This window comes from Streptomyces sp. NPDC048417 (genome assembly GCF_040651615.1).
Lineage (GTDB): Bacteria > Actinomycetota > Actinomycetes > Streptomycetales > Streptomycetaceae > Streptomyces.
On record NZ_JBEZKI010000016.1, the window covers coordinates 179,876 to 236,857 of the forward strand.

Here is a 56,982-nt window from a genome sequence, read left to right on the forward strand (position 1 = left end):
GGGCTGTTCTTCGTCTTCGGGCTGCTGATGGCAGCCGCGGTGGGCTTCAACATCTGGCTGGCGCACCGGTTGCGGCCGCCGCTGAGCGCCATGTCCATGGAGCAGCAGAGCCTGGACCGCTACCGGATGGGCATCGCGCCGTACAAGAAGTGGCTGCTGCTCGCGATCACCGCGCTGGTCGGGCTGATCGCCGGCGCCTCCGCGGCCGGACAGTGGCGCACCTGGCTGATGTGGGTCAACGGCGTGCCCTTCCACCAGAAGGACCCGCAGTTCCACCTCGACGTCTCCTTCTACGCCTTCGACCTGCCCTGGTACCGGTTCCTGCTGGGCTTCGGCTTCGCCACCGCGATCCTCTCCCTGATCGCGGCCGCGCTCACCCACTACCTGTACGGCGGGCTGCGCGTCACCAGCCCCGGCGCGCGTGCCACCGGTGCCGCGACCGGCCACCTCTCGGTACTGCTCGGCTTCTTCGTCGCCCTCAAGGCGGTCGCCTACTGGCTCGACCGCTACGGACTGGCCGTCAAGTCCAGCGACTTCAAGGCCACCGGCAACTGGACGGGCCTCAGGTACGTCGACGCCAACGCGTATCTGCCGGCCAAGACGATCCTGTTCTGTATCGCCGTCATCTGCGCGCTGCTGTTCTTCGCGACCCTGTGGCGGCGCACCTGGCAGCTGCCCGTCATCGGGTTCGGCCTGATGGTCCTGTCGGCGATCCTCATCGGCGGCCTGTACCCGGCGATCGTCCAGAAGTTCCAGGTCCAGCCCAACGAGCAGGCCAAGGAAGCCCCGTACGTCCAGAAGAACCTCAAGGCGACCCGCGAGGCGTACGGGATCGACGACACGCAGGTCACCGAGTACAAGGGCAAGAGCACGACCACGGACAAGACCAAGCTCCGGGACGACGTCGACGCCACGGCGAGCATCCGGATCATGGACCCGAACATCGTCTCGCCGACGTTCCAGCAGCTCCAGCAGATGCGGAACTACTACGCGTTCCCGACCAATCTGGACGTGGACCGCTACACCAAGGACGGCAAGGTCCAGGACACCGTCATCGGTCTGCGCGAACTGAACCTCGCCGGCATCCCGAAGAACAACTGGATCAACGACCACTTCCGCTACACCCACGGCTACGGCGTGGTCGCCGCCAAGGGCACCGAGGCCGACAGCCAGGGCCAGCCGGTCTTCACCGAGTCCGACCTGCCGTCCAAGGGCGACCTGGGGACGTACCAGCAGCGGATCTACTACGGCGAGAAGACCAACACCTACTCGATCGTCGGCGGTCCCCAGAAGGAGATCGACTACTCCGACGACAACGGTGAGAAGACCACCAGCTACGCGGGCAAGAGCGGGGTCAGCCTCTCCAGCCCGATCAACCGGGCCGCGTACGCGGTGGCGTTCAACGAACCGCAGATCCTCTACTCCGGTGCGATCGGGGAGGGCTCGCGGATCCTGTACAACCGCACGCCGAAGGAGCGCGTCGAGGCGGTCGCCCCCTGGCTGACCATCGACGGCGACGCGTACCCGGCGGTGGTGCAGGGCCGGATCCAGTGGATCGTCGACGCCTACACGACGTCGAACGGCTATCCCTACGCCTCCCGTACCACCCTCGGTGACACCACCGCCGACTCGCTGACCGCGAACAACAACTCGCGTGCGGTGGTGGCCCAGCAGAACCAGGTCAACTACATCCGCAACTCGGTGAAGGCGACCGTCGACGCGTACACCGGCGAGATCAAGCTCTACCAGTGGGACACCGAGGACCCGGTGCTGAAGACCTGGATGAAGGCCTTCCCCGGCACGGTGCAGCCGAGGAGTGCCATCTCGCAGGACCTGATGGACCATCTCCGGTACCCGCAGGACCTGTTCAAGGTGCAGCGCGAACTGCTCACCCGCTACCACGTGACGGACGCCCAGACGTTCCTGACCGGCAGCGAGGTGTGGCAGGTGCCCGACGACCCGAGCAACAAGTCGGGTGACGCGGTGCCGCCGTACTACCTGAGCATGAAGATGCCGGACCAGAGCGCGCAGACGTTCTCGCTGTCGACGACGTTCACGCCCAACGGCCGGGACAACCTCAGCGCGTTCATGTCGGTCGACTCCGAGGCCGGCTCGAAGGACTACGGCAAGATCAGAATCCTGAAACTGCCGACCAGTACGACCGTCGACGGACCTAAACAGGTCCAGAGCCAGTTCAACTCCGAACAGGACATCGCCGCCGCCATCAAACTCCTCAAGGGCGGCGACTCCGAGGTCGAGTACGGCAATCTCCTGACCGTGCCACTGGACGGGGGCCTGCTGTACGCGGAGCCCGTCTACGTACGCGGCGCCGGCGTCAAGTACCCACTGCTGCGCAAGGTGTTGGTGACCTACGAGGGCAAGACCGCCTTCGAGAACACCCTCGACGAGGCGCTCGACAAGGTATTCGGCTCGAATGGTTCGGACACCGGGTCCTCGGACACGGGATCCTCCGACACCGGGACGACCACGCCGCCGCCGTCCGCCGATCCGACGGTCCAACAGGCGCTGAACGACGCCCAGAAGGCCTTCGAGGCGGGACAGGAGGCCCTGAAGAAGGGCGACTGGACGGCGTACGGCAAGGCCCAGGACGAGTTGCAGGGCGCCCTCAGCCGGGCCGAGGCGGCGCAGTCCAAGGCCGACAAGGCCGGTGGCGGCACGTCGTCCGGCAGCAGTGCGAAGCCCGGCACCAGTGCGAAGCCCAGTGCCAGCGCGAGCCCCGGCACCAGTGCGAGCCCAGGCGCGAGCAGCAGCCCCAGTCCGAGCGGATGATCGCGCCCGCCCCGCGCCGTGGTACGGTTTGAACACAACGGCGCGGGGTGGAGCAGCTCGGTAGCTCGCTGGGCTCATAACCCAGAGGTCGCAGGTTCAAATCCTGTCCCCGCTACTGAAATCGAAGGCCCGGATCCTTTTGGATCCGGGCCTTCGTGATGTCCGCACGGCGGCCAACGGCGCCCGGCCGAGCGGCTCGTGGTGTCCGGACGGGCGGCGAACGCATGTACCGGTGCGCGAGGTCGCCGTGCCGCTGTGGGGAGTTGGAAGAGATGTGTTTGACTTGTCGTTCTGTGGGCATGTCGACAAAACGCTGAAGTGACCTCACGGGTTGCGCTATACCGGATGTACCCAGGTTGCAGGTGGTGCGACGATGGACGTTATGGGGGACAAGGCAACTCTGTTCGAGACAGGGCGATTTGTGCAGCCTTCGGGCGAGGAGCCGACCCGCGACGAGGCCGCCGAGGCCGCTGAAGAGGCACGACACCGGCTCCACGCCGAGGCCGGTGACGTCGAGTCGATGAGTGTCCTCGGCGCCATGCTGCTGCGCCGTGGCGACCTCGACGGGGCCGAACCCCAGTTGCGTGCCGCCACCGCCGCCGGTGACCGTGCCGCAGCCAACAACCTCGGCGTCCTGCTGCACCAGCGCGGCTACCCGGACGAGGCCGCCGGATGGTGGCGGATCGCCGCCGTGGCCGGCTCCGCGGCCGCTGCCCACGCGCTCGGCCGGCACCACCGTGAGCGCGGCGACGAACCCGCCGCCGAGTACTGGCTGCGCCAGTCCGCCGAGCAGGGCCATGCGCTCGGCGCCTACGCGCTGGCCGATCTGCTGGAGCACCGCGGCGACGCGAACGCCGGCCAGTGGATGCGGGCCGCCGCCGAACGCGGGCACCGGGAGGCGGCGTACCGGCTGGCGCGCGCCCTCGACCGCAGAGCGGGCGACGGCGAGGGCGAGACCGCGGCCGACAACGGTGTCGGCACGGAGACCGCCGCCGGGGCCGCGGAGACGGAAGAGGCCGAGCAGTGGTACCGGCAGGCCGCCGCCCGCGGCCACCGGCGGGCCGCGCTGCACCTCGGGGCGATCCTGGAGAGACGCGGTGAACTCAAGGAGGCCGGACGCTGGTATCTGACCTCCGCCAAGGACGGCGAGGCCCGGGCCGCCTGCGCGCTCGGTTTTCTGCTGCGCGACGCCGGGGACACCGAGAGCGCCGCCGTGTGGTGGCTGCGGGCCGCCCAGGACGGCGACGGCAACGCTGCCAACGCGCTCGGCGCGCTGCACGCCGAGCGCGGCGAGACCCAGACCGCCGAGCGCTGGTACCGGGCGGCGATGGACGCGGGCGACGACAACGGGGCGTACAACCTCGGGCTGCTCTGCGCCGAACAGGGGCGGACCGCGCAGGCCGAGCAGTGGTACCGGCGGGCGGCCTACGCGGGACACCGGGAGGCGGCGAACGCGCTCGCCATCCTGCTGCTCCAGGGCGGCGACACGGCCGGCGCCGAACCGTGGTTCTCCAAGGCCGCCGAGGCCGGCAGCGTGGACGCCGCGTTCAACCTCGGGATCCTCTACGCCGGGCGCGGCGAGGACCGTGTCGCGCTGCGCTGCTACGAGCGGGCGGCCGCCGCCGGGCACACGGAGGCGGCGCTCCAGGTCGGCATCGCCCGGCTGCGGGAGGGTGACGAGGCCGCCGCCGAGCGGCATCTGCGGTGCGCCGCGGGCGGCGGGAGCGCCGAGGCCGCCTACCGGCTGGCCGCCGTGCTCGACGCGCGCCGGCCGGCGGTCTCCGAGCACGAGCTCGGCGAGTCCTCGCTGCACACCAAGACCGAGTGCGAGGAGTGGTACGAGCGCGCCGCCTCGCAGGGGCACCGACGCGCCCAGGTGCGGGTCGGGATGCTCGCCGCGGCGCGCGGGGACGTGGTGGACGCGGCGCGGTGGTACCGCATCGCGGCCGAGGCCGGGTCGCGGAACGGGGCGTTCAACCTGGGGCTGCTGCTGGCCCGGGAGGGGAGCGAGCCCGAGGCCGCCGTGTGGTGGCAGCGGGCCGCCGACGCGGGGCACGGGCGGGCGGCGTTGCGGCTGGCCCTGGTCTACGCGCGTCGTGGCGAGCTGGCCGAGGGGCAGCGGTGGGCCGACCGGGCGGTGGCGCTGGGACCGGCCGAGGTGACCGAGCGGGCGGGGCGGCTGCGGGATGCGCTGCGCGAGGAGCTGTCGGCCTGAGTCCGCGCTTTTTTGCAGCTCAGGCGGGCTGACGGCAATGGATTTGCTTCTCCTCGTGTCCCTCACGTAGTGTTCTGTTCATCGACGCGGGGTGGAGCAGCTCGGTAGCTCGCTGGGCTCATAACCCAGAGGTCGCAGGTTCAAATCCTGTCCCCGCTACTGAAGGCCGAGGGCCGGAATCCAGAAACGGATTCCGGCCCTCGGTTTTTGTTCTGAGGCTCTTGTTCTGAGGCTGTTGCTCAAAGCTTTCTGTTCAGAAGTTCTCTTCAGAAGTTCTGGACAGAGGTCTCCGTTCAGAGGTTTCTGCTCAGACACGGATGTGGCTACGGGGCATGACCCACCGCCTCCTCGTAGAGCGCCCGGTCCACCGTCCGGGACTCGGGGAGCGGGGCGCCCGACTCGACGCCCTGGGCCCGGTACGCCGACTGCAGACGCGTCGTCGTGCCCGCGCGGATCTCCCAGTCCATGCGCAGCGGCGGGGTCGAGCGCAGGATCGCGGGGTCGGTCTTCAGCAGCTTCGCGAGGTACGTGACGAAGTCCGCGTCCGACTTGTAGTCGCCGGCGAAGTACGTGTCGACCGTGCGGATGTAGGCCCTGAGCAGTGCCACTCCCGCGTCGACATCGTCGTTCAGGAGCGTACGGCCGTACAGCATCCCGCCCAGCGGCTCGCCCTGCGGCTGGCCGCCCAGGAACGCGTAGCCGGACTTCCCGGTGACCTGGCGCCACACCGGATCCAGGAGCCAGGCCGAGTCGACGCCGCCGTTCTGCAGGGCCGTGAGGACGTCGGCCGAGCCCAGTTGCTGGTAGCGGATCCGGTCCAGGCCCCCGCCATGGCTCGCCAGCGCCTTCTGTATGGGGTAGGCGATCACCGAGCCCTTGCCGATCATCGTGCCCAGGGTGCGCCCCGCCATCTCCACGCCGGACGCGCTCTCGCCGTTCTTCAGGCGCACCCACAGGCCGCTCCGCGACTCCGGGTCGGGCGAGAAGTTGCCCGCGACCCACTTGATGTCGAAGCCGCCGCGGACGCCGTTCATCACGGCCGCCTCGGGCGCCGCCCACATCGCGTCGATGTCCCCCTTGGCCAGCAGCGGCAGCGCGTCCGGGGTGGGCAGCACCTTCAGCGTGACGTCCAGGCCCTCCGCCTTGAACTCGCCCTTGTCCAGAGCCACTTCGAGAGGAGCCACGTACTCCGCGCTCAGGGTGCCGGTGGCGATGGTGATCTTGCGGGGTTTCGCCAGGGGGCGGGCCGCGGGCTTGCCGGGGGAGCACCGGGCCGGGGTCCTCGTCGGCGCGAGGTCGGCCGGGTCGGTCCAGGACCCTTGGCCGCAGCCCGCCACCGGGCGGACCGTGCGAGGCGCCGCGGCCGCCCCGGTGTCCTCGGAGTGCCTCGCCGAGCAGGCCGTCGCCAGCAGGGCCAGCGCCGCCGCCGCGACCACGTACCGATGCGCTCTCATGACTGCCCCCGTCCCCGGTCCCGCGGCGCCCACGGGGTGAGCAGGCGGCCGGCGAGCCGAATCAGCTCGGAGAAGACCACGCCCAGGACGGCGACGCAGACGATCCCCACGAACATCACGTCGTTCTGGAACAGCGCGCGCGAGTCGAAGATGAGGTGGCCGAGGCCGTCCGTGGCCGCGATCTGCTCGGAGGCGACGATCACCAGGACCGCCACTCCCGCGGCGATCCGGGCGCCGACCAGGACCGCCGGGAGCGAGGCCGGCAGCAGGACATGGCGGAACATCTGCCAGGGCGAGGCGCCGAAGACCCGGCCCGCGTCACGGTGGCCGGACGGGACGGCGATCACCGCCGACATCGTGGAGATCCACACGAAGAAGAAGACCGTGACCGCCACCAGGGCCACCTGCGGGCCCTCGCCCAGGCCGAACATGTTCAGGAAGACCGGGAGCAGGGCCAGCTTCGGCACCACGTACAGGGCGTCCAGGAGCGGCTCCAGGGCCGCCCTGACCAGTGGGAGGGAGCCCATCAGCAGGCCCAGCAGGTAGCCGGCCGCCGTGCCCGCCGCGTAGCCCGCGAGCACCCGGCGGGTGGTGGCCCAGACGTCCGGCCACAGGTCGCCCGCCGTCGCCCGGTCCCAGCCGTCGGAGAGGATCGTGGACGGCGCCGGGTAGACGCGGTCGTCGATCCAGGCCCGGGCCGCGGCCAGCTGCCACAGGAGGACCAGAAGGACGGGCACGGCGGTCGCCAGGGTCAGCTCCAGGGCGCGCCGGCGCCGGTGGGTGCGGACGGGACGGAGTTCGGCGGGGCCGGGGGCGCGGACCAGGACACGGGTCTCGCGGCCCGGGGTGAGGGTCGTCATGCCGGTACCGCCTCCTTGCGCAGCAGCTCCCACAGTTCGCTCTTCAGCGCCGTGAACTCGGGGGTGTCGCGGATCTGGCCGGTGCGCGGGCGCGGGAACGGCGGGCGGTGCTCGGCGATGATCCGGCCCGGGCGGGCGGACATCACCAGGACCCGGTCGCCGAGGACCAGCGCCTCCTCCAGGCTGTGCGTGATGAAGAGGGTGGTGGTGCGCAGGGCCTGGGTGAGGTCCAGGAGTTCGTCCTGGAGGATCACCCGGAGCTGTGCGTCCAGGGCGGCGAACGGCTCGTCCATGAGGAGGAGTTCGGGCTCGACGGCCAGGGCGCGGGCGATCGCCACCCGCTGGCGCATCCCGCCGGAGAGGGTCGCGGGGTAGGCGTCGGCGAAGTCCGCGAGGCCCAGCCGGGTCAGCCAGTCTCCGGCCCGGGCGTTCGCCGCGCGGCGCGGGACGCGTTGTACGTCGAGGCCGAAACGGACGTTGGCCAGGACCGTCTTCCAGTCGTAGATGCCGTAGTCCTGGAAGATCATCGCGGCCGGGCGGGGACGGTCGGTACGGATCTCCAGCCGGCCGGCGCTCGGGCGGAGCAGGCCGGCCGCGATCCGCAGCAGGGTCGACTTGCCGCAGCCCGAGGGCCCGACCAGACAGACGAACTCACCCGGCGCGACGGCCAGGTCGAGCGGACCGAGGGCGTCGACCGCGTGGGGGGACCGGCCGAAGGTACGGGTCAGGTCATGGGCGTGGAGCTTCGGACACGCCGGAGGCGGCTGATACGGCTCTCCCACCGGATCTCCTCGCAAGAGTGCGGACCCGAAGACCATATGACGGTCCGTCAGATTCGGGAACCCCGTGTACGGCGAAGAGGTACGACACGAAGGCCCCGGCACTCACCGTGAGTGCCGGGGCCTTTCGGGAACGTTCGTCAGGCTGCCGCCGCGCAGTCCGGGCACAGGCCGCGGTACGTCACCTCGACGTCGGAGACCGTGAAGCCGAACCGCTCCGAGGTGGGGAGGTCGGCCAGCGGGTTGCCGGTCGGGTGGACGTCGCGGATCGAGCCGCAGTGGGCGCAGACCAGGTGGTGGTGCGGCCGGTGTGCGTTCGGGTCGTAGCGCTTGGCGCGCTTGTCCGTCGAGACCTCGAGCACCTCGCCGAGCGAGACCAGCTCGCCGAGGGTGTTGTAGACGGTCGCCCGGGAGATCTCCGGCAGCTTGGTGACAGCCCTGGCGTGGACCTCGTCGGCCGTCAGGTGGACGTGTTCGCCGTCGAGGACCTCGGCCACGACGCGTCGCTGCGCGGTCATCCGCCATCCGCGTCCACGCAGCCGTTCCAGAAGGTCACTCATGCTCACCAGCCTAACAGCAGGCCGACTATTTTCCGAACAAGTGTGACTTTGGATTGGAGCTTGACTTGGACTAAGTCCAATGTGGATCGAGTTCGGGCCGGCAAGGCTGCAGGAATGGTGCGAAATGACTCAGGAGACAGGTGTGACGCAGGGGCCGCTGACCACCGAGGCCGGTGCGCCGGTGGCCGACAACCAGAACAGCGAGACCGCCGGCATGGCCGGCCCGGTCCTGGTGTGGGACCAGCTCCTGCCGGAGAGGCGCGCCCCCCTCAACCGTGAGTGCATCCCGATGGGGGTCCCCACGCCTTCAAGGCGGTGGGGGAGCGTGGTGCACGCACGCGGTGCGGGCGCCCACGGCACCTTCACGGTCACCGCGGACGTCACGCCGTACACGCGCGCCGCGTTTCTCTCCGAGGCCGGCAGGCAGACCGAGACCCTCCTGCGCGTCTCGACCGTGGCCGGCAGCCGCGGTGCGGCGGACGCGGTGCGCTACCCGCGCGGGTGGGCGCTGAAGTTCTGCACTGAGGAAGGCGGCTACGACCTCGTCGGCAACAACACCCCGGTGTTCTTCATCAAGGACGCCATCAAGTTCCCCGACTTCATCCACACCCAGAAGCGCGACCCGTACTCGGGCAGCCAGGAGGCGGACAGCGTCTGGGACTTGGGGGCTCAGCCCGAGTCGACCCACCAGGTGACCTGGCTGTTCGGCGACCGCGGCATTCCGGCGTCGCGGGGTCTGGCAGGCACTCCCCCGGAGGGGGTTCCGGCCGCGTTGTCGTCACTCGCCGACGTCCCCCGGCCGGGGGTACCCCAGCGCGTCGCCCGCCGCCTAGACGGGTTGCGGGGCGCGGGCTCCGACCCAGCAGCGGATGATGTCGCGGACCGAGACGATGCCGGCCGGCTCGCCGCCGTCGAGGACGATCAGATGGCGGAAGCCGCCGTGGGCCATCGCCCGGGCCGCCTCCTCCAGGGTCCAGGTCGGGGTGGCGAACACGACGTCGTTGGTGGTGTGGGCGTGGATGGGCTCCGTGTCCGGGTTCTGGCCCAGGCCGACGGAGTTCAGGATGTCGCGTTCGGTGAGGATGCCGATGCCACCGGCGTCCGGGTCGTGGACGATCGCCGCGCCCACGCGACGCGCGGACATCAGGGCGGCCGCCTGGCGGAGTGTGTGGGCTGGGCCGACGGTGAGGACCACCGTGCTCATGGCGTCACGGACGAGCATGAAAGGTGCCACCTCCTAGGGAACCGCGGAGATAGTTCAGCGATTCACAAATGCACAAAGTGAGGGTTCTCATAGAGTGGCAGGTAAAGCCGGGGTCAACAAGAGGGTGCGCGTAGCCAATTGAGGGCGCACGCGCTCATATGTGCCGAAGGAGAATGCCCTGTTCTGCCTCAGAAGGCCGTTTCAGTAACGCTGGGAGAGGTACGACAGCAGCTCGTCGTGGAGCAGGCCGTTGGACGCGGCCGCGTTGCCGCTGTGCGGGCCGGGGCGGCCGTCCAGGCCGGTGAAGGTGCCGCCGGCCTCGGTCACGACGATCGCGGTGGCCGCCATGTCCCACAGGGACAGCTCCGGCTCGGCGCAGATGTCCACCGACCCCTCGGCGACCATCATGTACGGCCAGAAGTCGCCGTACGCGCGCGTGCGCCACACTTCGCGGCTCAGGTCCAGGAAGCCGTTCAGCTGCCCCCGCTCGTCCCAGCCGCTCAGCGAGGAGTACGCGAAGGAGGCATCGGACAGCTTCGAGACCTTGGAGACGTGCAGGCGGGTCGCCGAGGAGAGGCTGCGGCCGGTGTAGGCGCCGTGCCCCTGCGCCGCCCACCAGCGGCGGCCGAGCGCCGGTGCGGAGACCACGCCGACGACCGGCCGGTAGCCGCCCTCGGCCGCCTCCATCAGGGAGATCAGGGTCGCCCAGACAGGGACCCCGCGCACGTAGTTCTTGGTGCCGTCGATCGGGTCGATCACCCAGCGGCGCGGGCCGGTGCCCTCGATGCCGTACTCCTCGCCGAGGACCGCGTCCCGTGGGCGGGCACGCTGCAACTGGCCGCGGATCAGCTCCTCGGCGGCTTTGTCGGCCTCGCTCACCGGGGTCATGTCCGGCTTGGTCTCGACCTTGAGGTCGAGGGCCTTGAAGCGGGCCATGGTGGCGGCGTCGGCCGCGTCCGCGAGCACGTGGGCGAGCCGCAGGTCATCGTGGTAGTCCGGCATGCGACGAACGCTATCTGCCGGGGTGGGGGCGCGGCTACACAGGCACGGGGCGGATACGGGGGATGTCCCGGGGACAGGTGGTACGGGGCGGGGGCGATCGTCCGGCGATCGTCCGGCGATCGGGCGGTGAACGGCGGCCTCGGTGCGCCCGCGTGTGTTGGCCGAAGGGCGCCCCCCGGTGCCTTCGCGAACCCTTGACAGTGGCATCGTGCGCGTCAAATCTGGGCGCAGAGCCGCCCGCCCCAGGAGGCGATGATGCCTGCAGCCCGGGAGTCCCTGCTGGACGCCGCGTACACGGCGCTCGCCCGCCGCCCGTGGGCCACCGTGCGCATGGTCGACGTGGCCGCGGCGGCCGGGGTGTCCCGGCAGACGCTGTACAACGAGTTCGGCAGCAAGGAAGGCCTGGCGAGGGCGCTGGTCCGCCGGGAGGCCGACGGGTATCTCGCGGGGGTGGAGCGGGCGCTGGTCAGCCATACCGAGGTGCGGGAACGCCTGACGGCGACGGCCGAGTGGATGGCCGCGGCGGCTCGGGAGAACGTGCTGGTACGGGCGATGCTCACGGGGTGCTGGAGCGAGCGGTTGCCGTCGCCGACGCTGACCGCGGTGCCGTCCTCTTCGGCGGTGCCGGCGCAGCGGAGGGCGGACGGGCCGTTGCCTTCTCCCGGGGAGTTCGTGCAGATCGTGCGGGATCGGGCGGTGGCGGTGCTGTCGGGACCGGGAGCCGTGAGGGGGAACGGTGAGCTGGCCCGGTCGTGCGAGCTCGTGGTGCGGCTCGCGTTGTCGTGCGTGGCCGCGCCGCCGGGGGAGGGCGGGGTGGCGGAGCTGGTGCGGGGGGCGCTTTCGCGGCAGCTGGTGTGAAAGAGGGGTGGCGCACACTGCCCCGTGCCCCTGGGTCGGCTGCGGTAGCCGCATGCCGAACAGCCCCGTGCCCCCTGTGGGGCGCGTTTCAGTGGGTGGGGCGCGTTTCAGTGGGTGGAGCCCGAGAGCTGGAGGCCGATCACGCCCGCGATCACCAGGCTGATGGAGATGATCTTCAGGGTGGACACCAGGTCACCCAGGAAGATCATGCCGTAGATCGCCGTGCCCGCCGCCCCGATGCCCGTCCACACCGCGTACGCCGGGCCCACGTCCAGCTTCTTGAGGGAGAGGGTCAGGAGGCCGAAGCTGCCCAGGGCGAAGGACGCGAACGCGATCGTGGGCCACAGACGGGTGAAGCCGTGGGAGAGCTTGAGGCAGACGGCGAAGCCGGTCTCCAGAATTCCGGCCACGATCACCAGCAGCCATGCCATGTGCCGTCCTCCCGTAAAGCCAGCTCGGTGCGATTATGCACTTACCGAACTCGGGTCAGGACAAACAACGCGGTGGTCAGTCACCTTCCGTGCGCTCGCGTGTCGACAGGAGACGGCGCAGCGAGTAGAGACGGGCCGGGTCCGCGTGGCCCTCGGCGACCCACTCGTCCAGCGCGCAGTCCGGCTCGTCGTGACTGCACGCGCGCGGACAGTTCACCGTGCCGGGCTCCAGGTCGGGGAAGGCGAGGATCACCCGGGACGGGTCGATGTGGGCCAGTCCGAAGGAGCGGACGCCCGGGGTGTCGATGACCCAGCCTTCCTCGCCGGTGAGGGGAAGGGCCAGGGCGGAGGTCGTGGTGTGGCGGCCCCGGCCGGTCACCGCGTTCACACGGCCCGTCGTCCGCCGGAGGCCTTCGGGGACAAGGGCGTTCACCAGCGTCGTCTTGCCGACGCCCGAGTGGCCGACGAACGCCGTGATCTTGCCGTCCAGATGCTCCTGGACCACGCGGGCCGCATCCCCCGTCTCCAGTTCCTCGCGGCTCGTGACCACGTAGGGGATCGCCAGGTGCCCGTACAGCTCCAGGAGCTTGTCCGGCGGGGCCAGGTCCGACTTGGTCATGACCAGGAGCGGGGTGAGGCCGGCGTCGAAGGCCGCGACCAGGCAGCGGTCGATGAGACGCGGGCGGGGTTCCGGGTCGGCCAGGGCCGTGACGATCGCCAGCTGGTCGGCGTTGGCGACGACCACCCGCTCGAACGGATCGTCGTCGTCGGCGGTGCGGCGGAGCACGGACGTCCGGTCCTCGATGCGCACGATCCGGGCCAGGGAGTCCTTCTTGCCGGACAGGTCTCCCACCAGGGCCACCCGGTCACCGACCACCGCCGCCTTGCGGCCCAGCTCGCGCGCCTTCATCGCCAGGACCGTACGGTCCTCGACCAGGCAGGTCAGCCGGCCCCGGTCGACGGTGAGGACCATGCCCTCGGCCGCGTCCTCGTGCGCGGGGCGGATATGCGTACGGGGCCGGGTGCCCTTGCGGTTGGGGCGCTGACGGATGTCGTCCTCGTCGGTGTGCTTGCCGTAGCGGCGCATGGTCGTCGCCCCTAGGCCCCGTCGCTCCCGAGCATCCCGGTCCACAGGTCGGGGAAGTCCGGCAGGGTCTTCGCCGTGGTCGCCACGTTCTCGATCTGAACGCCCTCCACGGCCAGGCCGATGATCGCACCGGCCGTGGCCATGCGGTGGTCCTCGTAGGTGTGGAAGACCCCGCCGTGCAGCCTGCGCGGGCGGATGTGCAGGCCGTCGGCGGTCTCGGTGACGTCACCGCCCAGCTCGTTGATCTCCTTGGTGAGCGCGGCCAGCCGGTCCGTCTCGTGGAGACGGAGATGGGATACGCCCCTCAGGGTGGAGGGGGAGTCGGCGAGGGCGGCGACCGCCGCGATGCCAGGGGTCAGTTCGCCCACGTCACCCAGGTCGACGTCGATGCCATGGATTCGGCCGGAGCCGGTGAACTCCAGGCCGTACTCGGTCAGTTCGCAGGAACCGCCGATCTCGGTGAAGATCTCGCGCAGCCGGTCGCCCGGCTGGGTGGTCCGCGAGGGCCAGTCCGGGATCAGCACCTTGCCGCCCGTCACCAGGGCGGCGGCGAGGAACGGCTGGGCGTTCGAGAGGTCCGGCTCGACGGTCAGGTCCCGGCCGAGCAGGGCGCCCGGGGTGACCCGCCAGACGTTCGGCTCGCCACCCGACTCCGGGGTGTCCACCTGGGCGCCGACCGCGCGCAGCATGTCGACGGTCATCCGGATGTGCGGGAGGGAGGGGAGGCTCGCGCCGATGTGGCGGACCTCCACGCCCTGGTTGAACCGCGGACCGGAGAGCAGCAGGGCCGACACGAACTGGGACGAGGACGAGGCGTCGATCGACACCGGGCCGCCCTCCAGGGCGCCGCTGCCGTGCACGGTCAGCGGGAGCGCGCCCCGCCCGTCGTCGTCGATCCGGGCGCCGAGGGCGCGCAGGGCGTCGATCACGCCGTGCAGGGGGCGCTCGTAGGAGCGGGGGTCGCCGTCGAAGCGGATGTCGCCGGCGGCGAGGGTGGCGACGGGCGGGAGGAAGCGCATCACGGTGCCGGCATTGCCGACGTCGACCGTGACGGGGCCGCGGAGCCCGGCGGGGATCACCCGCCAGGCCTCGCCGGAGCCGTCGGGACCCACGCCCTCCTCGATGCCGACGCCCATCGCGCGCAGGGCGCCGGCCATCAGCAGGGTGTCGCGGGACCGGAGGGGCCGGCGCAGCCAGCCGGGCTCGGAGGCGAGGGCGGCGAGGACGAGGGCGCGGTTGGTGACCGACTTGGACCCCGGCACGTGGACCGTCGCGTCGACGGCTCCGCTTGCATGGGGGGCGGGCCAGAGGGCGGTTGGTGCGGTGGGGTTTGCGGCCATGGGGTCACTTTAGTGGGAGGCCGTGCGTAGCGGCTTCGCGCGAGGCTGTGCGGGGGGCTGGTCGCGCCCACGCGGCGGAGCCGCCGATGATACGGCCCCGCGCCCCTGACGCCTGCCCCTACGGGGCCCGTCAGGCCTCCAGCAGCCACCTGCCCCCACCGATCAGCGAGCACAGCGACACCGCGTGGAACAGGAACAGCCACATGCCTGCCGGTACGTGGGTCAGGCGGGACAGCTGGTCCGCGTCCGAGTCGCCGGCGCCGCCCCGTGAGCGCTTCGCCTGGAGTTCGAACGCCGGGCGTACGCCGCCCAGCAGCAGGAACCACACCACCGCGTACGCGAACGCCGCCTGCACCTGGGGCCCGGCCAGCCAGGACACCAGCAGGAACGCGCCGCCCGTCAGGAACACCGTCAGGACGCCGTACGCGTTGCGGATCATCGCCAGCATGGCGATGAGCAGGGCCGTCGCGACCCACAGCAGCAGGGTGATGCGGCCGGCGCCGAGCAGGGCCGCGCCGCCCAGGCCGAGCAGCGGCGGCGCGGTGTAGCCGGCCGCCGCCGTGAGGATCATGCCCAGGCCGTGCGGCTTGCCCCGGCTGACCGTGAGGCCGCTGGTGTCGGAGTGCAGGCGGATGCCGGTGAGCTGGCGGCCGGTGAACAGGGCGACCAGGCCGTGGCCGCCCTCGTGGGCGATCGTGATGGCGTTGCGGGATATCCGCCACACGGTGTGCGGGACGACCACGGCGGCCGCGGCGGCGAGTGTGGCGATCACCACCCACAGGTCCGGGTCGGGCTGGGTGCCGATCAGCTCGTCCCAGAGAGAGGTCGCTGTGCTGGTGTCCATGGTCTCCGGTCGTTCCCTCTCGTCGTACGGAGTCGGCAGTCTGACACGTATGTATGTGTGGTCGGTGTGTCAACGGCCAGGAGAGAGGGACCGTCCCCGGATCACTGTCCTCGGGCCGGGATCACTGTCCGCGGTCCCGGATCACTGTCCGCGGTCCCGGATCAGACCGCGCCGCTCACCTCCCCGCGGCGCCGGTCCACCGCCGTCGCCAGGTCGGCGACCGTCCGGGTGGTGAAGACCTCGCGCAGGCTGATCGAGATCTGGAAGCGGTCGCGGATCCTGGAGATCAGCCGGGTCGCGGCCAGCGAGTGCCCGCCGAGGTCGAAGAAGTTGTCCTGAACGCCCACCCTGGGCACGTCCAGCAGCTCGCTCCACAGGGTGGCCAACTGGTGCTCGGTGGGGGTGCGCGGGGCGACATAGCCCGTGGTCGTGCCGGCGGCCTGCCGCGGGGCCGGCAGCCGGCGCCGGTCCACCTTGCCATTGGCGGTGAGCGGCCAGCTGTCCAGGGTCAGGACGTGCTCCGGGACCATGTGGGCGGGCAGCCGCTCGCGGAGCCAGTGCCGCAGCCGGTCCGGGAGGGGCGCCTCCTGCGGTGGCACGGGAGCGGCCGTACGGTCCACCCGGCCGCCGACCAGGGCGTGCACCAGCAGATGGCGCTCGCCCAGGGCGAACAGCGGCTTGAGCGGCTCGAAGTCGAGTTCCCCGATGGGGCACAGGCCTACGTCGGTGCCCGCCGCCCAGTCCATGAGGAGCTGCCCCATGTAGCCGGCCTCCAGCAGGCACAGGTCGCGGGCGAGTGAACCGTACAGCGGCTCGATCGCCGCCAGGTCGGCGACCAGGAACAGGGTGAACCCGGCCGCGTCGACGAGGGCACGGTTGTGCCCGGCGTGCACCTCGGCGCCGACCGTCGCGTCCTCGCCGAGCAGCACCACGGCGTTCTGCCGCGGGTCGACGTAGTACGCCCCGGGCGCCAGGCCCGCCACCGCACCGGCCTTCACGTGCAGATAGGTCTGGACGGGATACAGGCCCCCGGCCGACGGATAGCGGCACTTGGCCAGCCCGTCCACCTCGTCCTGCCCCAGCAGGCCCAGGCCGGCGGCCAGTTCGGCGAGGGTGACCGGTGCGCCGAGGAACGCCCGGTCGCTGCGCCGCCGCGACGGCTCGGCGGGGACCCGGGGCAGCGGGACCCGGTGCCGGTCGGGCTCCCGGCGCAGTCCGTGCCGGGCCAGCTTGAACTCCGCCCGGGCCAGCGGGTCGAGCAGCGAGATGCCGGCCCGTCGCCCGGCCTCGAAGTCCGCCGTACCGTCCCGCCGGCCGGGGACGACATAGGCGACCAGACCGTCATGGCCGGGCCGGTCCGCGCCGGACGTGGCGGTGACGACGGCCGAGCCGACCTCGGGATGGGCGAGCAGCGCCGACTCGATCTCGCCGGGTTCGATGCGCTGGCCGCGGATCTGGACCTGGAAGTCGGCCCGGCCCATGAACTCGATGGTGCCGTCCGGCCGCCACCGGCCCAGGTCACCGGTGCGGTACATCCGCTCCCCGGTCCCCGGGTGGGCCACGAAGACCGCGTCGGTGCGCTCCGGGTCGCGCCAGTAGCCGTCGGCGAGGCATACCCCGGAGACGTACATCTCGCCGGTGACCCAGTCCGGGCAGTCCCGCAGCCGCTCGTCGAGCACGTAGTAGCGAACGTTGGCGATCGCGGTGCCGTACGGGATGCTCCGCCACTCGGGGTCGGTCTCGCCGACCGGGAACCAGATGCTCCACACCGTGGTCTCGGTCGGACCCCCGATGGAGACGACCTCGACGTCCGGCACCAGCTCGCGCAGCCGGCCCGGTACGGGGAGCGGGATCCAGTCGCCGCCGAGGATCACCAGCCGGAGCGAGGCCGGGCAGGCCCCGCTCTCCAGGAGCATCTCCATCATCGCCGGGACCGAGTTCCACACCGTGACCCGGTGGCGGGCGATCAGCTCCGCCCAGTGCGCCGGGTCGCGGCGGTCGGCGGCGGCCGGGACGAGCACGCTGCCGCCGGCGCCCAGCAGCCCGAAGAGGTCGAAGGCCGACAGGTCGTGGTGGAGCGCCGTCACGGCGAGGCAACGGTCGGCCTCGGTGACCCGGTAGGTCTCGATCGTCTGCACCAGGCAGTTGACCAGCGCCCGGTGCGGGACCATCACGCCCTTCGGCTCTCCCGTCGATCCGGAGGTGAACATCGTGTAGACGAGGTCGTCCGGGCTGCCGGGCGCCGGCAGCGGGGTGTCGGCGACGGCGGGCAGCGGCTGGTCGACGCAGAGCCGCAGGCGCCCTTCCAGGTCCACGTCGAGGTGCGACTGGGTGAGGACGAGCGCCACCTCGCCCCGGTCGAGCAGCTGCCGCACGCGCAGGGCGGGCAGGTCGGGGTCGATCGGCAGATAGGCGGCCCCCGAGAACAGCACGCCGTAAGCCGCGACGACCTGTTCCCAGCCCTTCTCCATGACGATGGCGACGAGCTGTCCGGGCCGGGCGCCGTGCGCGTGCAGCCAGCGGGCCACCTGCCGGGAGGCGTCGGCGAGATGGGCGTACGACAGGGTCCGGTCCGGGGCGATCACGGCGGGGGCGTCGGGGCGGAGCGCGGCCTGCCGTTCGAACAGCTGCTGCACCTGGAGGTCGGGGACGGGGCGTTCGGGGCCGGCGTGGGTGTGTTCCGGCGGGGCGAGCGGTGTCGGCCGCGTCCAGGCGTCCTCGTCGGTGGCGAGCCGGTGCAGCAGGGCCGTCTGGGCGTCGAACATGGCGTCGACCAGCCCGTCCGGGAAGAGCGCGTCGACCGAGTCCCAGTTCAGCAGCAGCGCGCCCTCCTGCTCATGGGCCTGGCAGTCCAGGGTGACCTGCGGGGTCTGGGAGATGGTGAACACCGGGGTCAGCAGCCGTTCCAGCGCGGTGCGCTCCGCGGCGGCGAAGGCGAGGTTGCTCGTCATCACCACCGGCATCAGCGCCCGGTCGTAGCCGCCCTGCAGGCGCATCAGCTCGCGCAGCACCTCCACCCCGCTGACGGCCGTGTGCCGCAGGTCGTCCCGGAGGCGCCGCTGCACCTGCCGGGCCCGTTCCAGGAAGGTCTCGGCACCTCGGTGGTCGATCTCAAGGAGCGTGAAGGAGGCGAACTGGCCGAGCACCTCGTCGTACGACGTGTCGCGCACCGGACGGGTCAGGCGCGGCACGTTGAGTGTGAAGTGGCGGCTGTTGCTCCAGACGGCCAGCACCTCCGCGTACACCGCGAGCAGCAGGGCGCTCGGGGTCAGCCCGTCCCGTCCCGCGCGCTCCTTGAGGCCCTGCCAGGTCCCGGCGGACAGCACGGTGTCCCGGCGCGCGAAGTGCGGTACGTCCACGGCCGCGGCGCGGGCCGGCAGCTGCGGTGCCGGGGGCAGTTCCGGCAGCCGGCGCCACCAGTAGTCGTAGGCGCGCCGGTACTCGGGGGTGTCCCTGCGCCGGCTCTCGGCGTGTACGTGGTCGCGGAACGAGCGGGCGGGGGCGGGCGGTCGGGCGTCGGGTTCGCAGTAGAAGCGGGACAGGTCGTCGAAGAGCAGCCGGCCGGAGGAGAAGTCGGCGATCAGCGAGTCCACGCTGAGATGGATCCGCAGGCCGTCGTCCAGCCGGGTGGCGGCCACCTCGAACAGCGGCCACCGGTCGGCGGGCCGCACCTCGTGCGACAGCCGCTCCCGCACCGCTGCCAGGGCGGCCTCGGCCGCGTCCTTCTCCTGCCCGCGCAGATCGGTGACCCGGATCTCGTAGGGCGGCACCTCGGGCAGGATCCGCTGCTCGTTGCGGTCGGGCAGCATCACCGCGCGCAGCATCTCGTGCCGGTCGATCACCCGCCGCCAGGCGTGCTCGAAACGGGGCAGGTCGAGATCGGGGGCGTCGAACTCCACGTACACGTGGGTGGAGACGTTGCCCAGCTCGAAGGTGCCGGTGCGGCCCAGGCAGTAGGCCTGCTGGGTGTCGGTCTGGGGGAAGGGGGCGTGCGGGTCGTCCGGCGGGACCGGAGCCGGGTCCGGCGCGGAGGCGGAGACGGACCCCGGCCGTTCTCCGACGGCCGCCGCGAGTGCGGCGATCGTCTGGGCGTCGTAGAGCGTGTCCTCGGAGAGGGAGATCCCGAGGTCCTGCTCGATCCGTCCCGCCAGCCGCAGCATGGCCAGTGAGTCCAGGCCGAGCCCCGGCAGCGAGTCGTCGGGCCCGGGCCGCCGCCCGGAGGCGGGGGCGAGGGAGGCGACGAGGTCGGTGAGATAGTCCTCCACGGACGCCCCGTCGTAGTTCTCCACGGACGCCCCGTCGGCCCACTCGCCCACCACGCTGAGCGACCCGGCGATGAGCGCCGCCCGGGTGGCCCGGCGCTGGATCTTCCCGCTGGACGTCTTGGGCACGGTCGAGGCGCGGACCAGGACGAGCCGGTGCAGCCGTACGTCGAACTCCGCGGTGATCGCCCGCGTGACCGCACCCGCCACCTCGGCCGCGGGCGGCGCAGGCACCCCCCGCCGGACCTCCGCGACCACGACCAGCCGCTCCACGCCGTCGCCCTCGTCGATGCCGACGGCGGCCGTGGCGTTGGGACGCAGCGCCGGATGGGCGCCCTCCGCGCAGCGCTCGATGTCCTGCGGATAGAGATTGCGGCCGCGCACGATGATCAGGTCCTTGCTGCGCCCGGTCACGAACAGCTCGCCGTCCCGCAGGAAACCGAGGTCGCCGGTGCGCAGGAAGGGGCCCTCGCCGCTCGCCGTACGGGCGCCGAAGACGGCCGCGCTCTCCGGTGGCCGGTTCCAGTATCCCTGCGCCACGTTCGGACCGCCGACCCAGACCTCCCCGACCTGCCCGGGCCGGCACGGCGTCCCCTCGGCCGGATCGACGACGAGCAGCCGCTGTCCGTCGACGGCACCGCCGCACCCGACCACCGTCCGGCGCTGCCCCGCGCTGCCGGGCACCACCCGGTGCGCCTCCAGCGCGGCGGCGTCCAGCGTGACGGTGGTCGGGTCGGTGAGCTGGTCCCCGCACGACACCATCAGCGTGGCCTCCGCCAGCCCGAAACTGGGCCGCAGCGCCTCCCGCCGCATCCCCCAGGGGGCGAAGTGCGCGGCGAACCGGTCGAGGGTCGCGGCCGGTACCGGCTCGGCGCCGACCACCACGGTCTCCAGACCTGCCAGGTCGAGCGGCGCCCCGGCGGCGGGGTCGACGCGCTCGACACACAGGTCCAGGGCGAACGGCGGTACGGCGGACACCGTGCCGCCGTGCACGGAGATCGCGCGCAGCCACTGCACGGGGTCCAGGACGAAGGTGCCCGGCGCCATCAGCACCCCGGGGCAGCCGGCGAACAGCGGCTGGAGGATGCCGCCGATGAGCCCCATGTCGTGGAACGGCGGCAGCCAGCTGACCACGCGGGAGTCCTCCGTGGTCCGCAGCCGCCACTGGATCTGGGCGGAGTTGTGCAGCAGATTGCCGTGCGAGACCATCACGCCCTTCGGCACGGCGGTGCTGCCCGAGGTGTACTGCAGGAAGGCGAGATCCTCCCGGCCGGCGCCCGGGTCAGTCCAGGCGTCGGGTTCGGCGGTCGGGGCGGCGCCGGACAGCCAGGCCACGGATCCCAGTTCGTTCAGGTGCTGCCGTGCGGTGGCAGCGCCCCGGCCACCGGTGAGCACGGCGGCGGGCGCCGCGTCCGCCGCGATCGACCGCAGCCGCGCCGCGTTGCGGGCATGCGGCGGATACGACGGTACGGCGACCAGTCCGGCGTACAGGCAGCCGAAGAACGCGGCCAGGTAGGCGGCGCCCGGCGGATGCAGGATCAGCACCCGGTCGCCGGGGGAGCAGGTCGTCTGTAAATCCGCCGCCACCTGTCGGGCTCGGCGGTCCAACTCGGCGTAGGTGAGGGTGGATTCCTCAGTGCCGTGGCTGTCGAGGAAGACGTACGCCTGTCGGCCGGGCTGCTCCGCGGCGCGGATCCGCAACAGGTCGACGAGACTGCGCGGGACGGTCTTGAGGGGGGCGTTCATGCTGGTCCTCCAGTTTCCGTTGACGGTTCGGGACGCTCCGCGGGATCGGGGTGCCCGGGCTTCTCCGCCCGGACCCACCGGGTGGGCACCCACGGTCCGCTCCACCACATCCGGTGGCCGACGTCGGCACAGGTGACGTCCCTGGCGCCGGCGGCGAGCAGCAGGTCGCGGTACTGGCCGGTGTGGAGGATGTCGACGACGAGCAGCCGTCCGCCAGGCCGCAGCACCCGGTACGCCTCACGCACCGCCTCCCCGCGGCCCCGCGCGTCGGTGATGTTGTGCAGGGCCATGCTGGACACCACGAGGTCGAACCGGCCGTCCTCGAAGGGGAGTTGCCGCATGTCGGCGGTGACCAGGTCGATCCGGTCGGCGACCCGCTCCCGGTCGGCGTTCTCCAGCGTGGTCCCCGCGCGGTTGCCGGACTGGTCGACGGAGCGCCACAGGTCGACGCCGGTGACCCGGCCCCGCGGCACCCGGCGGGCCACCGCGGTCAGCACCGCGCCGCGCCCGCAGCCCAGGTCCAGGACCTGTTCGTCGCCGCGCAGCCGGAGCCCGTCAATGAGCTCCTCCCACACCAGGAACTTCCCGCGCACGCTGGCGTGCAGGAACAGCCCGGCCGGGGCGGCCGTCACCGCCGGGATCCGCAGCAGCCAGCGGGGCGCTCCCGCGGCGACCGCCACCAGGGGCAGCACGACCGAGCCGCCCAGCCCGATCAGCCAGCCGGGCGCGTCGACGCCGTACCGGCCTTTCCCGGCCGCGCCTACCACGCCAGCTCCTTGGCCACGAAGGCCAGGACCTGCGGGGCGGCGGCGAAGACGAAGAAGTGGTCGCCGGCGAAGACCCGGACCCTGACGTCGGTACCGAGGTCGCGCCAGCGCTCGACCTCGGCGGGTGCGGCGGCGGGGTCGTCGGACCCGCCGAGGGCGATGAGCGGGATTCCGGGGCGCAGCACTCCGTGGGCCCGGTAGGTCTCGGCGGCCTCGAAGTCCGCGCGCAGCTGGGGCAGGACGAGCGCGAGCCACTCCTCGTCGGCCAGCAACTCCGGTGGGATGCCGCCGAGTCGCCGCAGCCCGGCCACGAACTCGCGGTCCGGGAGCGGGTGCATGGCGGGGGTGGAGCGCGGGAGGTGGGGCGGCACGCTGCCGGAGACGACCAGCGCGGCCGGCGGACGGCCGGAGTCCTGGAGGGCGAGGGCGAGTTCATAGGCGAGCAGGGCGCCCATGCTGTGGCCGAACAGGACGTACGGCAGCCCTTCGGCCCGGCGGGTGAGCGGGGCCGCGAGTTTCTCCGCGAGCCGTACGACCGATGTCTCGGCCGGTTCCGTCATACGGATCTCCCGCCCCGGCAACTGGACGGGGACGACCTCGGTGCCGGGGCCGAGCAGGTGCTGCCAGGGGCGGAACACCGAGCCGCCGGCGCCGCCGTGGGGAATGCAGAAGAACCGGACGCGGAGAGGGGACGGCCGGGGCGTGCCCGGCAGGGCGTGCGGGAACCACGAGGGTGCTGTTGTGACACACACGGGCAGACAGAGACCTTCGGTTCACGGGTGACGGGTCACGCCACCCGAAACGGACGGGTGGGAGAGACGGCGCAGGGCACTCACGCCCGACGCCGCCGGTGGTCCAGATAGAGGGCGAGGGCACCGAGGGCGAGCGCCACGTTCGGGCCGGATCTGCCGCCCTGGGACCGGGTCGGCACGACCTCGCTGAACTGCACCCTGAGGCTGCGGTCGGCGATGTCGTCGTTCAGCGCGCGGAGCTGTTCGGCGGCCCCGGCCTGGGTGAGGGTGGCCTCCAGGAGACGCCGTGCCGACTGCTGCGGGGAAGCGGTCTCGCGCACCATGTGCAGGACGATGCGGGGGACCTCGCGCTGGAAGACGTCGACCAGCGCCAGCTCGGGTGCCAGACAGCGCACCGAGCCCTCCAGGTTGGCGAAGGACTTGCCGAGCAGTGAGACCGCCGGGCAGGACGCGATGCCCCGGCGGGTCGACTTCTCAAGGACGCTGGTGAGCGTGATGCCGAAGTTCAGCTCGTCCAGGGAGGCCGTCGCGATCTTCGGCACCAGAGCCGCCATGTCCTGGGAGAACCCGGGGATGTCCGACCACGGTGTGGTGCGGCCCATCTCCACCCAGGCCTTGGCCAGGCCGTGCCCGTCATTCTGGGCGACGGCCATGAGCACCAGCAGCAGCCGCATGCTGGTGCGCTGGTCGATCCGGCCGATCATGCCCCAGTCGATCAGCGTCGCCTCCCCGTCGTCGGTCACGAAGACGTTCCCGGCGTGCGGATCGGCGTGGTAGATGCGCTCGATGAAGTAGCTGCGGTACATGAACGCGATCAGTTCGCGGCTGACGGCGAGCCGGTCGCGGTCGCGCAGCGAGGCCGGGTCCGCCTTGCGCACGGAGACTCCCGGGGCCATGGACTGCACCAGGACCCCCGGGGTGGCGGCCAGGACGCGGGGCACGGACAGCCGCGAGAAGCCGCGCAGCGCCTCGCGCGCCCGGTCCATGTTCGCCGCCTCCTTGGTGAAGTCGAGTTCCGGCTCCATGGCGTCGAAGACCCCGCCGAGCATGGACTCGACATCCACGACCGTGCTGAACCTCGGGGCCATCCGGGCGGTCAGCCGGGCGGCCTGGCGCAGCAGCGCCATGTCCGTCAGCACGGTCTCCCGGATGCCGGGCCGCTGCACCTTGATCACCCCCGGCCGGCCGTCAGCCAGGGTGACCCGGTGCACCTGGGCCAGGGAGGCGGCGCCGAGCGGGCGCTCGACATCGATGTCGTCGAAGTAGCGCTTCCAGTCCGGCCCGAGGTTCTGCTCCAGCACGGGTTCGAGTTCGGAGAACGGCTGGACGTCCACCTCGTCGTGCAGGTTCTGCAGCTCCTCGATCATGATCGGGGAGACCATGTCGGGCCGGGTGGACAGCATCTGACCGATCTTCACGTAGAACGGCCCCAGGCTCTCCAGGGCGCCGCGCACCGCCCGGGCCCGCCGCCGCTCCCGCTCGTCCGGGGCGTCGGAGGGCGGGGCCGCTCTGGTCTCGCCGACGACCTGTTTCAGTACGGCGGCTACCGTCCGCATCCGGCTGCCGGTGCGCGGGGCCATGAACGGGGTTCCTTCCGGTGGCGCGCGTACCGCGACGGAGTGCGGGTCCGTCGCGGCACGCCGGCGGGCGGGGCGTGCGAGGGGCGTGAGCCGGGGCGGCCCTACGCCTTCTTGGGCGCGCTCCTGGTGACGGCCCCGATGGCTCCGGCCGCGCCGAGCAGCGGCTCCACCGTCTTCAGCGCGTCCATCAACAGGCCGATCACATCGGTCAGTTGCTGGAGCTGCTGGGGCAGCGCCGCGAGTTGCTGGGGGAGTGCGCCCAGCTGCTGGGTCAGCTCCCCGGCCGCCGCCAGCGGGGCGCCGACGGTCCCGGTGAGGGCGGCGACGGGCTGCTGGACGGCAGCGGCGGCACCACCGATCCCGCCCGGCCCGCCGATCCCACCGATCCCGCCGGCTCCGCCGGACAGCAGGGCGAGGGCCGCGAGATTGCGGTTCTTGTTCTTGTTCTTCTTCTTGCTGTCGTCGTCGTCCTGGAGCAGGGACATGGCCGTGAGCGTGCGCAGTGCGTCCCCGGGCATGGTCGCTAAGGCGTGCGCGGGCAGTCCGAAGGGCAGATCGTCATCGTCGTCCCGGTCGAGCAGGTCGTCCCAGGCCTTCTTCCAGTCGTCGGCGACGTCGCCGTAGAAGTCCTTGATGGTGTCGATGGTTCCCACAGGAGTCCTTCCTGGTACTGAGTGCTGTGCGCTGTGCGCTGTGCCGCAGCGGCCGACGGCCACCGCCGGCCGCGGGGTCGGGAGGAGGGGGATGCGGGAGAGGTATCACCGCTGAATGTCCGGAAAAGGCATCCGAAGCATTGAAAAATTTAGCAAGGCGCATGGAAAGAGGGAAGTAATAGAACTTTGCACTACTTGCGGATGTTTGCCTGATCTGTCTATCGGCTTGAGCTATGGACCAGCACATATGCCAGGGGTGCGTGCCCTGCCCCGCGCGACCCGGTGCCGATTCCGCCGTCCCGGCTTCAGCCCTGGGAGTGAAATGTAGGGTTGTGAAGATGTGCGGACGGTACGCGTCGAGTCGTAGGCCCGAGGACCTGGCCGGAGTCTTCGAGGTCGAGAAGTGGGAGCCCGAGGAGACTCTGGCGCCCGACTACAACGTGGCCCCCACCAAGGAGGTCTACGCGGTTCTCGACCGGCCGCTCAAGGACGCGGACGACAAGCGGCCGGTCCGTCAACTGCGCAGGCTCAAGTGGGGCTTGGTGCCCTCCTGGGCCAAGTCGCCCGAGGGCGGCGCCCGGATGATCAACGCGCGCGCCGAGACCGTGCACGAGAAGCCGTCGTACCGCCGGGCCTTCGCCGCCCGCCGCTGCATCCTGCCCGCCGACGGCTACTACGAGTGGGTCACCGCCGCGGAGGAGCGGGAGCTGGAGGTCGAGGGCAGGAAGAAGCGGCCGCGCAAGCAGCCGTACTTCGTACTGCCCGCCGACGGCTCGGTGTTCGCCATGGCCGGGCTGTACGAGTTCTGGCGGGACCGCACGCTGCCCGACGAGCATCCGCTGGCCTGGTGGGTGACCTGCTCGGTGATCACCACGGAGGCGGAGACCTCGCCGCTGGCCGTGGCCCCCGCCGAGGGCCCGCGGTCGCTGTCCGACATCCACCCCCGGATGCCGCTGATGCTGACCCCGGACCGCTGGGACGCCTGGCTCGACCCGGCCGGCACGGACGTCGAGGACCTGCGTTCGCTGCTCGCCCCGCCGCCGGAGGGCCTGATGCGGGCCTACCCGGTCTCCACGGCCGTCAGCAACGTCCGCAACAACGGCCCGGAGCTGCTGACGGAGCTGGAGGCACCGGAGGAGAGCACACTCTTCTAGCCTTCTGGCGTGACCACTTCGAAGATCGTCGGTACGGAGGCGGGGGACGCCCGCATCACCTGGTACGAGGCGGAGAAGGCGCGGCTGGTGCTCGCCGTGAGCCATGGGGCGGGCGGCGGCATCGAGGCCCGTGACCTCCAGGCTCTCGCCGCGGTGCTGCCGGAACACCGCGTGACCGTCGCACTCGTGGAGCAGCCCTGGCGGGTGGCCGGCAAGAAGGTCGCCCCGGCGCCCAGGACGCTCGACGTGGGCTGGCGGGGCGTGTGGCCCGCGCTCGCCGCACCGGGGCTGCCGGTGGTGTCCGGCGGGCGCAGCGCCGGAGCCCGGGTCGCCTGCCGTACGGCCACGGAGCTGGGCGCGGCCGCCGTCCTCGCCCTCGGCTTCCCGCTGCACCCGCCGGGCAGGCCGGAGAAGTCGCGGGCGGAGGAGCTGCTGGGGGCCGGGGTGCCCACCCTCGTCGTCCAGGGCGGGAACGACCCGTTCGGAAAGCCGGCCGAGTTCCCGGCGGGCGACTACCGACTGGTCGAGGTGCCCTACGGCGATCATGGATTCGCGGTGCCCAAAAGGGCAGACATCGAGCCGGAACGGGCAGTGACCATCATCACGGATGCGGTCGTCGCGTGGACCGCGGCGCTCGGGTGACGCCCGGGAATGTTGCGCGGCGGACCACTGTTGAGCCGGACAGAAGCGCTGGGGCACCAGTGCCGACGCCGAAGGAGAGGAAGTCCGCCGCATGGGTTCGACCATCTGCCCGAGCCGTACCAGCAGCGCTGACCTGGACTGGACAGTGCTGCACGCGGCCAAGACCGCTCCTATTCGAGCGGCGGCAGGCACGGGTCGTGTTCTATCCTCCGAGTCGAGTGGGATCGGTTTCGGTCCTGCCCTGGATCTTGAGGAGGTGGGTCCGGTCACTGGGACCGACGCAGGGACCGACAACGGCCAGGCGGAGCTGCCCGAGGGCCAGGGCACGAGCGCGGAGTCGACCTCGGAGCGCACCGCGCGCTTCGAGCGGGACGCGCTGGAATTCCTCGACCAGATGTACTCGGCCGCGCTGCGCATGACACGCAACCCGGCCGACGCCGAGGACCTGGTGCAGGAGACGTACGCCAAGGCGTACGCGTCCTTCCACCAGTTCCGTGAGGGCACCAACCTCAAGGCCTGGCTGTACCGCATTCTCACCAACACCTTCATCAACTCGTACCGTAAGAAGCAGCGCGAACCCCAGCGCTCCGCGGCCGAGGAGATCGAGGACTGGCAGCTCGCCCGCGCCGAGTCGCACATGTCGACCGGTCTGCGCTCCGCGGAGTCGCAGGCGCTCGACCACCTGCCCGACTCGGATGTGAAGTCGGCGCTGCAGGCGATCCCCGAGGAATTCCGCATCGCCGTCTACCTTGCCGACGTAGAGGGCTTTGCGTACAAGGAGATCGCGGACATCATGGGGACACCCATCGGTACGGTCATGTCCCGGCTGCACCGGGGCCGCCGTCAACTGCGCGGCATGCTGGAGGACTACGCGCGTGAGCGCGGGCTCGTCCCGGCCGGCGCCGGGGAGTCGAACGAAGCGAAAGGTTCGGGCTCATGAGCTGCGGAGAGCCGCACGAGACGGACTGCGGTGAGGTACTCGATCATCTCTACGAGTTCCTCGACAGTGAGATGCCGGACGTCGATCGCGTCAAGTTCAGGCAGCACTTCGACGAGTGCTCGCCCTGCCTGGAGAAGTACGGGCTGGAGCAGGCCGTGAAGAAGCTGGTCAAGCGGTGCTGCGGCCATGACGACGTACCGAGTGACCTGCGGGCCAAGGTGCTGGGGCGGCTGGACCTGATCCGCTCCGGCCAGGCCGTCCCGGAGCATGACGTGACGGCCACGCCCACGCGGACCACATCCGCCGCACAGACCGCTCCGGTCGCACCGCAGGAGAGCTGAGCGCTCTTCGTCGGGCGTTGCCGCCCCCGGTGGCCCGTCACCCGAATGTGCTAATCCTCCGGTCATAACCCCCGGACCCGCCGGCTCCCGCCTAGGCTCCGGAGCCTGGACAGGCATGGTCGGGGGAGGGGCGAGATGGAGGCGGTTCCGGCACGGGCACGCGCGTACGTGACCTGTGTCGCCCTCGGCGCCCTGTGCTGTCTGCTGCCGCTGCCGGCCCTGCGTACGCCCTGGTGGGCGGTGGCCCTGCTGGCCGCGCTGTACGCGGGCTGCGAGCACGTCCTACGACGGCGGCTCGGCGGCATCTTCTACCCGGTGCTGCTCGCCGGTGCGTTCCTGCTGCCACCGCCGGCCGCGGCGCTCGTGCCGCTGCCGGGTGCGCTGCTCTCGCGCGTCGACCAGCGGCCGCAGGGGCTACGGCGGATCTGGCGGGCCGCCGAACTGGCGCTCGCCGTGTGGGGCGCGGGGCGGGTCCACTGGGCCCTGGGCGGCCGGGACTCCGTCGTGGACTGCGACTTCCCGTACGCGTTGCTGCCGTGTGCCGCGGCGGTTCTGGCGTTCTGCGGGGTGCTCGCCCTGCTGGACGGCGGGATCCTGGCCCTCGCGGAGCGCGTTCCCGTACGACGGGCCTGGCGCGGCCTGCTCTCCCGCTCCCTCGGGCCGATCGGGGTGCACGGGCTCGCCGGGCTGATGATGGCGGTGCTGTGGCGCAGCCCCTTCGGCCCGGTCGCCGCGCTGCTCGTCCTGCTGCCGATGTGCGTGTCCTGGTGGGTGTTCGCCCAGTACCACCGGGAACGGGCCGCCCACCAGGCCACCATCCGCGCGCTCGTGCAGGCCGTCGACATCAAGGACGGCTACACCCGCGGGCACTCCGAACGAGTCGGACAGGCCTCCGTGATGATCGCGCGCGAGCTGGGCATGGACGACGAGCGGGTCGAGGTGCTCCGCTTCGCCGGGATCCTGCACGACGTGGGGAAGCTGGGCGTCCCGACCCGGCTCCTCCGCAAGGATGGGCCGCTCACCCCGGAGGAACGGCGGATCATCGAACTCCATCCCGAGTACGGCCATGAGATGGTGCGCGGGATCTCCTTCCTCGGCGAGGCCCGGGCGGCGATCCTCCACCACCACGAGCGCATCGACGGCAGCGGCTACCCCTACGGTCTGGTCGGCGGCCAGATCCCCGAGTGCGCCCGCGTGGTGGCCGTCGCCGACGCGTTCGACGCGATGACCTCGACGCGCTCCTACAGCCGGGCCCGGCCGGTCGGATCGGCGGTGGAGGAGTTACGACGCTGCGCCGGCCGGCAGTTCGACGCGGGCGCCGTCGACGCCCTGGTCCGAGCGTTGGCCAAACAGGGCTGGCACCCCGCGGTAACCGCCGACGACTTCCCACCCGACCCACCCGTTTCCAGTCGGCCGAGAAGCGAGGCCCAGAGCGTAGGCCGGGGCACCCCATGACTTCCGACGACCAGCCGCTCACCCCAAGACAGACAACCCCTGCCCCCACCGATCCGACTCCGAGACCTACGGAGACGGGGGGTGGCTCGGGGGGTTCGTCGTCTGGGGTCGGTGGCGTGGGGTGTGGTCCGGGGGGTCCGGCGGCCGGGGCCGGTGGTGGAGGTGGCTCGGCGGGTTCGTTGTCCGGGGCCGCTGGTGTGGGGTGTGGTCCGGGGGGTCCGGCGGCCGGGGCCGGTGGTGTGGGGTGTGGTCCGGCGGGTCCGGAGGCCGGGGCCGGTGGTGTGGCGCGCGGCTCGGCGGGTTCATTGCCCGGGGCCGGTGGGGTGGCGCATGACTCGGCAGGTTCGTTGTCCGGGGTTGGTGGTGTGGGGCCCGGCTCGGCGGGTTCATTGCCCGGGGCCGGTGGGGTGGCGCATGACTCGGCAGGTTCGTTGTCCGGGGTTGGTGGTGTGGGGCCCCGCTCGGGGGCTGGGGTCGGTGGTGGAGGTCGTGGCTCGGCGGGTTTGGTGGCCGGGGGTGGTGGTGGAGGTCGTGGTCTTGGGGAGGCGGTTGGGTTTCGGGGTGGCGGTCTTCGGAGTGGCGGTGTTGGCTTCGGCGGGGTGTCCGTGGGGTTTCGGGGCTGTCCTCCCGCCGCTCTGTGGGGCATCCGGGGCGCCGCGCTGATTCTCGGCCTCGGGTGTCTCGGCGGCACGCTCTGGGAAGGGCTCGCCGACCGGGGGATCGCGCTGGCCTTCGGGGGGCTCGTCGCCGTCGGGGAGCTAAGCCGGCGGAGCGGCGCCGAGGCCCGGGAGGCCGCTCCGCTCGCGGCCGCCGGGGGGCTCGCCTACGCCCTGCTCGGCGCCGACGGCGGGGCCGCCACCCACGACGGGGCCTTTCAGGTCGTCACCGTCGTCTGCGCGGCCTCGCTGCTCGGCAGCGTGCCCCACATAGCCGGCGGGCGCCGGCCCACCCTCGACCACCTCGCCCGCCGGGTGCTCACCGTCGGCTTCGCCGCCGTCTGCTTCCAACCCCTCTACAGCACAGGCGTGTTGGCGCAGTGGGGCGGACCGGCGTACGCGCTGTTGCTGGTCGCGCTGCTGGTGCTCACCGCGCTGTGCGACGCCGTGCTCGCCGCCGCGCAGGCGCACTCCCGCACCGGATGGCCGTTCGGGCCGCTGCTGCGGGACGAACTGCGCGGACTGCTCGGCATCGGGTCGGCCGTCTGCGCCACCGGCGCGGTGATGGCGCTGGCCGTCGCCGTCGTCGGCCTCTGGGCGCTGCCCGTCTTCTGTCTGCCCCTCCTCCTCACCCAGCTGTCCCTGCGCCGGTACGCGGCCGTCCGGGCCACCTACCGGCAGACCATCGCCTCCCTCGCCCGTGCCACCGAGATAGCGGGGTACACCCCGGCCGGGCACGCCCGCCGGGTCGCCACGCTGAGCCAGGCCGTCGGGCGTGACCTGGGGCTGTCAGGAGCGGAGCTCACCGTGCTGGAGTACGCGGCGTTGATGCACGACATCGGCCAGCTCAGTCTCGTCGACCCGGTGCCCGCCGGGGCCACCGCCGGGCTGCCGGCGGCGGAGCAGCGGCGGATAGCCCTGCTCGGCGGTGCCGTCGTACGGCAGACCGGGGTGGACGCGGCGGTCGCCGTGGTCGTGGAGCGGCAGGCCGATCCCTACCGGGAGCAGCCGCTCGCCGCCCGGATCGTGCGGGTCGTCAACGCGTACGAGGAGAAGGCCCGGGATTCCGGGCCCGGCGGGCCCTTGACCGCGCTGGAGGAGTTACGGCTGGCCACCGCTGGGGACTACGCTCCCGAGGTCGTGGAGTGCCTGGCGCGCGTGCTCTCCAGGGACTGTCTGACCTTGCGCGCGGCTGGGTAACCCATGGGTAATGAGCGGCCCTCCCGTCGTACGTGGTTGGATGCGAGGGAGAGCGTGTCCGGGGGCACAAGCCAGCCCACTGTGCGGAAATGGAACTGGCAGGCGGGAATCGTGAGGATCTTCGGCAAGGGACGGCACCGGCCCTCCGCCTCCTGGCGGCAGGCCACCGACCGCGCGTTCACGCTGATCGGCGACGGCCGGTACGAGGACGCGGGCGAACTGCTGACACGTGCCGCCGACCTGGAACCCTGGCTGTCCGAGTCCTGGTTCAACCTCGCCCTGCTGCACAAGTTCCGGCACGACTGGGAGCAGGCGCGGGCGGCCGGCCTGCGGGCGGTGGCCCTCCTCGACCGGGAGACCGGGGCGCCGGACTGGTGGAACGTGGGCATCGCCGCGACCGCGCTGCAGGACTGGCCGCTGGCCCGGCGTGCCTGGCAGGCGTACGGGCTGCGGGTGCCCGGCGGCGCCACCGTCTCCGGTGAGCCGGCCGGGATGGACCTGGGCAGCGCCGCCGTACGGCTGTCCCCGGAGGGGGAGGCCGAGGTGGTGTGGGGGCGGCGGCTGGACCCCGCCCGGATCGAGGTGCAGTCCATTCCGCTGCCGTCGTCCGGGCGGCGCTGGGGCGAGGTCGTGCTCCACGACGGCGTGCCGCACGGCGAGCGGACCACGGCGACCGGGCACGCGTACCCCGTCTTCGACGAGATCGAGCTGTGGGCGCCGTCGCCGGTGCCGACCTGGGTGGTGCTGCTGGAGGCGGCCACGGAGGCGGACCGGGACGCGCTGGAGCAGCTGGCCGGGGATGCCGGGTTCGCGGCGGAGGACTGGTCCTCGTCGGTGCGGTTGCTGTGCCGGATGTGCTCCGAGTCGCGGATGCCGTCGGACGAGGGCGACGGGGTGCACCTGGATCCGCACGACCACAGTGAGCCGGGGCATCCGGGGCCGCTGGGGCATCGAACGGACGGGCAGCTGTGGGTGCCGGAGCGGGAGTGCGGGGTGGCTGCGCCGGCTGCGCTGGTGAGGGGGTTGCTGGACGGGTGGGTCGCGGACAGCCCCGACTCCCGGGACTGGCGGGATCTGGAAGAGGTCTGCTGAGGCCGTCGTTCCGCCGCGGCCTCGTCGTGGTTGCTCGCGCCCACGCGGCGGCAGCCGCATATCAGACACAGCCCCGCGCCCCCGACGGGGCGGATCCACGTACCCTGTATCAGCAACATCACCCTTGTTTTACCTAGGAAGGCTTACGTCGGTCATGGCGCAGCAGGACACCGATCAGCAGCACGTGGGCGTGCTCCCTGTGGATGACGAAGGGTTCGTCATCGACTCCGAGGGGACCGAGGAGCGCGAGAACGCCTGGCGTGCGCGGGGGACCTCGCGGCCCATCACCGTCGTCGGGAACCCGGTGCTGCACAAGGAGTGCAAGGACGTCACCGAGTTCGGGGACGAGCTGGCGCAGCTGGTCGCCGACATGTTCGCCAGCCAGCGGACCGCCGAGGGCGTCGGCCTCGCCGCCAACCAGATCGGCGTCGATCTGAAGGTCTTCGTCTACGACTGCCAGGACGACGAGGGCGCCCGGCACGTCGGTGTGGTGTGCAACCCGAAGCTGGTCGACCTGCCGGCGGACAAGCGGCGGCTGGACGACAGCAACGAGGGCTGCCTGTCGGTGCCCACCGCCTACGCCCCGCTCGCCCGGCCCGACTACGCCGAGGTCACCGGGCAGGACGAGCAGGGCAACCCGATCAAGGTGCGCGGCACCGGCTACTTCGCTCGGTGTTTGCAGCACGAGACCGACCACCTGTACGGGTACCTGTACATCGACCGGCTCTCCAAGCGTGAGCGCAAGGACGCCCTGCGGCAGATGGCCGAGAACGAGCCCCGCTACCCCGTGGTCGCCAACGACTGAGACGGACAAGGGCAGTTGTGACGCCTGGTCGGGACTGCCCCGGCCAGGCGTTCGTCATGTTCGGTCAGACTCGCTCACCTGTCCGTCGTGCATTCGATCCCTTGTGCCCCTGTAGCGATCCATAACCAGTCACACAAGGGGAGATTCTCGGCACGGCGGGGTAGTGAATGGAGCAAATCCGTTCCCAGACCGGTCAGTTGTGGTGCTGAATGGAAGTGCGGGGATACGCAACGGCGCACGCCCGGCACAGCGGGAGGGGTGTGCGCACCTGGCGGCTGAGAGGGGTTTGTTCGTGCACGCTTTCTCACACAGCACCACATCGACGCCGACGGCGATCGCGGTTCCACCACAACTCGCCCTGCCCGTCATCGAGGCCGAGTTTCCTCGGCAACTGCATCCGTATTGGCCACAGCTCCAGGAGAAGACCCGCCTCTGGCTGCTGGAAAGGCGGCTGATGCCGGCGGACAAGGTGCGGGAATATGCCGACGGTCTTTGCTACACCGACCTCATGGCCGGGTACTACCTGGGCGCGTCCGACGAGGTGATCCAGGCGATATGCGACTACAGCGCGTGGTTCTTCGTCTGGGACGACCGGCACGACCGTGACGTGGTGCACGGCCGGTCGGCCGACTGGCGGCGGCTGAGGTTCCGTTTGCACACGGCCCTCGATGCCCCCCTGCACCATCTGCACCACCCGGACACCCTGGTCGCGGGTTTCGCGGACAGTGTCGCGCGGTTGTACTCGTTCCTGCCGGGGGCCTGGAACCAGCGGTTCGCCCGGCACTTCCACGAGGTGATCGAGGCGTACGACCGTGAGTACCGCAACCGCACCTCCGGATATGTTCCGGGGGTCGAGGAATACCTCGCCCTGCGGCGCCTCACCTTCGCCCACTGGATATGGACGGATCTGCTCGAGCCGAGCGCCGGGACCGAACTCCCGGACGTCGTGCGCAGGAATCCGGCGTACCGCCGTCCGGCACTGCTCAGCCAGGAATTCGCCGCCTGGTACAACGACCTCTGCTCGCTGCCCAAGGAAATAGCGGGCAATGAGGTGCACAATCTGGGAATCAGTCTCGTCACCCACGAGGGAATGAGTCTGGAACGGGCGGTCGAAGAAGTCAGGCGACGCGTCGAGGAATGCATCAGCGAATTCCTGACCGCCGAGCGGACCGCTCATCGATTCGCCGAACAGCTCGACGACGGCACCGTGCACGGAAAGGAACTCGGTGCCGCGGTCCTGGCCTGTGTCGCCAATATGCGGAACTGGTTCAGTTCCGTCTACTGGTTCCACCACGAATCCGGCCGGTACATGGTCGACAGCTGGGACGACCGGTCCACGCCCCCGTACGTCAACAACGAAGCGGCAGGTGAGAAATGACCGTCGAGTCCGTGAAGCCCGCGACCGCGGAGACTTCCGAACGCGGTGAACTGCGTGAACCGCCCCTGGCCGGGGGCGGTGTGCCGATACTCGGCCACGGCTGGCAGCTGGTCCGCGACCCGCTGGCCTTCATGTCCCGGCTGCGCGCCCACGGCGACATGGTGCGGCTGCGCCTCGGCCCCAAGGAGGTGTACGCCGTCACCACCCCGGCGCTCACCGGGGCCCTCGCCCTGAACCCCGACTTCATCATCGCCGGTCCGCTCTGGGAGTCCCTGGAGGGACTGCTCGGCAAGGAGGGCGTGGCCACCGCCAACGGTCCCCGCCACCGCCGCCAGCGCCGCACCATCCAGCCCGCGTTCAACCTCTCCGCGATCCCCGACTACGGGCCGATCATGGAGGAGGAGGCGCATGCGCTGACCGAGCGCTGGCAGCCCGGTGACACCGTCGACTGCACCTCGGAGTCCTTCCGCGTCGCCGTCCGCATCGCCGCCCGCTGCCTGCTGCGCGGCGAGTACATGGACGAGCGCGCCGAGCGGCTGAGCGTCGACCTCGCGAGCGTCTTCCGCGGTATGTACCGGCGGATGGTCGTACCCCTCGGCCCGCTGTACCGGCTGCCGCTGCCGGCCAACCGCGAATTCAACCGGGCGCTGGCCGATCTGCATCTCCTCGTCGACGAGATCGTCGCCGAGCGTCGGGCATCTGGTCAAAAGCCGGACGATTTGCTGACAGCATTGCTGGCGGCGAAGGACGAGAATGGCGAGCCCATCGGGGAACAGGAGATCCACGACCAGGTCGTCGCGATACTCACCCCCGGCAGCGAAACTGTCGCTTCCACGATCATGTGGCTGCTCCAGGTCCTCGCCGAACACCCGGAACACGCCGAGAGGGTACGGACCGAGGTCGAATCCGTGACAGCAGGTCGACCGGTTGGATTCGAGCACGTTCGGCGGCTCACGCACACCAACAATGTCGTCGTCGAGGCGATGCGTTTGCGGCCCGCCGTATGGATATTGACGCGGCGCGCCAAGGCCGACACCGAGCTCGGCGGCTATCGCATTCCGGCGGGGGCCGACATCGTCTACAGCCCCTATGCCATCCAGCGCGACGCCGACTCGTACGACGCGCACCTCGACTTCGACCCGGACCGCTGGCTTCCGGAGCGGGCCCAGGAGGTGCCGAAGTACGCCATGAGCCCCTTCAGCGTCGGCAACCGCAAGTGCCCCAGCGACCACTTCTCCATGACCCAACTCAGCCTGATCACAGCGGCGTTGTGCGCCAGGTACCGCTTCGAACAGGTCCCCGGGTCCAACGACGCCACCCGGGTGGGCATCACGCTGCGGCCGCACCGGCTGCTGCTCACGCCCGTGCCCTGGTGACCGACCGACCGGCGGGTGACTCCTGATACCGGCGTGCGCTCAGGCGGCCTGCGGGCCCCGGAACGCGCGCCGGTAGGCGTTCGGCGTGGTGCCCAGCTCCTTCACGAACTGGTGCCGCAGCGCGGCCGCCGTCCCGAAACCGGTGCGGCCCGCGACGGCGTCCATCGTCTCGTCGGTCCCCTCCAGCAACTCCTGGGCCAGCAGCACCCGTTGCCGCAGGATCCAGCGGTACGGCGTGGTGCCGGTCTCCTGCTGGAAGCGGCGGGCGAAGGTGCGCGGGGCCATCAGGGCGCGGGCGGCCAGCTGTTCGACGGTGACCTCCTCGTCGAGATGCTCCGCCATCCAGGCCAGCACCTCGCCGACCGTGTCGCACGGGCCCTCCGGCAGCGGGCGCTCGATGTACTGGGCCTGGCCGCCGTCCCGGTGCGGGGGCACCACCATGCGCCGGGCGATCTTCGTGGCGACCTCGGGACCCTGCTCCTTGCGGACGATGTGCAGACAGGCGTCGATACCGGCCGCGGTGCCCGCCGAGGTGATCACCGGGTCCTCGTCGACGTACAGCACGTCCGGCTCGACCCGGGTGCGCGGGAAACGGCGGGCCAGCAGCCGGGCGTGCCGCCAGTGCACGGCGCACCGGCGCCCGTCCAGCAGTCCGGCCGCGCCAAGCACGAAGACGCCAGAACACACGCTCAGCACCCGGGCACCCCGGTCCACCGACCGGCGCAGCGCGTCGAGCAGCTCGGGCGGGTAGTCCCGGTCGACGTTGGCGTCGGAAGCCGGCACCGCGATCAGATCGGCCTCGTCCAGCCGGTCCAGGCCGTACGGCGTGGAGACCGTCAGGCCCGGCACATGGGTGCCGAGCGCCGGCCCCTCCGCCGAGACCACCGCGAAGTCGTACACCGGCAGCCCCTCGTCGGAGCGGTCGAGGCCGAAGACCTCGCAGACCACCCCCAGCTCGAAGGGGTGCACGCCGTCCAGAAGCACTGCCGCCACGTTCTTCAGCATGCTGCCAGTGTGCCTCACCGCTGGCAGTAATTCGAGGGTGTGTGGCAGTGCTGCCACTCACGGTAAGGGGCGTCCGGCGCGAGAGTGGTGTCCATGAACGGAAACCAGATCGAAGGTCTCGTCGGAATGGTCCTGGTCCTCGGCATCCTGGTCCTCATGGCCCTCCCGTCCGTGCTCGGCATCGTGCGCGACAGGCGCATCGACCGGCAGATCAGGGAGGCCCATGAGGACCGTGGGGAGCGGGAGCCTCAGAGGACTCAGAAGTCTTCGTCCAGGTCCACGGTGCCCTCCACCGCGACCTGGTACGCGGACGGACGCCGCTCGAAGAAGTTCGTCAGCTCCTGAACGCCCTGCAGCTCCATGAAGGAGAACGGGTTCTCCGAGCCGTACACCGGAGCGAAGCCGAGGCGGCCGAGCCGCTGGTCGGCGACGCACTCCAGGTACTGGCGCATCGAGTCGGTGTTCATCCCGGGCAGGCCGTCACCGCACAGGTCACGGGCGAACTGCAGCTCCGCCTCGACGGCCTCCCGCAGCATGTCGGTGACCTGCTGCTGAAGCTCGCCGTCGAAGAGCTCCGGCTCCTCCTTGCGGACCGTGTCGACCACGTCGAACGCGAAGCTCATGTGCATCGTCTCGTCACGGAACACCCAGTTGGTGCCCGTGGCGAGACCGTGCAGCAGACCCCGGCTGCGGAACCAGTAGACGTACGCGAAGGCGCCGTAGAAGAACAGGCCCTCGATGCACGCGGCGAAGCAGATCAGGTTGAGCAGGAAGCGGCGCCGGTCGGCCTTGGACTCCAGCCGGTCCAGGTTCTCCACCGAGTCCATCCACTTGAAGCAGAACCCGGCCTTCTCGCGGATGGAGGGGATGTTCTCCACCGCGGCGAACGCGGCCGTACGGTCCTCCGGGTCGGGGAGGTAGGTGTCCAGGAGGGTCAGGTAGAACTGGACGTGCACGGCCTCCTCGAACAGTTGGCGGCTCAGGTAGAGGCGCGCCTCGGGGGAGTTGATGTGCTTGTACAGCGTCAGCACCAGGTTGTTCGCCACGATCGAGTCACCGGTCGCGAAGAAGGCGACGAGCCGGCCGATCAGGTGCTGCTCGGAGGGGCTGAGCTTGGCGAGGTCGGCGACGTCCGAGTGGAGGTCGACCTCCTCGACGGTCCAGGTGTTCTTGATGGCGTCCCGGTAGCGCTCGTAGAAGTCCGGGTAGCGCATGGGGCGGAGAGTCAGCTCGAAGCCCGGGTCGAGCAGGTTCTTGGATGTCATTACTGGCAGGCCTCGCAGGACTCGGGGTTTTCCAGGGAGCAGGCGACCGCGTCTTCGGGAGCCGTCTGCTGGGCGGGAACGGTGGCTTGGGCCTGCGCGGCGCGGGCGATCCGGGTCGCCGGGCGCGAGCGCAGGTAGTACGTCGTCTTCAGGCCCGACTTCCAGGCGTACGCGTACATCGAGGAGAGCTTGCCGATGGTCGGCGTCTCCAGGAACAGGTTCAGGGACTGGGCCTGGTCCAGGTACGGGGTCCGGGCCGCGGCCATGTCGATCAGACCGCGCTGTGGGATCTCCCACGCCGTGCGGTACAGCGCCCGTACGTCCGCCGGGATCCACGCGAAGTCCTGCACCGAGCCGTTGGCCTCGCGCAGCGCCTCCCGGGTGCGGGCGTCCCAGACGCCGAGGTCCTTCAGCTCCCGCACCAGGTAGGAGTTGACCTGGAGGAACTCACCGGACAGCGTCTCGCGCTTGAAGAGGTTCGAGACCTGCGGCTCGATGCACTCGTAGACACCGGCGATCGAGGCGATGGTGGCGGTGGGCGCGATGGCCAGCAGCAGGCTGTTGCGCAGGCCGGTCGTCGCGATCCGCGCGCGCAGCGCCGCCCAGCGCTCCGGCCAGCTGAACTCGACGCCGTAGTGGTCGGGGTGCAGCACGCCTCGCGCGGTACGGGTCTTCTCCCAGGCCGGCAGCGGGCCGCCGCGCTCGGCGAGGTCGGCGGAGGCCTCGTACGCGGCGAGCATGATCCGCTCGGCGATCCGGGTGGAGAGCGCCTTCGCCTCGGCGGAGTCGAAGGGCAGCCGCAGCTTGAAGAAGACGTCCTGCAGACCCATGGCACCGAGGCCGACGGGACGCCACTTGGCGTTGGAGCGGCCCGCCTGCTCGGTCGGGTAGAAGTTGATGTCGACGACCCGGTCGAGGAAGGTGACCGCGGTGCGGACGGTCTCGTCCAGCCGCTCCCAGTCGATGTCACCGGTCGTCGTGTCGACGAACGCGCCGAGGTTCACGGAGCCCAGGTTGCAGACCGCCGTCTCGCCGTCGTCCGTGACCTCCAGGATCTCCGTGCAGAGGTTGGAGGAGTGGACGACATGGCCGGGGGTGGCCGTCTGGTTCGCGGTCCGGTTCGCCGCGTCTTTGAAGGTCATCCAGCCGTTGCCGGTCTGCGCGAGGGTGCGCATCATCCGGCCGTACAGGTCACGGGCCGGGATGGTCTTGCGCGCGAGCCCCTCGGCCTCGGCCTTGCGGTAGGCCGCGTCGAACTCGTCGCCCCACAGGTCCACCAGCTCCGGCACGTCGGCGGGGGAGAACAGGGACCACTGCCCGTCGGCGTTCACCCGGCGCATGAACTCGTCCGGGACCCAGTGCGCGAGGTTCAGGTTGTGCGTACGCCGGGCGTCCTCACCGGTGTTGTCGCGCAGCTCCAGGAACTCCTCGATGTCGGAGTGCCAGGTCTCCAGGTAGACCGCGGCCGCGCCCTTGCGCCGGCCGCCCTGGTTCACCGCGGCCACCGAGGCGTCCAGGGTCTTCAGGAACGGCACGATGCCGTTGGAGTGTCCGTTGGTGCCGCGGATGAGGGACCCGCGCGAGCGGATCCGGCTGTACGAAAGACCGATGCCGCCGGCGTGCTTCGAGAGCCGGGCCACCTGGTGGTAGCGGTCGTAGATGGAGTCCAGTTCGTCCTTCGGGGAGTCGAGGAGGTAGCAGGACGACATCTGGGGGTGCCGGGTACCGGAGTTGAAGAGGGTGGGGGAGGAGGGGAGGTAGTCGAGCCGGCTCATGAGCCCGTAGAGCGCGGCGACTTCGGCCAGGGCGCGAGTGGTGTCGTCCTCTGCCAGGCCCGCGGCGACGCGGAGCATGAAGTGCTGGGGGGTCTCGATGACCTTGCGGGTGATCGGGTGCCGGAGCAGGTAACGGCTGTGCAGGGTGCGCAGGCCGAAGTAGCCGAAGCGGTCGTCGGCGTCCGGGTCGACCAGGGCGTCCAGGCGGGCCGCGTGCAGGCGCGCGAACCCGGCGGTGCGGTCGGCGATGAGGCCCTCGCGGTGGCCGACGGCGACGGACTCGGTGAAGGACGTCACGCCCTGCGAGGCGGCCTCGGCGCGGATCGAGATCGTCAGCAGCCGGGCGGCGAGCCGGGAGTAGGCGGGGTCCTCGGAGATGAGACCGGCGGCCGCCTCGGTGGCCAGCTCGCGCAACTCCGACTCGTCGGCCCGCGCGGACCGGCCGCGCAGCGCGGCGGCGGCGACCCGGCCGGGGTCGGCGTCGGGAAGGTCGGCGGTCAGCCCGGTCAGGGTCCGCAGCAACGCGGCGCCGGGACCGTCCTCGTCCACAGGGATGGTCGCTGAAGCCGGTTCGGCTGGCGCGATGGTCATGTGGGGCTCTCCCTCGCTCGGCACGGGGCCTGGCGGAGGGCAGGAGGCAGCACACGAGCGCACGCGTGTCGCGTCCCCGGCCCACTCCACGAGACCCGGACGTCAGAACACCCGGGCCGGACGGCCGGGCGGGCTGTCGGCAGGTCCTCGGACTGACGCTTGTGCACAGATGTGCGCAAGTACACCGTTGCGGGACAGTTCCGGATTCGCACCGGATTCCCCTGCGGCGACAGCGAGCATGAGCATACATCTAGTGCCGGGTCGCGGTGTCACCCCCACATGTTGTGTCGCGGTGGTGTCGGAGTGTCAGTTCGTAGGTGAGGAGAGTGATGTCGTCCAGGTGCGGCACGGGATTCCAGTCCCGCTCGGGTGTGCGGACGAAGCCGAGGCGTTCGTAGATCCGGTGGGCGGTGTGCATGCTCCGCTGGCTCGACAGGACGACGGCCGTGCAGCCCGCCGTGGCCCGCGCGCGGTCGACGCAGGCCCGGACGAGGGCCTCGCCGGCACCTCGGCCGCGGGCCTCGTGCGCGACCGCGAGCGCCCTGATCTCGGCCTCGCCGGGGCGTGCGATGTCGGCGATCGGGCCGGGGCCGGCGACGAAGGTGACTCCGCCGAGGAGTCTCTCGCCGTGCACGGCCACGAGCACCTCGGCGGCGGCCGCCCGGTGCGCCACGTCCTTCAGTACGGGCAGGTACTCGTCGCCCTCGCCGTAGTCGAGGAGACCGTCCTGGAGGTAGGCCTGGGCGGTTATCTCGCCGAGGGGGTCGTACTCGGTGGGTTTCGCTTCCCGGATGACGATGTCCATGCGGGTGAGTGTGTACGACAGCGGGCCGCCGAGGGTGGAATTTCTCGGCGGCCCGCTGCGGGTCGTGCGGGGTTGCTCGCGCTCACGCGGCGGAGCCGCACCTTGATACGGTCCCGCGCCCCTGACGGGGCTCTAGTGGGCGCCTTCCGCGACGGCCGGCGGGAGTTCGGCCTCCACGCCCGGGTCGCCCGCGTCCGCCGTGTAGTCCCGTGCCTTCGTCTCGTCGATGCCCTCCGGGGCCTTCAGCGCCTTCAGGACGAACGTCAGGACCACCGTCACCACCACGTTCATCACGAACGCCGTCAGGCCGATGTAGCCGATCTCGCCGATGCCCGGGATCTCCTTGGCCGAGCCGCCGAAGTGCTTCTGGGTGGGGGAGGCCACGCCGTACGCCGCGGCCGTGCCGTAGACCATGCCGACCGCCCAGCCCGCCAGCAGGGCCCAGCGGTGGAACCAGCGGGTGAACAGGCCGCCGACCAGGGCCGGGAAGGTCTGGAGGATCCAGATGCCGCCCAGGAGCTGGAAGTTGATGGCGACCGTCTTGTCCATGGTGAGGACGAAGACCAGCGCGCCGACCTTCACCAGCAGCGACACGATCTTGGAGACCTGGGCCTCCTGCTTCGGTGTGGCGTCCGGCTTGATGAAGTCCCGGTAGATGTTGCGGGTGAAGAGGTTCGCGGCCGCGATGGACATGATGGCCGCCGGGACCAGGGCACCGATGCCGATGGCCGCGAAGGCCACGCCCGCGAACCAGTCCGGGAACATGTTCTCGAACAGCTGGGGGATCGCCAGCTGGCCGTTGGTGACCTTGACGCCGGCCGCGATGGCCATGAAGCCGAGCAGCGCGAGCAGGCCCAGCATCAGGGAGTACAGCGGCAGGATCGTGGTGTTGCGGCGGATCACGTCACGGCTGCGGGAGGAGAGCGTCGCGGTGATCGAGTGCGGGTACATGAAGAGGGCGAGCGCGGAGCCCAGGGCCAGGGTGGCGTAGGTCCACTGGCCGGCCTCGGGTGGTGCCAGGGCGCCGCGTGGTTTGCCGGTGGCCGGGTTGACCTGGGCGAACGCGTGGCCGGCCTTGGCGAAGATGTCGTCGAAGCCGCCCAGCTTGATCGGGATGTAGATGATCGCCACCGCGATGACGAGGTAGATCAGCCCGTCCTTCACGAACGCGATGAGCGCGGGCGCGCGGAGACCGGAGGAGTAGGTGTACGCCGCCAGGACGCCGAAGGCGATGAGGAGCGGGAGGTCCTTCACGAACCAGTTGGTGCCGTCGCCGCCGCCGACGCCCATGACGTCGAGGACGGCCTGGATGCCGACGAGCTGGAGCGCGATGTAGGGCATCGTCGCCAGGATGCCGGTCAGGGCGACGGCGAGCGAGAGGCCCTTGGAGCCGAAGCGTCCGTGCACGAAGTCCGAGGTCGTCACATAGCCGTGCTTGTGGGAGACCGACCACAGGCGGGGCAGGAACGTGAAGATCAGCGGATAGACGAGGATCGTGTACGGCACAGCGAAGAAGCCGGCCGCGCCCGCCGCGTAGATCGCCGCCGGTACGGCCACGAAGGTGTACGCCGTGTAGAGGTCGCCGCCGAGCAGGAACCAGGTGACCCAGGTGCCGAACGACCGGCCGCCCAGGCCCCATTCGTCGAGGGAGTGCTCGTTCTCGGCCTTGCGCCAGCGCGCGGCCAGGAAACCCATGGCCGTGACGGCCAGGAAGAAGAAGATGAAGACGCCGAGCGCGACGCCGTTCACACCGTCCTTCACCGCTGCGCACCCCCGCTCGTGTGGTCGGCCTTGCGGGCGCGCTGGTCGCGCTGCCACAGCTGGTACGCGGTCATGGTGAGCGCGGTGGATATCAGCACCCACAGCATCTGGTACCAGTAGAAGAACGGGATCCCGATGAACGTCGGGTCCGTCTTGGCGTAGGAGCCCACCCACAGCATCGCCACGAAGGGCGCGACGAGACAGACGGCGATGACCACGCGTATCGGTGTCACCACCGGCTGCCTCACTTCAGGTACATCCGACATACCGCGGCTCCGTCCCCTTACCGTTCGCCTGTGTAATGCGCAGGCAATCTAGGTCACGGCGTCACCGGAGCGGAAGTAGCCGTCCGGCTATCGGTACGTCGATTCTGTGAAGGGCGGGCCGTGTCGGTCCCGCGGGCGCTCGAGGCGGGCCGCGCCGCGTTCCGCCGGGACCTTGTCGACATGCGGCTACCGCCGCGCGGCCCCCGGACCCCAGGCCGACCTCACATCCGGCCAGGCCTCATTCCACAGGCCGCTTGAGGCGGGCCACGAACTTGTAGCGGTCGCCGCGGTACACCGAGCGCACCCACTCCACCGGCTGGCCCTCGCGGTCCAGGGAGTGCCGGGAGAGCATCAGCATCGGCAGGCCCACGTCGGTGCCGAGCAGGCCGGCCTCGCGCGGGGTGGCCAGCGAGGTCTCGATGGTCTCCTCGGCCTCGGCGAGATGGACGTCGTACACCTCGGCGAGGGCGGTGTAGAGGGACGTGTACTTGACCAGGGAGCGGCGCAGGGCCGGGAAGCGCTTGGCGCTCAGGTGCGTGGTCTCTATGGCCATGGGCTCGCCGTTGGCCATGCGCAGCCGCTCGATGCGCAGCACCCGCCCGCCCGCGGTGATGTCGAGCAGGCCGGCGAGCCGGTCGTCGGCGGTGATGTAGCCGATGTCCAGCAGCTGCGAGGTCGGCTCCAGGCCCTGGGCGCGCATGTCCTCGGTGTACGAGGTCAGCTGGAGTGCCTGGGAGACCTTCGGCTTCGCGACAAAGGTGCCCTTGCCCTGGATGCGTTCCAGGCGGCCCTCGACGACCAGCTCCTGGAGGGCCTGGCGGACGGTGGTGCGGGAGGTGTCGAACTCGGCGGCCAGCGTGCGCTCGGGCGGGACCGGGGTGCCGGGCGCCTGTGTCTCCGTCATTTCGAGGAGGTGTTTCTTCAGGCGGTAGTACTTGGGCACGCGCGCGGTACGGATGGCTGTCCCGCTCTCGTTCTCCGCACTGCTGACGTCGGTGCTCATGCTCCGCCTTCCCGGCTCTGATCCGGCCACTTCGTGGCACGGCAGCGTACCGGGATATCCCCAGCACGCTGCGTGATCCCCTCTGTATACCGCCGCGGGGCTCTTTTGGTCTAGTCCACCACCTGAGTGGTCTACCGGAATTGTCTCGTCCGCGCCCCGGGTTTTCGAGGGCTTCTTACTTAAAGGTTCCTGCATATATAGGTCGCATAACGGCTGGTCGGAGGCCATTCGGCTTCCCTTGACAGGCCTGCTGGTCTGGGCCAAGCTTCCCGCACTGGTCTACACCATTGGTCCAGGTCCCGGCCCAACGCTCGCGCGGGGAGGCAGGGGGGTTTGTGGCATCCCTGAGGAGGGTGGCGTGAAGCGCAAGCTGATAGCCGCGATTGGTATCGCGGGCATGGTCTTCTCCATCGCGGCGTGTGGCAATGGCAAGGACGACAACAAGGCGCAGGGGACGGACGCCAAGGAGCTGACCGTCTGGCTCACCGTGGACGCCCAGAACAACTGGCCCGACCTGGTGAAGGCCGCCGACGCGGCCGTGCAGAAGAAGCACCCCGGCATCAAGATCAAGCACGAGTACTACGGCTGGCCGGACAAGAACACGAAGCTGGACGCCGTCCTCGCCACGGACAAGGCTCCCGACGTGGTCGAGATGGGCAACACCGAGATGCTCGGCTACATGGTCAAGGGTGCCTTCGCCCCCGTCGAGACCTCCCAGTTCACCAACGCCGACCAGTGGCTCGACGGCCTCAAGGCCTCGGTGACCTACGACGGCAAGACCTACGGCGTGCCGTACTACGCCGGTGGCCGCGTCGCCAACTGGCGCAAGGACGTCGCCGCGTCGGCCGGCATCAAGACCACGCCGAAGACCTACACCGAGCTGACCGCCGACCTGGACAAGATCCAGAAGAAGGAAGGCGACAAGTTCAGCGCCTGGTACCAGCCCACCCGCGACTGGTACGCGGCCATGTCCTTCGTCTACGACGCAGGCGGCTCCATCGCCGCGGAGTCCGGCGGTCAGTGGAAGGGCAACCTCTCCTCGCCCGAGTCCATCAAGGGCCTCACCGAGTTCAAGAACGTCATCGACAAGTACATGCACGGTGACAAGACCAAGGACGAGTCCGACCGGTACATCGTCTACGGCCAGGGCAAGTCGGCCATGATCTTCGGCGCCGCGTGGGAAGGCGCCACCGCGGCCGACCCGAAGAACGACAAGACCGGCGGCAAGCTGAAGGACAACCTCGTCAACTTCGTGATGCCCGGCCCGTCCGGCAAGAACATGCCGGTCTTCCTGGGCGGCTCCGACCTCGCCATCCCGGTGAAGTCCAAGGCGCAGGGGGTGGCCGCCGAGTGGATCAACGCGTTCACCGGTCCCTCCGGTCAGAAGGGCCTGATGGCCAAGGGCAACCTGCCCAACAACAAGACCGACCTCGCGACGCTGAAGAACGACCCGGCGACCGCGGTGCCGGCCGAGGCGGCCGAGTCCAACTGGTTCGTCCCGATGGCACCGGGCTGGGGTCAGGTCGAGAAGGCGCAGGTCCTGCAGACCATGCTGCAGAACATCGGCACGGGCAAGCAGACGGTCGAGGCGGCCGCCAAGACCGCGGACGCCGCGATCGACAAGGTCATCAACACCAAGTAGTCGGACTGCGGCCGGGCCTGGCCGACGGGGGGTCAGGTCCGGTCGATGGGTTCCAAAAAGAGAGTGCCGCGTTGGGTTGTGGGGCCGCTGCGGGTGGGTTGTGGCTGGTCGCGCAGTTCCCCGCGCCCCTGACGGGGCGCGTCACCTGACGTTTCTTGACCTGCTTAGGAGCGCGATGAGTGCCGTTGACACGACCACACCCGCCAAGGTGCCGGCACCTCCACCGGACTCCCGGCACAGACCACGCGCGAACCGGCGCTCGGGCGGTCCCGCCGTCCCCTGGCTGCTGCTCGCGCCCTGTCTCGCGATTCTCGGGCTGGTGCTCGGCTATCCCTTCTACCGGCTGGTCGCCCTCTCCTTCCAGGAGTTCGGCCAGTCCCAGCTGTGGGGGTTCAAGTCTGCCGAGTGGGTCGGGTTCGGGAACTTCTCCGACGTCCTGGGCGACACCGAGTTCTGGCAGGTCGTGCTGCGCACGATCATCTTCGCGGTCGGCTGCGTGGGCTTCACCATGGTCGTCGGCATGCTCATCGCCCTGCTGTTGCAGCGGGTCTCCGGCTGGGTGAAGACCCTGGTCAACATCGTGCTGGTGGCCAGCTGGGGCATGCCGGTCATCGTCGCCACCACGCTCTTCAAGTGGCTCTTCGACTCCGACTACGGCATCCTCAACGCCCTGCTCAGCAAGATCCCCGGAGTGGAGCTGATCGGCCACAACTGGTTCGCCAGCGGCCCCGAGGGACTCGCGGTGATCATGCTCCTGGTGGTCTGGGGAGCGGTGCCCTTCGTGGTCATCACGCTGAGTGCCGGTCTGACCCAGGTCCCGGCGGAGCTGGAGGAGGCCGCCCGGCTCGACGGCGCGGGCGCCTGGGGCGTCTTCCGCTATGTCAGGCTCCCCATCCTCAAGCCGATCATCGTGATGCTCACGACCCTCTCGGTGATCTGGGACATGGGCGTCTTCCCGCAGGTCTTCGTGATGCGCGGCGGTCACCCCGAGCCCGAGTTCCAACTGCTGACCACCTACTCCTACGACCGCGCCTTCGTGGTCAACGACTACGGACAGGGCTCCGCGATCGCCCTGCTCACCGTGCTCCTCCTGCTCGGTGTCGTCGCCGTGTACATGCGCCAGATGCTGAAGATCGGAGAGGTCGAATGAGCACCGCAGCCGCCCGCAGGGGACCCCGTCTGGGCTGGAACCTCCTCGGCCTCCTGGTCTTCGTCGTCGTCGGCTTCCCCGTCTACTGGATGCTGAACACGGCGTTCAAGCCGGCGAAGGACGCCATCGACCCGGACCCGAGCCTGCTGCCCACGGGTCTGACCCTGTCCAACTTCCGCCGGGCCCTGGACATCGGCGACTTCTGGGGATCGGTGGGCCGCAGCCTGATCGTCTCCCTGTCCGTCGTCGTGATCGGCATGGTCATCGGCCTGCTGGCCGCCCTGGCCATCTCGCGGTTCGCCTTCCGCGGCCGCAGGATCGTGATCGTCGGCATCCTCGCGGTCCAGATGGTCCCGCTGGTCGCGATGATCATCCCGGTCTTCCTGCTCCTCAACGACCTGGGGCAGTACGACAAGCTCACCGGCCTGATCATCACCTATCTGACCTTCATCCTCCCGTTCACGGTGTGGACCATGCGCGGCTTCATCGTCAACATCCCGAAGGAGCTGGAGGAGGCCGCGATGGTCGACGGCTGCTCCCGCACCGGTGCCTTCATCCGGGTGGTCTTCCCGCTGCTGGCCCCGGGCCTGGTCGCCACCTCGGTCTACGCCTTCATCCAGGCCTGGAACGAGTACATCTACGCCCTGATGCTGCTCAGCCAGGAGCACCAGACCGCGACCGTCTGGCTCGCCAACTTCACCACCAAGCACGGCACCGAATACGCCCCGATGATGGCCGGCTCCACGATGATGGCCGTGCCGATCGTCGTCCTGTTCCTCCTCGTCCAGCGCAAGATGGCCGCGGGCCTGACCGCGGGCGCCGTGAAGGGATAACCCCACCCGATGACGACACTCGCCAGCGGCACCACCGCGTCGGATCCGAAGGACGGCCTGTCCCGCGACGCGCTCACGGTCCTCCAGCCCGGCTTCACCGGCACCACCGCCCCCGACTGGCTGCTGCGCCGGCTCGGCGAAGGCCTCGCCTCCGTGGGCGTGTTCGGCCGCAACGTCGCCTCACCCGAACAACTCACCGCCCTCACCGCCCAGTTGCGCGCCGAACGGGACGACGTCCTGGTGGCGATCGACGAGGAGGGAGGCGACGTCACCCGTCTCGAGGTGCACACCGGCTCCTCCTTCCCCGGCAACAACGCCCTCGGCGCCGTCGACGACGTGGAGCTGACCCAGGAGGTCGCCCTCGAACTGGGCCGCCGCCTCGTGGCCTGCGGGGTGAACTTCAACTGGGCCCCGTCCGCGGACGTCAACTCCAACCCGGCCAACCCGGTCATCGGCGTCCGCTCCTTCGGCGCCGACCCGGACCTGGTCGCCCGCCACACGGCGGCCTACGTCACCGGCCTCCAGTCGGCCGGGGTGGCCGCCTGCACCAAGCACTTCCCGGGCCACGGCGACACCGCCGTCGACTCCCACCTCGAGCTGCCCCGCATCGACGCGACCGCCGACGTCATGTACGCCCGCGAGCTGGCCCCGTTCCGTGCCGCCATCGCCGCCGGCACCCGCGCCGTGATGAGTGCGCACATCCTGGTCCCGGTCCTGGACCCGGACCGACCGGCCACGTTGTCCCGCACCATCCTCACCGATCTCCTCCGCGGCGAACTCGGCTACGACGGCCTGATCGTCACCGACGGCATGGATATGCAGGCCATCTCCGCGACCTACGGCATCGAACACGGCAGCGTCCTGGCCATAGCCGCCGGAGCCGACGCGATCTGCGTGGGTGGCGGCCCCACGGACGAGGAGACGGTACGGCGTCTGCGCGACGCCCTGGTCGCGGCGGTCCACTCCGGCGAACTCCCCGAGGAGCGCCTGGCGGAGGCGGCGGACCGGGTACGGTCACTGTCCCGCTGGACGGCGACGACGCAGAGGGCGCGACCGGACCACGCGGCCACGGACATCGGCCTCGTCGCCGCCCGCCGCGCACTCGATGTGACGCGTGTCGACTCCGGCACGCCCCTGACCGCGGCCCCCTTCGTGGCCGTGTTCACCTCGGCGTCGAACATCGCGGTGGGCACGGAGACCCCCTGGGGAGTGGCAGCGGAACTGTCGCGCCGCCTGCCCGGCACGGAAACGGCCGACTTCACGGGCGACCAGGCGGGCCAGGAGGCCCTGGCGGTGGCGGGCGACCGCAGGATCGTGGTGGTGCTCCGAGACGAACACCGCCACCCCTGGATGACCACGGCCCTGGACGTACTCCTCAGGTCCCGCCCGGACACGATCGTGGTGGAAATGGGCGTCCCCCAGGCACCCCCCAGGGGAGCCCTGCACATCGCCACCCACGGAGCGGCACAGGTCTGCGGCACGGCAGCGGCAGAGGTAATAGCACCCCGCTAGCTGGAGCACCCCGTCAGCCATGGCGCCCCCAAGGGGCGCGGGGCTGCGTCGACATGCGGCTCCGCCGCGTGGGCGCGAGCAACCCACGACGACCGTCTGCCCGCATCGAACCGGTCCAGGCAGACGCGTCAGTCCCTAAATCCCCTGCCAAGCCGGCTTGTTGACGAACGTGTACCGGAAATAGTCCGCAAGCTTCAGCTTGGACGCGGCTCCCTCGTCCACCACCACCGTCGCATGCGGATGCAACTGCAGAGCCGACGCGGGACACACCGCGGCGACCGGCCCCTCCACGGTCGCCGCGACCGCGTCGGCCTTCCCCTCACCCGTCGCGAGCAGCACCAGATGCCGCGCCTCCAGGATCGTCCCGATCCCCTGGGTGATCACATGGTGCGGCACCTGCGAGATGTCCCCGTCGAAGAACCGCGCGTTGTCGACCCGGGTCTGCTCGGTGAGCGTCTTGATCCGCGTCCGCGAGGCCAGCGACGAGCACGGCTCGTTGAACCCGATGTGCCCGTCGGTCCCGATCCCGAGCAACTGCAGATCCACGCCGCCTGCCTGCGCCAGTGCCCCGTCGTACGCCTCGCAGGCGGCCTGCACGTCCTCGGCCGCGCCGTCGGGGCCGAGGAACGCGTCCATCCCGACCCCGAGCGGCTCCAGCACCTCGCGCCGCAGCACCGACCGGTACGACTCCGGATGCTCGGCCGGCAGGCCCACGTATTCGTCGAGCTGGGCTATGCGCGCCCGCGAGGTGTCCACGGCACCGGACCGCACCTTGGCCGTGAGCGCCTGGTAGATGGGCAGCGGGGTCGAGCCCGTGGCCACCCCGAGCAGCGCGTCCGGCTTGCGGCGGAGCAGCTGGGCCATGGCCTCGGCGATCAGCTCGCCACCCGCGGCGGCGTCCGGAACGATGACAACTTCCACGCTGGGCCTGCCGTTCTGTCTATGTGGTTTAGACCAATCCGATGGGACCAATCTAACAGAACAAGCCCCCGTCACCCTGGGAGCGGGTGCAGGAAAAGGGGACAAGTGCGAGGTTACGTGAATGCGTCAGAACGGGTGAATCAAGGAAAATTCCCACCCGTCCACCGGAGTGTCGGGAATTGCCGTGCCCCATCCGGCCCCACAAGCCCCTCCGGCGGGCTACGCTGCGGTCACATCGACTGTGAACAGTCTCCAACGCATGGACACACACCGTGGTCTAGTCCACAATTGCGTACGCGGACTGAAGGAGTACGGCGGGACCGTACGACACAGTCACACTCTTCCGTCTTCCCCGCACAGGAAGGCGGACCGAGGATCCGGAGCTCTCTGCCCTGACTGCCCCGGCTCCTCACCCTTCGGCCGACCGGGACCGCACAGCCCACGGCCGTTGCTGCTCCGGGCTGCGGTGCCGGGAGGGTTGAGGGTCCCTCTCAGGCGCCGCGGCCCGCGGGTGTTCTCGGCCGCTTTTAGGCCATGAACAGACCCGCGGGTACGCTCGCAGATGTGCCCTCCATGAACGAACTGGTCCGCCAGCACACCGCCCTCGACGACTCCGACCTCGAGTGGCTCCATCTGCTGGTCTCGGAGTGGCAGCTGCTCTCCGACCTCTCCTTCGCCGACCTGGTCCTGTGGGTTCCCACCGCGGACGGCACCCGCTATGTCTCGGTGGCGCAGATGCGCCCCAACACCGGCCCCACCTCGTATCAGGACGACATGATCGGCCATCTCGTCCCGCGGGGCCGCCGCCCCATGCTGGACATCGCCGTGGACGAGGGCCGGATCGTCCGTGAGGGTGACCCCGAGTGGCGCGAGGAGGTCCCCGTACGGGTCGAGTCCATCCCGGTACGGCGCGAGGGCCGGGTCCTCGGGGTCATCGCGCGCAACACCAATCTGCTGACCGTGCGCACCCCGAGCAGGCTGGAGCTGACCTACCTCCAGAGCGCCTCCGACCTTGCGCAGATGATTGCTGCCGGATCGTTTCCCTTCCCGAACCAGCAGGTCGACATGGATGCCTCGCCACGCGTCGGCGACGGCCTGATCCGGCTGGACGCGGACGGCATCGTCCAGTACGCCTCCCCGAACGCCCTCTCCGCCTACCATCGCCTCGGCCTCGCCGCCGACCTGCTCGGCCATCACCTGGGTCAGACCACGGCCGAACTCGCCCCGACCCGGGGGCCGGTGGACGAGGCGCTCGCCAAGGTCGCCAGCGGCTGGGCGCCGCGCGAGTTCGAGATCGAGTCCAACGACGGCGCGATCCAGTTCCGGGCGATCCCGCTCAAGCCCAAGGGCACCCGCATCGGTTCCCTGGTGCTGCTCCGGGACGTCACCGAACTGCGGCGCCGCGAACGCGAGTTGATCACCAAGGACGCGACCATCCGGGAGATCCACCACCGGGTGAAGAACAACCTCCAGACGGTGGCCGCGCTGTTGCGCCTGCAGGCCCGCCGGATCGAGTCCGAGCGCGGCCGGGAGGCCCTGGAGGAGGCCGTACGACGGGTCGGCTCGATCGCGATCGTGCATGAGACGCTGTCTCAGAACCTGGACGAGCGCGTGGAGTTCGACGAGATCGCCGACCGGGTGCTCGCGATGGTCGCCGAGATCTCGCCGGGCAAGGTGACCGGCCGGCGCACCGGGCGCTTCGGAATACTCGACGCCGAGGTGGCGACCCCGCTCTCGATGGTGCTCACCGAGATCCTGCAGAACGCCCTCGAACACGGCTTCCGCGAGGGCGACACCGGCACCGTCGAGGTCGCGGCGGTCCGTGGCGGCACCACCAAGGAGGCCCGGCTCCTGGTCACGGTCCAGGACGACGGCGTCGGCCTGCCCGAGGGCTTCGACCCGCACCGCTCCGGCAACCTCGGTCTGCAGATCGTACGGACGCTGGTGGAGGGCGAGTTGGGCGGCACGTTCGACATGGTGCCGGCGCCGGAGCGGGGGACCCGGGTGATCCTCGACGTGCCGGTGCAGCCGCAGAAGTAGTTCGGTTCGGGGCACTTCAGGTACCGGGCCCAGCAAAGAGCCCCGGACCTGGTGGGTCCGGGGCTGTTCACTCGTTGGGGGTACTGCGCGCTGCGGCTCGGGGGCGGGAGATGCGTACTCGCTGTACGCGCCGCCAAGCTCAGGCTGAGCGGGGTGGGTTGCGTCAGGCGGAGGCCTGACGAGCCCGGTTGCGGGCGGCACGGCGCTTCATCGCGCGACGCTCGTCCTCGCTGAGGCCACCCCAGACGCCGGAGTCCTGACCGGACTCAAGCGCCCACTGCAGACACTGGTCCATAACGGGACAGCGACGGCAGACGGCCTTGGCTTCCTCGATCTGCAGCAGCGCAGGACCGGTGTTGCCGATGGGGAAGAAGAGCTCGGGGTCTTCCTCGCGGCAAACGGCGTTGTGACGCCAGTCCATGGCTGCTACCTCTCCTTGGTATTACATGCACGTTGCTTGTGAATGTGAACGCTTTCACGAATCCCTCAACAAGTGAAGGGCCGACCGCCAGGTTCCCTGGCAGGGGTCCTGTGAGTTGAAGGGGGATTCCGGTGATCAGTGGAGGCCGGTCTTGCGGGCCGTCCCGATCGCCACGTAGAGCCTCGCAAACCTCAGCGACGGATACAACCCCTTCCGGAAAGTTTTTTTTGATTCCTCGGTGTCGACTGGGTCACAGCCGTACTTCCATGGGGTGGATCCTGGCCTAAACGTTCGAGTGAAAGGACTTTGGCCCGTTCCGCTCACACAATCACACGCAGTGCGCGGCGTACGCCTGTGAACGTCACGCTCGTACGCAGTCCTAGGTGGTCGCCGTCCATCTGAAGGGGGAGGGGGACCTTCGAATGCAAGGTGAACTGGTCCAGATCGTGCAGGGACACGGCGTGCTTGCCATGGGGTCCGCGCTCGGGGGACGAAGTGAGCAACTGGGTGCCATACCGGGCAACCGCGGTGGTGGACAGACGGCTGAGACCGAGTACGTCGATGCCTTTATCGAACGAGGCCTTAGGTGACGTGTACATCGGGCGATTGCCGAGATACGTCCAGGGCGAGGTGTTCGAGACTATCGCCACGACCAGCTCGTCGATCGGGTCGGCGCCCGGCCGCTCCAGGGTGATCGTGCCGTGCCGGCGGTGCTGCTCACCGAAGAACTGACGTACGACCTGTCGTACATACAGTGCGTGCGTCGACTTCTTGCCGAGCTCGCGCTGCTGCTCGACCCGGCCGACCACGCCTGCGTCGAAGCCGAGCCCCGCGTTGAAGGTGAACCAGCGGGCCGGGACCGCCTCGTCGGCGGTGCCGGGGGTGCCGGCGGTCAGTCCGAGGCCGACGACCCGCTCCTGTTTCTCGCGCAGCGCGCCGAGCAGGGCGCCGGTGGCCTCGACCGGGTCGTTGGGCAGGCCGAGGGCGCGTGCGAAGACATTGGTGGAGCCGCCGGGGACCACCGCGAGGCCGGGCAGCCGGTCCGGGTCGGGGCCGGCGTAGAGGAGGCCGTTGACCACCTCGTTGACCGTTCCGTCGCCGCCGAGGGCCACGACGAGGTCGATGTCCTCGCTCTCCGCCGCCTGTCGGCCCAGGTCACGGGCGTGGCCGCGGTACTCGGTGGTGACGGCCTCCAGTTCGACCTCACTCGCGAGCGCGTGGATCAGGACATCGCGCCTGCGTGCGCTTGTAGTGGTTGCCGCCGGATTGACCACGAGAAGTGCACGCATGGATTGCAGCGTACCTACTCGAAAGTACCGGGCCCAGGCCGTGTTAGGGATCCGGTAAGAGAAAGGGGCGTGAGTCTGAACACGTGGCCCTGCGGGGCGGGGCCGGTGTTTTCGGGCGAGGGCTACCCTTCTGGCGTGAGCAATGCGCCTACGGCTGAGAAGGCCGACGTAACCGACGGGTCCCGTCCGCGGCGGCTGACGTATGCGGCCGCACTGAGCGGACTGGAAGGGCTCGCGCTGGCGGTCGGCGGGGTGTGGATGCTCGTCCTCGGGCTCACCGGGTCTCCGGACGACCGGGGGCAGGCGGTCACCGGGGGCATCACCGTGATCGTGCTGGCGCTGCTGCCGCTGCTGGCGGCGCGGGGGCTGCTGCTGCGCAAGAGCTGGAGCCGGGGGCCTGCGGTGATCACGCAGATCATGGCGCTGCCGGTCGCCTACAGCCTGCTGCAGGCCGACAGCGCGGCCATTCCGGCGGGGATCGCGTTGGCCGTGGTGGCTGTGGCCTCGCTGGTTCTGCTGGTGAACTCCGCTACCACCCAGGCCCTGGGGATCAAGGGGCCCGGGCGTAGTAGCTGATCCGCGGGGTGGTGCGGAGACCTACTCCTCCACCAGGAGCTTCTCCCGGAGCTGAGCCAGCGTCCGGGCCAGCAGCCGGGAGACGTGCATCTGGCTGATGCCGACCTCCTGAGCGATCTGGGACTGGGTCATGTTGCCGAAAAAGCGGAGGAGAAGGATCCGCTTCTCTCGGGGCGGCAGGTCTTCCAGGAGCGGTTTGAGGGACTCGCGGTACTCGACGCCCTCGAGGGCCTCGTCCTCCGCGCCGAGCGTGTCGGCGACCGCCGGGGACTCGTCGTCGGTGTCGGGGACGTCCAGGGACAGCGTGGAGTACGCGTTGGCCGACTCCAGGCCCTCCAGGACCTCCTCCTCCGAGATCGCGAGCTTCTCGGCGAGCTCGTGGACCGTGGGGGAGCGGCCGTGCTGCTGGGACAGCTCGGCGGTGGCGGTCGTGAGCGCGAGACGCAGCTCCTGGAGACGGCGCGGGACACGGACCGCCCAGCCCTTGTCGCGGAAGTGGCGCTTGATCTCGCCGACCACGGTCGGGGTGGCGTACGTGGAGAACTCCACGCCCCGCTCCGGATCGAACCGGTCGACCGACTTGATCAGGCCGATGGTGGCGACCTGGGTGAGGTCGTCCAGCGGCTCGCCGCGGTTGCGGAACCGGCGCGCGAGGTGCTCCACGAGCGGCAGATGCATCCGGACCAGCTTGTTGCGCAGCTCCGCGTACTCGGGACTGCCGTCCTTCAGCTTGCGCAGCTCGATGAACATGGCGCGCGCCCCGCTGCGGTCCTGAGGTCCGTGCTGGGTCGCCTGCACAACCTCCGCGGCCAGCGCCTCGTCCTCGGGGTATCGCTCGTGCTCGCTCATCGTCCCGCCCGTCGCCCTTCCACGAGCCTTCGCCCCGGCCCGGTCCGGGGTCGCGACCCCGTTCCGCGCTTCCGGAGGCGCGCTCTGCGCGGCACCGTCCAGCCCGACCTGCGCGGAGGGTTCCTCCGGGTGCGGCCTGGCCTGTTCCGGGATGCCGTCGATGCCGTCAGCCATGCGGCGGGAGCCGGCCTCGGGGTCTTCGCCCCCGGCCGGCAGCTCCCGTGTGCCGCGCTCTTCGTCCCGCACCGGCCCGTCCCCGTTCCTCACGCCGGCCCGGGTCCCGCGCCGCGCTGTTTGTAGAGGCTGATCGTCACGGTCTTGTCCTCGTCGACGGCCGACGAGACCTTGCCCGCCAGGGCCGAGAGCACGGTCCAGGCGAAGGTGTCGCGCGAAGGGGCGTGGCCGTCCGTGGTCGGGGCGGAGACCGTGACCTCCAGCGAGTCGTCGACGAGGCGGAAGACACAGCTGAGCACCGAGCCGGGAACGGCCTGCTGGAGCAGGATCGCGCAGGCCTCGTCGACCGCGATGCGCAGGTCCTCGATCTCGTCCAGGGTGAAGTCCAAGCGGGCGGCGAGACCGGCCGTGGCCGTCCGCAGCACCGACAGGTAGGCACCCGCAGCCGGCAGCCGGACTTCCACGAAGTCCTGGGTCGCGGGCTCGCCTGCGATCTGGGACACCCTCACCTCCATGGTGGTACAAGCTTTTCGGGGCCGAGGGTCGCCCCCCGGGGTAACGCACTACGTTGTTCAGCGGTGACGCTACCGCGCTCCGAACTTTTCTGTCCCGGGACCCCAACCCCCTGGCGTCACTCACAGTAAACCTGTGGATACGCTCCGTGTCTAGGGGTCCGGCTTGCTCAATTGGGAAGAGCGCGCGCCGGGTTGACGTACCCCGGCGTCGAACCGTCGAACCGTCGCCACGACCGCCTTCGGCGGCCGTAGTGCAGTGTCACACGAGGACGTGGTCCACGAAGCACCAGCGCCAGTCCTCGCCCGGCTCGAAAGTCCGCATCACGGGGTGGCCGGACGTCTCGTGGTGCCCCGTCGCGTGTCTTC

At 70.5% G+C, this 56,982-nt stretch carries 48 protein-coding genes, 2 tRNA genes, 1 pseudogene and 1 riboswitch (2 of these 52 only partly in view); of the genes and pseudogenes, 23 read left to right on the plus strand and 28 right to left on the minus strand.

Annotated elements, in window-relative coordinates; genetic code table 11:
- The 4 genes from AB0D59_RS25550 to AB0D59_RS25565 form a co-directional block, all read left to right on the plus strand.
- Positions 1-2,790, plus strand: the 3' portion of a protein-coding gene (locus tag AB0D59_RS25550; RefSeq protein WP_362569783.1) for a UPF0182 family protein. The gene continues 207 nt to the left of window position 1, outside the view; only the last 2,790 of its 2,997 coding nucleotides appear in the window; its start codon lies beyond the left edge, outside the window; its stop codon occupies positions 2,788-2,790.
- Positions 2,791-2,831: 41 nt separating this feature from the next.
- Positions 2,832-2,905, plus strand: a tRNA-Met gene (locus AB0D59_RS25555).
- Between the two features lie 258 nt (positions 2,906-3,163).
- Entirely contained in the window at positions 3,164-5,005 is a 1,842-nt protein-coding gene (locus AB0D59_RS25560; RefSeq protein ID WP_362569572.1) for a tetratricopeptide repeat protein, read from the plus strand.
- Between the two features lie 85 nt (positions 5,006-5,090).
- Positions 5,091-5,164 (plus strand) — tRNA-Met (locus tag AB0D59_RS25565).
- Between the two features lie 164 nt (positions 5,165-5,328).
- Here AB0D59_RS25565 and AB0D59_RS25570 read toward each other — a convergent pair.
- The 4 genes from AB0D59_RS25570 to AB0D59_RS25585 form a co-directional block, all read right to left on the minus strand.
- The gene (locus AB0D59_RS25570) at positions 5,329-6,459 is read right to left on the minus strand and encodes an ABC transporter substrate-binding protein (protein WP_362569575.1); all 1,131 of its coding nucleotides are present in this window, start codon (positions 6,457-6,459) and stop codon (positions 5,329-5,331) included.
- Positions 6,456-7,319 carry an ABC transporter permease gene (locus tag AB0D59_RS25575; protein WP_362569578.1) on the minus strand — a complete coding sequence of 288 codons (864 nt, stop codon included), beginning with the start codon at positions 7,317-7,319 and terminating at the stop codon, positions 6,456-6,458. Before AB0D59_RS25575 ends, AB0D59_RS25570 begins: the two co-directional genes overlap by 4 nt.
- Positions 7,316-8,101 carry an ABC transporter ATP-binding protein gene (locus AB0D59_RS25580; protein ID WP_362569581.1) on the minus strand — a complete coding sequence of 262 codons (786 nt, stop codon included), beginning with the start codon at positions 8,099-8,101 and terminating at the stop codon, positions 7,316-7,318. The genes AB0D59_RS25575 and AB0D59_RS25580 overlap by 4 nt, the downstream gene beginning before the upstream one ends.
- 137 nt (positions 8,102-8,238) lie before the next feature.
- Positions 8,239-8,658 carry a Fur family transcriptional regulator gene (locus tag AB0D59_RS25585; protein ID WP_362569584.1) on the minus strand — a complete coding sequence of 140 codons (420 nt, stop codon included), beginning with the start codon at positions 8,656-8,658 and terminating at the stop codon, positions 8,239-8,241.
- A gap of 142 nt (positions 8,659-8,800) precedes the next feature.
- On the opposite strand from AB0D59_RS25585, the pseudogene AB0D59_RS25590 reads away from it, so the two are divergent.
- A pseudogene (locus tag AB0D59_RS25590) lies at positions 8,801-9,388 on the plus strand (catalase); the annotation flags it as partial.
- Positions 9,389-9,487: 99 nt separating this feature from the next.
- Here the strand turns inward: AB0D59_RS25590 and AB0D59_RS25595 are convergent.
- Positions 9,488-9,880, minus strand: coding sequence for a CBS domain-containing protein (locus AB0D59_RS25595; protein WP_362569587.1), 393 nt, complete (start codon positions 9,878-9,880; stop codon positions 9,488-9,490).
- Between the two features lie 183 nt (positions 9,881-10,063).
- Positions 10,064-10,864, minus strand: coding sequence for a histidinol-phosphatase (gene hisN / locus AB0D59_RS25600; RefSeq protein ID WP_362569590.1), 801 nt, complete (start codon positions 10,862-10,864; stop codon positions 10,064-10,066).
- 255 nt (positions 10,865-11,119) lie between these two features.
- On the opposite strand from hisN, the gene AB0D59_RS25605 reads away from it, so the two are divergent.
- The gene (locus AB0D59_RS25605; protein WP_362569786.1) at positions 11,120-11,722 is read left to right on the plus strand and encodes a TetR/AcrR family transcriptional regulator; all 603 of its coding nucleotides are present in this window, start codon (positions 11,120-11,122) and stop codon (positions 11,720-11,722) included.
- Positions 11,723-11,829: 107 nt separating this feature from the next.
- On the opposite strand, the gene AB0D59_RS25610 is transcribed toward AB0D59_RS25605, so the two are convergent.
- The 9 genes from AB0D59_RS25610 to AB0D59_RS25650 form a co-directional block, all read right to left on the minus strand.
- Positions 11,830-12,153 (minus strand): multidrug efflux SMR transporter, encoded by a 324-nt coding sequence (locus tag AB0D59_RS25610; protein WP_360476918.1) that lies wholly within the window; start codon positions 12,151-12,153, stop codon positions 11,830-11,832.
- Positions 12,154-12,229: 76 nt separating this feature from the next.
- The gene (rsgA, locus tag AB0D59_RS25615) at positions 12,230-13,240 is read right to left on the minus strand and encodes a ribosome small subunit-dependent GTPase A (protein ID WP_362569593.1); all 1,011 of its coding nucleotides are present in this window, start codon (positions 13,238-13,240) and stop codon (positions 12,230-12,232) included.
- An 11-nt stretch (positions 13,241-13,251) separates the two neighbouring features.
- A complete protein-coding gene (aroA, locus tag AB0D59_RS25620) occupies positions 13,252-14,580 on the minus strand; it encodes a 3-phosphoshikimate 1-carboxyvinyltransferase (RefSeq protein ID WP_362569596.1) in 1,329 nt (442 codons plus the stop codon).
- Between the two features lie 130 nt (positions 14,581-14,710).
- Positions 14,711-15,424 carry a M50 family metallopeptidase gene (locus AB0D59_RS25625; protein ID WP_362569599.1) on the minus strand — a complete coding sequence of 238 codons (714 nt, stop codon included), beginning with the start codon at positions 15,422-15,424 and terminating at the stop codon, positions 14,711-14,713.
- A 161-nt stretch (positions 15,425-15,585) separates the two neighbouring features.
- The gene (locus AB0D59_RS25630) at positions 15,586-21,432 is read right to left on the minus strand and encodes an amino acid adenylation domain-containing protein (protein WP_362569602.1); all 5,847 of its coding nucleotides are present in this window, start codon (positions 21,430-21,432) and stop codon (positions 15,586-15,588) included.
- Positions 21,429-22,199 (minus strand): class I SAM-dependent methyltransferase, encoded by a 771-nt coding sequence (locus AB0D59_RS25635; protein WP_362569605.1) that lies wholly within the window; start codon positions 22,197-22,199, stop codon positions 21,429-21,431. The genes AB0D59_RS25630 and AB0D59_RS25635 overlap by 4 nt, the downstream gene beginning before the upstream one ends.
- Complete coding sequence (locus tag AB0D59_RS25640) at positions 22,193-22,951, minus strand: alpha/beta fold hydrolase (RefSeq protein WP_362569608.1); 759 nt, start codon at positions 22,949-22,951, stop codon at positions 22,193-22,195. The genes AB0D59_RS25635 and AB0D59_RS25640 overlap by 7 nt, the downstream gene beginning before the upstream one ends.
- Positions 22,952-23,031: 80 nt before the next feature.
- Positions 23,032-24,531: an AarF/UbiB family protein gene (locus tag AB0D59_RS25645; protein WP_362569611.1), complete on the minus strand. Its 1,500-nt coding sequence runs from the start codon at positions 24,529-24,531 to the stop codon at positions 23,032-23,034.
- Between the two features lie 101 nt (positions 24,532-24,632).
- Positions 24,633-25,184 (minus strand): hypothetical protein, encoded by a 552-nt coding sequence (locus AB0D59_RS25650; protein ID WP_362569614.1) that lies wholly within the window; start codon positions 25,182-25,184, stop codon positions 24,633-24,635.
- A gap of 338 nt (positions 25,185-25,522) precedes the next feature.
- Between AB0D59_RS25650 and AB0D59_RS25655 the strand changes: the two genes are divergently transcribed.
- The 10 genes from AB0D59_RS25655 (at position 25,523) to AB0D59_RS25700 (ending at position 36,223) form a co-directional block, all read left to right on the plus strand.
- Positions 25,523-26,338 carry an SOS response-associated peptidase gene (locus AB0D59_RS25655; RefSeq protein WP_362569617.1) on the plus strand — a complete coding sequence of 272 codons (816 nt, stop codon included), beginning with the start codon at positions 25,523-25,525 and terminating at the stop codon, positions 26,336-26,338.
- A gap of 9 nt (positions 26,339-26,347) precedes the next feature.
- Positions 26,348-26,980: an alpha/beta family hydrolase gene (locus AB0D59_RS25660; RefSeq protein WP_362569620.1), complete on the plus strand. Its 633-nt coding sequence runs from the start codon at positions 26,348-26,350 to the stop codon at positions 26,978-26,980.
- A 256-nt stretch (positions 26,981-27,236) separates the two neighbouring features.
- Positions 27,237-27,920 carry an RNA polymerase sigma factor SigR gene (gene sigR, locus AB0D59_RS25665; protein ID WP_362569623.1) on the plus strand — a complete coding sequence of 228 codons (684 nt, stop codon included), beginning with the start codon at positions 27,237-27,239 and terminating at the stop codon, positions 27,918-27,920.
- Positions 27,917-28,261, plus strand: coding sequence for a mycothiol system anti-sigma-R factor (gene rsrA / locus AB0D59_RS25670; protein ID WP_362569625.1), 345 nt, complete (start codon positions 27,917-27,919; stop codon positions 28,259-28,261). Before sigR ends, rsrA begins: the two co-directional genes overlap by 4 nt.
- Positions 28,262-28,396: 135 nt before the next feature.
- Positions 28,397-29,716, plus strand: a complete 1,320-nt coding sequence (locus AB0D59_RS25675) for an HD-GYP domain-containing protein (protein WP_362569627.1) — start codon at positions 28,397-28,399, stop codon at positions 29,714-29,716.
- A 599-nt stretch (positions 29,717-30,315) separates the two neighbouring features.
- Entirely contained in the window at positions 30,316-31,572 is a 1,257-nt protein-coding gene (locus tag AB0D59_RS25680) for an HD domain-containing protein (protein WP_362569629.1), read from the plus strand.
- 111 nt (positions 31,573-31,683) lie between these two features.
- Positions 31,684-32,664 carry a hypothetical protein gene (locus AB0D59_RS25685; protein WP_362569632.1) on the plus strand — a complete coding sequence of 327 codons (981 nt, stop codon included), beginning with the start codon at positions 31,684-31,686 and terminating at the stop codon, positions 32,662-32,664.
- A 154-nt stretch (positions 32,665-32,818) separates the two neighbouring features.
- Positions 32,819-33,469 (plus strand): peptide deformylase, encoded by a 651-nt coding sequence (gene def, locus AB0D59_RS25690; RefSeq protein WP_362569634.1) that lies wholly within the window; start codon positions 32,819-32,821, stop codon positions 33,467-33,469.
- A gap of 292 nt (positions 33,470-33,761) precedes the next feature.
- Positions 33,762-34,847 carry an epi-isozizaene synthase gene (cyc1, locus tag AB0D59_RS25695; RefSeq protein ID WP_362569637.1) on the plus strand — a complete coding sequence of 362 codons (1,086 nt, stop codon included), beginning with the start codon at positions 33,762-33,764 and terminating at the stop codon, positions 34,845-34,847.
- Positions 34,844-36,223: a cytochrome P450 gene (locus tag AB0D59_RS25700; RefSeq protein WP_362569640.1), complete on the plus strand. Its 1,380-nt coding sequence runs from the start codon at positions 34,844-34,846 to the stop codon at positions 36,221-36,223. Before cyc1 ends, AB0D59_RS25700 begins: the two co-directional genes overlap by 4 nt.
- Before the next feature lie 39 nt (positions 36,224-36,262).
- Here AB0D59_RS25700 and AB0D59_RS25705 read toward each other — a convergent pair whose 3' ends face one another.
- The gene (locus AB0D59_RS25705; RefSeq protein WP_362569643.1) at positions 36,263-37,228 is read right to left on the minus strand and encodes a helix-turn-helix domain-containing protein; all 966 of its coding nucleotides are present in this window, start codon (positions 37,226-37,228) and stop codon (positions 36,263-36,265) included.
- Between the two features lie 93 nt (positions 37,229-37,321).
- Between AB0D59_RS25705 and AB0D59_RS25710 the strand changes: the two genes are divergently transcribed.
- Entirely contained in the window at positions 37,322-37,573 is a 252-nt protein-coding gene (locus AB0D59_RS25710; RefSeq protein WP_362569646.1) for a hypothetical protein, read from the plus strand.
- Here the strand turns inward: AB0D59_RS25710 and AB0D59_RS25715 are convergent.
- From AB0D59_RS25715 to AB0D59_RS25740, 6 genes are all read right to left on the minus strand, one after another.
- Complete coding sequence (locus tag AB0D59_RS25715; RefSeq protein ID WP_362569649.1) at positions 37,486-38,493, minus strand: ribonucleotide-diphosphate reductase subunit beta; 1,008 nt, start codon at positions 38,491-38,493, stop codon at positions 37,486-37,488. The genes AB0D59_RS25710 and AB0D59_RS25715 overlap by 88 nt on opposite strands.
- A complete protein-coding gene (locus AB0D59_RS25720) occupies positions 38,493-40,859 on the minus strand; it encodes a ribonucleoside-diphosphate reductase subunit alpha (protein WP_362569652.1) in 2,367 nt (788 codons plus the stop codon). Before AB0D59_RS25720 ends, AB0D59_RS25715 begins: the two co-directional genes overlap by 1 nt.
- A 142-nt stretch (positions 40,860-41,001) precedes the next feature.
- Positions 41,002-41,080: riboswitch (cobalamin riboswitch) on the minus strand.
- 29 nt (positions 41,081-41,109) lie between these two features.
- Positions 41,110-41,664, minus strand: a complete 555-nt coding sequence (locus AB0D59_RS25725; protein ID WP_362569655.1) for a GNAT family N-acetyltransferase — start codon at positions 41,662-41,664, stop codon at positions 41,110-41,112.
- A gap of 132 nt (positions 41,665-41,796) precedes the next feature.
- Entirely contained in the window at positions 41,797-43,425 is a 1,629-nt protein-coding gene (gene mctP, locus AB0D59_RS25730) for a monocarboxylate uptake permease MctP (RefSeq protein WP_362569658.1), read from the minus strand.
- Positions 43,422-43,691 (minus strand): DUF3311 domain-containing protein, encoded by a 270-nt coding sequence (locus AB0D59_RS25735; RefSeq protein WP_362569661.1) that lies wholly within the window; start codon positions 43,689-43,691, stop codon positions 43,422-43,424. Before AB0D59_RS25735 ends, mctP begins: the two co-directional genes overlap by 4 nt.
- 238 nt (positions 43,692-43,929) lie before the next feature.
- Positions 43,930-44,694 (minus strand): GntR family transcriptional regulator, encoded by a 765-nt coding sequence (locus AB0D59_RS25740; RefSeq protein ID WP_362569664.1) that lies wholly within the window; start codon positions 44,692-44,694, stop codon positions 43,930-43,932.
- Between the two features lie 358 nt (positions 44,695-45,052).
- Here AB0D59_RS25740 and AB0D59_RS25745 point away from each other — a divergent pair, with 358 nt between their 5' ends.
- From AB0D59_RS25745 to AB0D59_RS25760, 4 genes are all read left to right on the plus strand, one after another.
- Positions 45,053-46,336 carry an extracellular solute-binding protein gene (locus AB0D59_RS25745; RefSeq protein WP_362569667.1) on the plus strand — a complete coding sequence of 428 codons (1,284 nt, stop codon included), beginning with the start codon at positions 45,053-45,055 and terminating at the stop codon, positions 46,334-46,336.
- A 175-nt stretch (positions 46,337-46,511) separates the two neighbouring features.
- Positions 46,512-47,486 carry a sugar ABC transporter permease gene (locus AB0D59_RS25750; protein WP_362569670.1) on the plus strand — a complete coding sequence of 325 codons (975 nt, stop codon included), beginning with the start codon at positions 46,512-46,514 and terminating at the stop codon, positions 47,484-47,486.
- Complete coding sequence (locus AB0D59_RS25755) at positions 47,483-48,319, plus strand: carbohydrate ABC transporter permease (RefSeq protein WP_362569673.1); 837 nt, start codon at positions 47,483-47,485, stop codon at positions 48,317-48,319. Before AB0D59_RS25750 ends, AB0D59_RS25755 begins: the two co-directional genes overlap by 4 nt.
- Before the next feature lie 9 nt (positions 48,320-48,328).
- Complete coding sequence (locus tag AB0D59_RS25760; RefSeq protein WP_362569675.1) at positions 48,329-49,831, plus strand: glycoside hydrolase family 3 protein; 1,503 nt, start codon at positions 48,329-48,331, stop codon at positions 49,829-49,831.
- A gap of 135 nt (positions 49,832-49,966) precedes the next feature.
- On the opposite strand, the gene nagB is transcribed toward AB0D59_RS25760, so the two are convergent.
- Entirely contained in the window at positions 49,967-50,752 is a 786-nt protein-coding gene (gene nagB, locus AB0D59_RS25765; protein ID WP_362569678.1) for a glucosamine-6-phosphate deaminase, read from the minus strand.
- Positions 50,753-51,325: 573 nt separating this feature from the next.
- On the opposite strand from nagB, the gene AB0D59_RS25770 reads away from it, so the two are divergent.
- Positions 51,326-52,792, plus strand: a complete 1,467-nt coding sequence (locus tag AB0D59_RS25770; RefSeq protein WP_362569789.1) for a PAS domain-containing sensor histidine kinase — start codon at positions 51,326-51,328, stop codon at positions 52,790-52,792.
- Between the two features lie 163 nt (positions 52,793-52,955).
- On the opposite strand, the gene AB0D59_RS25775 is transcribed toward AB0D59_RS25770, so the two are convergent.
- Both AB0D59_RS25775 and AB0D59_RS25780 read right to left on the minus strand, forming a co-directional pair.
- Positions 52,956-53,213 (minus strand): WhiB family transcriptional regulator, encoded by a 258-nt coding sequence (locus tag AB0D59_RS25775; RefSeq protein ID WP_006142322.1) that lies wholly within the window; start codon positions 53,211-53,213, stop codon positions 52,956-52,958.
- Between the two features lie 320 nt (positions 53,214-53,533).
- Positions 53,534-54,502: a diacylglycerol kinase family protein gene (locus AB0D59_RS25780; RefSeq protein ID WP_362569681.1), complete on the minus strand. Its 969-nt coding sequence runs from the start codon at positions 54,500-54,502 to the stop codon at positions 53,534-53,536.
- Between the two features lie 135 nt (positions 54,503-54,637).
- Between AB0D59_RS25780 and AB0D59_RS25785 the strand changes: the two genes are divergently transcribed.
- The gene (locus AB0D59_RS25785; protein WP_362569684.1) at positions 54,638-55,078 is read left to right on the plus strand and encodes a hypothetical protein; all 441 of its coding nucleotides are present in this window, start codon (positions 54,638-54,640) and stop codon (positions 55,076-55,078) included.
- Positions 55,079-55,099: 21 nt separating this feature from the next.
- Here the strand turns inward: AB0D59_RS25785 and AB0D59_RS25790 are convergent, their stop codons facing one another.
- From AB0D59_RS25790 to AB0D59_RS25800, 3 genes are all read right to left on the minus strand, one after another.
- Positions 55,100-56,173 carry an RNA polymerase sigma factor SigF gene (locus tag AB0D59_RS25790; protein ID WP_362569686.1) on the minus strand — a complete coding sequence of 358 codons (1,074 nt, stop codon included), beginning with the start codon at positions 56,171-56,173 and terminating at the stop codon, positions 55,100-55,102.
- Between the two features lie 17 nt (positions 56,174-56,190).
- The gene (locus AB0D59_RS25795; protein ID WP_020130755.1) at positions 56,191-56,604 is read right to left on the minus strand and encodes an anti-sigma regulatory factor; all 414 of its coding nucleotides are present in this window, start codon (positions 56,602-56,604) and stop codon (positions 56,191-56,193) included.
- Between the two features lie 271 nt (positions 56,605-56,875).
- A protein-coding gene (locus tag AB0D59_RS25800) for a UBP-type zinc finger domain-containing protein (RefSeq protein WP_362569689.1) crosses the window boundary here: on the minus strand, positions 56,876-56,982 show its final stretch. 154 nt of this gene lie beyond the right edge of the window; only the last 107 of its 261 coding nucleotides appear in the window; its start codon lies off the right edge, out of view — the gene reads right to left on this strand; the stop codon is at positions 56,876-56,878.

Excerpts from the sequence above, each read along its gene's own strand:
- AB0D59_RS25560 (WP_362569572.1), top strand. The coding sequence starts at position 3,164 with ATGGACGTTATGGGGGACAAGGCAACTCTGTTCGAGACAGGGCGATTT.
- AB0D59_RS25570 (WP_362569575.1), bottom strand. The coding sequence starts at position 6,459 with ATGAGAGCGCATCGGTACGTGGTCGCGGCGGCGGCGCTGGCCCTGCTG.
- AB0D59_RS25575 (WP_362569578.1), bottom strand. The coding sequence starts at position 7,319 with ATGACGACCCTCACCCCGGGCCGCGAGACCCGTGTCCTGGTCCGCGCC.
- AB0D59_RS25585 (WP_362569584.1), bottom strand. The coding sequence starts at position 8,658 with ATGAGTGACCTTCTGGAACGGCTGCGTGGACGCGGATGGCGGATGACC.
- AB0D59_RS25595 (WP_362569587.1), bottom strand. The coding sequence starts at position 9,880 with ATGCTCGTCCGTGACGCCATGAGCACGGTGGTCCTCACCGTCGGCCCA.
- hisN (WP_362569590.1), bottom strand. The coding sequence starts at position 10,864 with ATGCCGGACTACCACGATGACCTGCGGCTCGCCCACGTGCTCGCGGAC.
- AB0D59_RS25605 (WP_362569786.1), top strand. The coding sequence starts at position 11,120 with ATGCCTGCAGCCCGGGAGTCCCTGCTGGACGCCGCGTACACGGCGCTC.
- AB0D59_RS25610 (WP_360476918.1), bottom strand. The coding sequence starts at position 12,153 with ATGGCATGGCTGCTGGTGATCGTGGCCGGAATTCTGGAGACCGGCTTC.
- rsgA (WP_362569593.1), bottom strand. The coding sequence starts at position 13,240 with ATGCGCCGCTACGGCAAGCACACCGACGAGGACGACATCCGTCAGCGC.
- aroA (WP_362569596.1), bottom strand. The coding sequence starts at position 14,580 with ATGGCCGCAAACCCCACCGCACCAACCGCCCTCTGGCCCGCCCCCCAT.
- AB0D59_RS25625 (WP_362569599.1), bottom strand. The coding sequence starts at position 15,424 with ATGGACACCAGCACAGCGACCTCTCTCTGGGACGAGCTGATCGGCACC.
- AB0D59_RS25630 (WP_362569602.1), bottom strand. The coding sequence starts at position 21,432 with ATGAACGCCCCCCTCAAGACCGTCCCGCGCAGTCTCGTCGACCTGTTG.
- AB0D59_RS25645 (WP_362569611.1), bottom strand. The coding sequence starts at position 24,531 with ATGGCCCCGCGCACCGGCAGCCGGATGCGGACGGTAGCCGCCGTACTG.
- AB0D59_RS25655 (WP_362569617.1), top strand. The coding sequence starts at position 25,523 with ATGTGCGGACGGTACGCGTCGAGTCGTAGGCCCGAGGACCTGGCCGGA.
- rsrA (WP_362569625.1), top strand. The coding sequence starts at position 27,917 with ATGAGCTGCGGAGAGCCGCACGAGACGGACTGCGGTGAGGTACTCGAT.
- AB0D59_RS25675 (WP_362569627.1), top strand. The coding sequence starts at position 28,397 with ATGGAGGCGGTTCCGGCACGGGCACGCGCGTACGTGACCTGTGTCGCC.
- def (WP_362569634.1), top strand. The coding sequence starts at position 32,819 with ATGGCGCAGCAGGACACCGATCAGCAGCACGTGGGCGTGCTCCCTGTG.
- AB0D59_RS25700 (WP_362569640.1), top strand. The coding sequence starts at position 34,844 with ATGACCGTCGAGTCCGTGAAGCCCGCGACCGCGGAGACTTCCGAACGC.
- AB0D59_RS25705 (WP_362569643.1), bottom strand. The coding sequence starts at position 37,228 with ATGCTGAAGAACGTGGCGGCAGTGCTTCTGGACGGCGTGCACCCCTTC.
- AB0D59_RS25710 (WP_362569646.1), top strand. The coding sequence starts at position 37,322 with ATGAACGGAAACCAGATCGAAGGTCTCGTCGGAATGGTCCTGGTCCTC.
- AB0D59_RS25715 (WP_362569649.1), bottom strand. The coding sequence starts at position 38,493 with ATGACATCCAAGAACCTGCTCGACCCGGGCTTCGAGCTGACTCTCCGC.
- AB0D59_RS25720 (WP_362569652.1), bottom strand. The coding sequence starts at position 40,859 with ATGACCATCGCGCCAGCCGAACCGGCTTCAGCGACCATCCCTGTGGAC.
- AB0D59_RS25725 (WP_362569655.1), bottom strand. The coding sequence starts at position 41,664 with ATGGACATCGTCATCCGGGAAGCGAAACCCACCGAGTACGACCCCCTC.
- AB0D59_RS25735 (WP_362569661.1), bottom strand. The coding sequence starts at position 43,691 with ATGTCGGATGTACCTGAAGTGAGGCAGCCGGTGGTGACACCGATACGC.
- AB0D59_RS25740 (WP_362569664.1), bottom strand. The coding sequence starts at position 44,694 with ATGAGCACCGACGTCAGCAGTGCGGAGAACGAGAGCGGGACAGCCATC.
- AB0D59_RS25750 (WP_362569670.1), top strand. The coding sequence starts at position 46,512 with ATGAGTGCCGTTGACACGACCACACCCGCCAAGGTGCCGGCACCTCCA.
- AB0D59_RS25755 (WP_362569673.1), top strand. The coding sequence starts at position 47,483 with ATGAGCACCGCAGCCGCCCGCAGGGGACCCCGTCTGGGCTGGAACCTC.
- AB0D59_RS25760 (WP_362569675.1), top strand. The coding sequence starts at position 48,329 with ATGACGACACTCGCCAGCGGCACCACCGCGTCGGATCCGAAGGACGGC.
- AB0D59_RS25770 (WP_362569789.1), top strand. The coding sequence starts at position 51,326 with ATGAACGAACTGGTCCGCCAGCACACCGCCCTCGACGACTCCGACCTC.
- AB0D59_RS25775 (WP_006142322.1), bottom strand. The coding sequence starts at position 53,213 with ATGGACTGGCGTCACAACGCCGTTTGCCGCGAGGAAGACCCCGAGCTC.
- AB0D59_RS25780 (WP_362569681.1), bottom strand. The coding sequence starts at position 54,502 with ATGCGTGCACTTCTCGTGGTCAATCCGGCGGCAACCACTACAAGCGCA.